Source organism: Microbulbifer maximicatervae (SeqCode), from assembly GCF_052467385.1.
Map to the genome: position 1 here is coordinate 4,093,401 of NZ_CP174311.1, position 57,671 is coordinate 4,151,071.

At 45.8% G+C, this 57,671-nt stretch carries 48 protein-coding genes and 1 tRNA gene (2 of these 49 cut by a window edge); 15 read left to right on the forward strand and 34 right to left on the reverse strand.

Going from position 1 to position 57,671, the window contains the following annotated elements; translation table 11 throughout:
- A protein-coding gene (pepQ, locus tag ACJJIR_RS17470; protein WP_444906302.1) for a Xaa-Pro dipeptidase crosses the window boundary here: on the forward strand, window positions 1–374 show its final stretch. The gene continues 928 nt to the left of window position 1, outside the view; the window shows 374 of its 1,302 coding nt (coding positions 929–1,302); its start codon lies off the left edge, out of view; its stop codon occupies window positions 372–374.
- A 205-nt stretch (window positions 375–579) separates the two neighbouring features.
- Window positions 580–2,631 carry an amidohydrolase family protein gene (locus tag ACJJIR_RS17475; protein WP_444906303.1) on the forward strand — a complete coding sequence of 684 codons (2,052 nt, stop codon included), beginning with the start codon at window positions 580–582 and terminating at the stop codon, window positions 2,629–2,631.
- Window positions 2,632–2,727: 96 nt separating this feature from the next.
- Here the strand turns inward: ACJJIR_RS17475 and metE are convergent, their stop codons facing one another.
- Entirely contained in the window at window positions 2,728–4,962 is a 2,235-nt protein-coding gene (gene metE, locus ACJJIR_RS17480) for a 5-methyltetrahydropteroyltriglutamate--homocysteine S-methyltransferase (protein ID WP_444906304.1), read from the reverse strand.
- A 172-nt stretch (window positions 4,963–5,134) separates the two neighbouring features.
- Here metE and ACJJIR_RS17485 point away from each other — a divergent pair, with 172 nt between their 5' ends.
- From ACJJIR_RS17485 to ACJJIR_RS17495, 3 genes are all read left to right on the forward strand, one after another.
- Window positions 5,135–6,094, forward strand: a complete 960-nt coding sequence (locus tag ACJJIR_RS17485; RefSeq protein ID WP_444906305.1) for a LysR family transcriptional regulator — start codon at window positions 5,135–5,137, stop codon at window positions 6,092–6,094.
- 239 nt (window positions 6,095–6,333) lie between these two features.
- Complete coding sequence (locus ACJJIR_RS17490; protein WP_444906306.1) at window positions 6,334–6,561, forward strand: hypothetical protein; 228 nt, start codon at window positions 6,334–6,336, stop codon at window positions 6,559–6,561.
- Window positions 6,562–6,571: 10 nt separating this feature from the next.
- A complete protein-coding gene (locus tag ACJJIR_RS17495; RefSeq protein WP_444906307.1) occupies window positions 6,572–7,111 on the forward strand; it encodes a cytochrome b in 540 nt (179 codons plus the stop codon).
- 91 nt (window positions 7,112–7,202) lie between these two features.
- On the opposite strand, the gene ACJJIR_RS17500 is transcribed toward ACJJIR_RS17495, so the two are convergent.
- From ACJJIR_RS17500 to ACJJIR_RS17615, 24 genes are all read right to left on the reverse strand, one after another.
- Window positions 7,203–8,969 (reverse strand): DEAD/DEAH box helicase, encoded by a 1,767-nt coding sequence (locus ACJJIR_RS17500; protein WP_282934580.1) that lies wholly within the window; start codon window positions 8,967–8,969, stop codon window positions 7,203–7,205.
- A 209-nt stretch (window positions 8,970–9,178) separates the two neighbouring features.
- Window positions 9,179–10,414, reverse strand: a complete 1,236-nt coding sequence (locus ACJJIR_RS17505) for a capsule polysaccharide biogenesis protein (protein ID WP_444906308.1) — start codon at window positions 10,412–10,414, stop codon at window positions 9,179–9,181.
- A gap of 681 nt (window positions 10,415–11,095) precedes the next feature.
- Entirely contained in the window at window positions 11,096–13,141 is a 2,046-nt protein-coding gene (locus tag ACJJIR_RS17510; RefSeq protein ID WP_444906309.1) for a capsule polysaccharide biogenesis protein, read from the reverse strand.
- Window positions 13,132–13,602, reverse strand: coding sequence for a glycosyltransferase family protein (locus ACJJIR_RS17515; RefSeq protein ID WP_444906310.1), 471 nt, complete (start codon window positions 13,600–13,602; stop codon window positions 13,132–13,134). The genes ACJJIR_RS17510 and ACJJIR_RS17515 overlap by 10 nt, the downstream gene beginning before the upstream one ends.
- Before the next feature lie 466 nt (window positions 13,603–14,068).
- Window positions 14,069–15,802: an SLC13 family permease gene (locus ACJJIR_RS17520; RefSeq protein ID WP_444906311.1), complete on the reverse strand. Its 1,734-nt coding sequence runs from the start codon at window positions 15,800–15,802 to the stop codon at window positions 14,069–14,071.
- 246 nt (window positions 15,803–16,048) lie between these two features.
- Window positions 16,049–18,298, reverse strand: a complete 2,250-nt coding sequence (locus tag ACJJIR_RS17525) for a glycosyltransferase family 2 protein (protein WP_444906312.1) — start codon at window positions 18,296–18,298, stop codon at window positions 16,049–16,051.
- A 105-nt stretch (window positions 18,299–18,403) separates the two neighbouring features.
- Window positions 18,404–19,534, reverse strand: coding sequence for a glycosyltransferase family 2 protein (locus ACJJIR_RS17530; protein ID WP_444906313.1), 1,131 nt, complete (start codon window positions 19,532–19,534; stop codon window positions 18,404–18,406).
- 78 nt (window positions 19,535–19,612) lie between these two features.
- Window positions 19,613–20,599, reverse strand: coding sequence for a sulfotransferase (locus tag ACJJIR_RS17535; RefSeq protein ID WP_444906314.1), 987 nt, complete (start codon window positions 20,597–20,599; stop codon window positions 19,613–19,615).
- 266 nt (window positions 20,600–20,865) lie between these two features.
- Complete coding sequence (locus tag ACJJIR_RS17540; protein WP_444906315.1) at window positions 20,866–21,927, reverse strand: glycosyltransferase family 25 protein; 1,062 nt, start codon at window positions 21,925–21,927, stop codon at window positions 20,866–20,868.
- A 34-nt stretch (window positions 21,928–21,961) separates the two neighbouring features.
- Window positions 21,962–22,714, reverse strand: coding sequence for a sulfotransferase family protein (locus ACJJIR_RS17545; RefSeq protein ID WP_444906316.1), 753 nt, complete (start codon window positions 22,712–22,714; stop codon window positions 21,962–21,964).
- A gap of 11 nt (window positions 22,715–22,725) precedes the next feature.
- Window positions 22,726–23,463 carry a glycosyltransferase gene (locus ACJJIR_RS17550; RefSeq protein ID WP_444906317.1) on the reverse strand — a complete coding sequence of 246 codons (738 nt, stop codon included), beginning with the start codon at window positions 23,461–23,463 and terminating at the stop codon, window positions 22,726–22,728.
- The gene (locus tag ACJJIR_RS17555; protein ID WP_444906318.1) at window positions 23,460–26,351 is read right to left on the reverse strand and encodes a glycosyltransferase family 4 protein; all 2,892 of its coding nucleotides are present in this window, start codon (window positions 26,349–26,351) and stop codon (window positions 23,460–23,462) included. Before ACJJIR_RS17555 ends, ACJJIR_RS17550 begins: the two co-directional genes overlap by 4 nt.
- Before the next feature lie 47 nt (window positions 26,352–26,398).
- Window positions 26,399–27,280: an NAD-dependent epimerase/dehydratase family protein gene (locus tag ACJJIR_RS17560; protein ID WP_444906319.1), complete on the reverse strand. Its 882-nt coding sequence runs from the start codon at window positions 27,278–27,280 to the stop codon at window positions 26,399–26,401.
- 25 nt (window positions 27,281–27,305) lie between these two features.
- On the reverse strand, window positions 27,306–28,385 hold the full coding sequence (gene rfbB, locus ACJJIR_RS17565) for a dTDP-glucose 4,6-dehydratase (protein WP_444906320.1): 1,080 nt from the start codon (window positions 28,383–28,385) through the stop codon (window positions 27,306–27,308).
- 145 nt (window positions 28,386–28,530) lie between these two features.
- A complete protein-coding gene (rfbD, locus tag ACJJIR_RS17570) occupies window positions 28,531–29,403 on the reverse strand; it encodes a dTDP-4-dehydrorhamnose reductase (protein ID WP_444906321.1) in 873 nt (290 codons plus the stop codon).
- 94 nt (window positions 29,404–29,497) lie between these two features.
- The gene (gene rfbC, locus ACJJIR_RS17575; RefSeq protein ID WP_444906322.1) at window positions 29,498–30,046 is read right to left on the reverse strand and encodes a dTDP-4-dehydrorhamnose 3,5-epimerase; all 549 of its coding nucleotides are present in this window, start codon (window positions 30,044–30,046) and stop codon (window positions 29,498–29,500) included.
- A 55-nt stretch (window positions 30,047–30,101) separates the two neighbouring features.
- A complete protein-coding gene (rfbA, locus tag ACJJIR_RS17580) occupies window positions 30,102–31,034 on the reverse strand; it encodes a glucose-1-phosphate thymidylyltransferase RfbA (protein ID WP_444906323.1) in 933 nt (310 codons plus the stop codon).
- Window positions 31,035–31,324: 290 nt separating this feature from the next.
- A complete protein-coding gene (locus tag ACJJIR_RS17585; RefSeq protein ID WP_444906324.1) occupies window positions 31,325–32,959 on the reverse strand; it encodes a polysaccharide biosynthesis/export family protein in 1,635 nt (544 codons plus the stop codon).
- A gap of 89 nt (window positions 32,960–33,048) precedes the next feature.
- On the reverse strand, window positions 33,049–34,284 hold the full coding sequence (locus tag ACJJIR_RS17590) for a KpsE/RkpR family capsule polysaccharide export protein (RefSeq protein WP_444906325.1): 1,236 nt from the start codon (window positions 34,282–34,284) through the stop codon (window positions 33,049–33,051).
- A gap of 9 nt (window positions 34,285–34,293) precedes the next feature.
- Window positions 34,294–35,007 carry an ABC transporter ATP-binding protein gene (locus tag ACJJIR_RS17595; RefSeq protein WP_444906326.1) on the reverse strand — a complete coding sequence of 238 codons (714 nt, stop codon included), beginning with the start codon at window positions 35,005–35,007 and terminating at the stop codon, window positions 34,294–34,296.
- On the reverse strand, window positions 35,004–35,723 hold the full coding sequence (locus tag ACJJIR_RS17600; RefSeq protein WP_444906327.1) for an ABC transporter permease: 720 nt from the start codon (window positions 35,721–35,723) through the stop codon (window positions 35,004–35,006). Before ACJJIR_RS17600 ends, ACJJIR_RS17595 begins: the two co-directional genes overlap by 4 nt.
- Before the next feature lie 1,494 nt (window positions 35,724–37,217).
- Window positions 37,218–37,508, reverse strand: coding sequence for a YciI family protein (locus ACJJIR_RS17605; RefSeq protein WP_444906328.1), 291 nt, complete (start codon window positions 37,506–37,508; stop codon window positions 37,218–37,220).
- Between the two features lie 261 nt (window positions 37,509–37,769).
- Window positions 37,770–38,177 (reverse strand): hypothetical protein, encoded by a 408-nt coding sequence (locus tag ACJJIR_RS17610; protein WP_444906329.1) that lies wholly within the window; start codon window positions 38,175–38,177, stop codon window positions 37,770–37,772.
- A 153-nt stretch (window positions 38,178–38,330) separates the two neighbouring features.
- Window positions 38,331–38,609, reverse strand: a complete 279-nt coding sequence (locus tag ACJJIR_RS17615; protein WP_444906330.1) for a hypothetical protein — start codon at window positions 38,607–38,609, stop codon at window positions 38,331–38,333.
- 659 nt (window positions 38,610–39,268) lie between these two features.
- Between ACJJIR_RS17615 and ACJJIR_RS17620 the strand changes: the two genes are divergently transcribed.
- The gene (locus ACJJIR_RS17620) at window positions 39,269–39,637 is read left to right on the forward strand and encodes a hypothetical protein (protein WP_444906331.1); all 369 of its coding nucleotides are present in this window, start codon (window positions 39,269–39,271) and stop codon (window positions 39,635–39,637) included.
- 239 nt (window positions 39,638–39,876) lie between these two features.
- Here the strand turns inward: ACJJIR_RS17620 and ACJJIR_RS17625 are convergent, their stop codons facing one another.
- The 4 genes from ACJJIR_RS17625 to gltX all read right to left on the reverse strand — a co-directional run bounded on the left by ACJJIR_RS17625 (window position 39,877) and on the right by gltX (window position 43,265).
- A complete protein-coding gene (locus ACJJIR_RS17625) occupies window positions 39,877–40,497 on the reverse strand; it encodes a Type 1 glutamine amidotransferase-like domain-containing protein (RefSeq protein WP_444906332.1) in 621 nt (206 codons plus the stop codon).
- Window positions 40,498–41,029: 532 nt separating this feature from the next.
- Complete coding sequence (locus tag ACJJIR_RS17630; RefSeq protein WP_444906333.1) at window positions 41,030–41,263, reverse strand: hypothetical protein; 234 nt, start codon at window positions 41,261–41,263, stop codon at window positions 41,030–41,032.
- Between the two features lie 289 nt (window positions 41,264–41,552).
- Window positions 41,553–41,628 (reverse strand) — tRNA-Ala (locus ACJJIR_RS17635).
- A gap of 161 nt (window positions 41,629–41,789) precedes the next feature.
- Window positions 41,790–43,265 carry a glutamate--tRNA ligase gene (gene gltX, locus ACJJIR_RS17640; protein WP_444906334.1) on the reverse strand — a complete coding sequence of 492 codons (1,476 nt, stop codon included), beginning with the start codon at window positions 43,263–43,265 and terminating at the stop codon, window positions 41,790–41,792.
- Between the two features lie 276 nt (window positions 43,266–43,541).
- Here gltX and ACJJIR_RS17645 point away from each other — a divergent pair, with 276 nt between their 5' ends.
- From ACJJIR_RS17645 to ACJJIR_RS17655, 3 genes are read left to right on the forward strand one after another with little or no spacing between them, the layout of a single operon-like run.
- The gene (locus tag ACJJIR_RS17645; RefSeq protein WP_444906335.1) at window positions 43,542–44,069 is read left to right on the forward strand and encodes a hypothetical protein; all 528 of its coding nucleotides are present in this window, start codon (window positions 43,542–43,544) and stop codon (window positions 44,067–44,069) included.
- A gap of 38 nt (window positions 44,070–44,107) precedes the next feature.
- On the forward strand, window positions 44,108–46,621 hold the full coding sequence (locus tag ACJJIR_RS17650) for a TcfC E-set like domain-containing protein (protein WP_444906336.1): 2,514 nt from the start codon (window positions 44,108–44,110) through the stop codon (window positions 46,619–46,621).
- The gene (locus tag ACJJIR_RS17655; protein WP_444906337.1) at window positions 46,608–47,555 is read left to right on the forward strand and encodes a hypothetical protein; all 948 of its coding nucleotides are present in this window, start codon (window positions 46,608–46,610) and stop codon (window positions 47,553–47,555) included. Before ACJJIR_RS17650 ends, ACJJIR_RS17655 begins: the two co-directional genes overlap by 14 nt.
- Window positions 47,556–47,616: 61 nt before the next feature.
- Here ACJJIR_RS17655 and ACJJIR_RS17660 read toward each other — a convergent pair whose 3' ends face one another.
- Window positions 47,617–48,300, reverse strand: coding sequence for a fimbrial biogenesis chaperone (locus ACJJIR_RS17660; protein WP_413664493.1), 684 nt, complete (start codon window positions 48,298–48,300; stop codon window positions 47,617–47,619).
- A gap of 460 nt (window positions 48,301–48,760) precedes the next feature.
- On the opposite strand from ACJJIR_RS17660, the gene ACJJIR_RS17665 reads away from it, so the two are divergent.
- Both ACJJIR_RS17665 and ACJJIR_RS17670 read left to right on the forward strand, forming a co-directional pair.
- On the forward strand, window positions 48,761–49,453 hold the full coding sequence (locus ACJJIR_RS17665; RefSeq protein ID WP_282934155.1) for a glycerophosphodiester phosphodiesterase family protein: 693 nt from the start codon (window positions 48,761–48,763) through the stop codon (window positions 49,451–49,453).
- Window positions 49,437–50,645 (forward strand): glycerol-3-phosphate dehydrogenase/oxidase, encoded by a 1,209-nt coding sequence (locus ACJJIR_RS17670; protein WP_444906338.1) that lies wholly within the window; start codon window positions 49,437–49,439, stop codon window positions 50,643–50,645. The genes ACJJIR_RS17665 and ACJJIR_RS17670 overlap by 17 nt, the downstream gene beginning before the upstream one ends.
- A 345-nt stretch (window positions 50,646–50,990) precedes the next feature.
- Here the strand turns inward: ACJJIR_RS17670 and ACJJIR_RS17675 are convergent, their stop codons facing one another.
- Both ACJJIR_RS17675 and ACJJIR_RS17680 read right to left on the reverse strand, forming a co-directional pair.
- The gene (locus tag ACJJIR_RS17675; protein WP_444906339.1) at window positions 50,991–51,614 is read right to left on the reverse strand and encodes an isochorismatase family protein; all 624 of its coding nucleotides are present in this window, start codon (window positions 51,612–51,614) and stop codon (window positions 50,991–50,993) included.
- Window positions 51,615–51,618: 4 nt separating this feature from the next.
- Window positions 51,619–52,323 carry a pirin family protein gene (locus ACJJIR_RS17680; RefSeq protein WP_444906340.1) on the reverse strand — a complete coding sequence of 235 codons (705 nt, stop codon included), beginning with the start codon at window positions 52,321–52,323 and terminating at the stop codon, window positions 51,619–51,621.
- Window positions 52,324–52,455: 132 nt separating this feature from the next.
- On the opposite strand from ACJJIR_RS17680, the gene ACJJIR_RS17685 reads away from it, so the two are divergent.
- From ACJJIR_RS17685 to ACJJIR_RS17700, 4 genes are all read left to right on the forward strand, one after another.
- Window positions 52,456–52,605 (forward strand): helix-turn-helix domain-containing protein, encoded by a 150-nt coding sequence (locus tag ACJJIR_RS17685; protein WP_444908432.1) that lies wholly within the window; start codon window positions 52,456–52,458, stop codon window positions 52,603–52,605.
- An 842-nt stretch (window positions 52,606–53,447) separates the two neighbouring features.
- Window positions 53,448–54,425: a tRNA dihydrouridine(20/20a) synthase DusA gene (gene dusA / locus ACJJIR_RS17690; RefSeq protein WP_444906341.1), complete on the forward strand. Its 978-nt coding sequence runs from the start codon at window positions 53,448–53,450 to the stop codon at window positions 54,423–54,425.
- Between the two features lie 44 nt (window positions 54,426–54,469).
- The gene (tal, locus tag ACJJIR_RS17695) at window positions 54,470–55,465 is read left to right on the forward strand and encodes a transaldolase (RefSeq protein WP_444906342.1); all 996 of its coding nucleotides are present in this window, start codon (window positions 54,470–54,472) and stop codon (window positions 55,463–55,465) included.
- Window positions 55,446–55,904 (forward strand): tellurite resistance TerB family protein, encoded by a 459-nt coding sequence (locus ACJJIR_RS17700; RefSeq protein ID WP_282934160.1) that lies wholly within the window; start codon window positions 55,446–55,448, stop codon window positions 55,902–55,904. The genes tal and ACJJIR_RS17700 overlap by 20 nt, the downstream gene beginning before the upstream one ends.
- Before the next feature lie 43 nt (window positions 55,905–55,947).
- Here the strand turns inward: ACJJIR_RS17700 and ACJJIR_RS17705 are convergent, their stop codons facing one another.
- Window positions 55,948–56,466 (reverse strand): STAS domain-containing protein, encoded by a 519-nt coding sequence (locus ACJJIR_RS17705; RefSeq protein ID WP_282934161.1) that lies wholly within the window; start codon window positions 56,464–56,466, stop codon window positions 55,948–55,950.
- 220 nt (window positions 56,467–56,686) lie between these two features.
- A protein-coding gene (locus ACJJIR_RS17710; RefSeq protein ID WP_413664484.1) for a PP2C family protein-serine/threonine phosphatase crosses the window boundary here: on the reverse strand, window positions 56,687–57,671 show its 3' portion. Its footprint extends 194 nt past the window's final position; 985 of the gene's 1,179 nt are visible here — the last part of the coding sequence; the start codon falls outside the window, past its right edge — the gene reads right to left on this strand; the stop codon is at window positions 56,687–56,689.

Genomic DNA, 57,671 nt, shown 5'->3' on the forward strand with positions numbered 1-57,671 from the left:
AAACCTCTGCCGAGAATGCCGTGGAATCCGGCTTAACTCGCCCCTTCCTGCCACACGGCCTGGGTCACTTCCTCGGCCTCCAGGTACACGATGTCGGCGGTCACCAGACCGGCCCCGATGGAGGCACGACACCCCCACCGGCCAAGTACCCATTCCTGCGTACCAGCCGAACTATCGAGGAGAACCAGGTATTTACCATCGAACCTGGACTCTACTTTATCGATAGCCTATTGGGAGAGCTAAAAGACTCAGACCTCGCTGCCGAGGTTAACTGGGATAAGGTCGACAGCTTCCGCCCCTACGGCGGCGTCCGTATTGAAGACAATATTGTCGTACACGCAACCGGCAACGAAAACCTTTCTCGCACCCCTTAGTTCATAGAGTAACGCAATATTGTGAGAGTGCTTACAAGTAAGCGCTCTCGCAATACCTTTACCTTACTCCGAAAGTTAAAACATTAAAGAACGCCCTACCGCTCCCGCTTTTCCTCTCGCCGCTTGCGCCCCTAAGCTGCTTGCCCCCTCACCGAAAAGAAGCCAAAGTCCATCACCGGTATTACAACAAGAAAAGGGACAATTCATGAGAAAAAAAACACTGGCAACGCTTATCGCAGCCACAGTTCTAGCCGCAGCCAATAGCGCTTATGCAAAATCAATCGAGTATATTTTTTACGATAAAGAGGGCATTGCTGGCTCTGAAGTTATTCATCAGGATGGAACAAAGGTATCTGGTGAATTAAAGCTCGGCTGGAATAACCGTCGCCTAAACCTCAAGGAGAGCTTCACTATCGGTGAGGCGGCAATGCCCGAGCAATTATCCATTGAAGGGATCAGCCCATTTGGTGCTCCAGTCAGCGAAGAATTTTCCCTGGAAAATGGTGTCGCTCGCTGGAAAGGTTCCGATGAACATGGCAGTGCAAAAACTTCCGAAGCCCAATTTTATATTCCCAAGAACAGTACCCTTGCCGTACAGACGCAATTGGTAAAAGCACTGATTGCCGATGCAGATCAAAATATTGATTTACTGCCGCAAGGAAAAGCACGTCTCCATAAGCTTGATAAAGTGACCCTGCAACAAGGCGAGAAGAAGAAAACGGTCCACCTTTACGGCGTAAGCGGCCTGGGCTTTACCCCAGATCTCGCCTGGTATGATGACAATGGGGATTTATTTGCCTCCGACGAAGGGGGATGGTTCGCCATCCTGCGCAAAGGCTGGGATATATCTCACCTCGAAGAACTGAAAACCCGGCAAGTCGCAGCCGCAGACCAGTACCTGCAAGGTATTGCCAAGAAACATACCCACACATCAACCCAACCCATCCTGATCAGCAACGTCAACCTGGTTGATGTTGAATCTGGCAAACTGCAGAGAAAGCACCATGTGCTGATCAAAGATGGAAAGATCGCAAAAATCAGTAAAAAACCGATCAAAGCCAACGGGGCAACCACCATTGATGCCCGTAACCATACGCTGATCCCCGGCCTCTGGGATATGCACGCCCACTTATCCCCTACCGATGGTGTTCTGAATATGGCCGCTGGCATTGTCAATGTTCGCGACATCGGTAATACCCATGAAAGTATCATGCGAATTGAAGGGATGTTTGAGTCAGAGCAAATCATTGGCGGCGACCTTTTCCGCGCGGGCTTTATGGACCGGGAAAGCGAAAATGCCATGCGAATGGGCAAGACTGCGGACAGCCTGGAAGAAGCCAAGGATATTGTCGAGTGGTATGCCGATCACGGCTATCAGCAAATTAAAACCTACAGCTCGATGGAGCCCGAGTGGATCGCTCCCTTAGCCAAGCATATCCACGAAAATGGTATGCGTTTGTCCGGTCATATTCCTGCATTTATGACCGCCGAAGAAGCAGTGGACGCGGGCTTTGATGAAATTCAGCATATCAATATGCTGTTCCTGAATTTTATGGGCAAGATAGATACCCGTAAAAGACTGCGCTTTACAGAAATCGGAGAGCACGCCCACGAGCTGGATCTGGATAGCAAAGAAGTGGCTACTTTCCTGGATAAGCTAGCCAAGAAAGGCACTGTCGTAGACGCAACCACCACCGTATTCAGTTCGATGTTACTGCGCCAGCCGGGCAAAGTAGATCCTGAATTTGCCGATATTACCGACCACCTTCCAGTCAATATCCAGCGCGCTTTTGTTGGCGCCGAACTGGATGTGAAGCCGGAACACCGGGATGATTACGACCTTTCAGCGGAAGCCCTGCTGGCCATGATGCTCAAACTACACGAACACAAGGTCACTATGGTCGCGGGCTCCGATGGCATCCCCGGATTCACCCTGTTACGTGAACTGGAGCTCTATGCCAAAGCCGGTATTCCCAATATTGATGTGCTGCGCACGGCCACACTGGTACCGGCACAAGTTATGGGGGCCGACGAGTACACTGGCAGTATTGCGGTGGGTAAAAATGCAGACCTGGTTTTACTGGAGGGAAATCCCCTTGAGGATATCACTGCGTTACGTCGCACTGCACTGGTGCTCGAGGGACAAAATATGTATCGCCCGGATGAGCTTTACACTGCCTTGGGTATTAAACCTTTCCACCCTTCAGTGCCATTTGAATTAAATAACACTACTACAGTAGCCACCAAGTCCGAGTAAGCAAAAAAAACAGAAGCGGAAAAAACAGTAGCGGGAAAAACTGAAAAGAAAAACCGGCAATCCAAATGATTGCCGGTTTTTTTATTTATAAATTGGCTAGGCCAGTTCTGTGCGCACAGTGCGCGCAGCCTCTACCATATTCAGCAAGGATGACCCGACCTCAGCCCAGTTGCGGGTTTTAAGGCCACAGTCCGGATTTACCCAAAGTCTCTCAACCGGCACCACCTGTGCAATTCTCTTAAGTCGCTCTATCAACTCCCCCCTTTCCGGCACATTGGGCGAGTGAATATCGTAAATGCCAGGTCCAATTTCATTGGGGTAACCACCGGCCTTGTCGGCAAACGCGCTGAGTAGGCGCAAGTCGGAGCGAGCAGATTCAATAGTAATTACATCCGCATCAAGGGAAACGATGGCATCCATAATTGCATTGAAATTGCTGTAACACATATGGGTGTGGATCTGGGTTTCCGCTTTTACTTCACTACAGGTGTAGCGGAAACAACCCACGGCCCAGGCAAGATAATCCTGGTGCTCAGACTCTCGAAGGGGAACTCCCTCACGCAAAGCCGGTTCATCAATCTGGATGATCCCGATACCGGCCGCCTCAAGATCCAACACTTCTTCCCGCAATGCCTTGGCAATTTGCAGACAGCTCTCACTGCGGTGAATATCTTCCCTCGGGAAGGACCAGTTGAGAATTGTCACCGGGCCGGTAAGCATACCTTTTACCGGCTTATTAGTAAGGCTCTGGGCATAGCTGCTCCACTCTACTGTCATAGCGTTAGGCCGAGAGATATCACCAAAAATAATCGGGGGTTTCACACAGCGAGAGCCATAACTTTGCACCCAGCCATTACCGGTGTGTACAAAACCATCCAGTTGCTCCCCGAAATATTCCGCCATATCGTTGCGCTCTGCCTCACCATGCACCAGTACATCCAGACCGAGTATTTCCTGACGACGGATAGCTTCGGCAATTTCAGCGCGTAGATGTTCTAAATAATCCGCTTCAGAAATTTCGCTATTGCGGTACTTGCGGCGCACACCGCGCAAAAGATCCGTCTGTGGGAATGAGCCTATTGTGGTGGTGGGCAGCAGTGGTAATTTCCAACGCTTGGCCTGTACTAAAGAGCGATCCTGAAAGCACTGTTGACGCCAGGTATCCCGTAATTGATCAGCAATGGAGCCCTCGGCTACACCACTCTCTCCGCCTGAGACAGGGATCTCTGTGTCCTCATTGAGCAGCTGCTGTAATTGAGCCAACTCCTGAAGTTTCTGGCGGCTGTAAGCAAGCTTCTGTTTTTGCTCACTGGGCAGCTTGATCTCTGTTTCCAGATCCACAGGGCTATGGAGCAGGGAGCAACTGGCTGATAGCCACAGGCGATCTCCCAACTGTTTCGCCAAAGGCTGCAAAGTGCCCTGCCAGCGGTTGAGGTCTGCTCGCCACACATTGCGCCCATTAATCACACCCGCAGACAAAACCTTGTTCTTACCTGCCAACTGGACCGCAGCTTCAAGTTCTTCAGGTGCGCGTACACAGTCAATATGTACCCCAGACACCGGGAGGGAAAATGCCAGCTCCAAATTCTCGCGCAAAGGTGAGAAATAGGTAGCCAGCAGTGTATTCACCCCCGGAGCTACTGCCGCAATCTGCTGGTAGGTGCTATCAAAAGCTCCACGCCATTCATTCGGCAGATCCAGGCCTAGTATGGGTTCATCCAACTGCACCCAATCAACCCCGAGGTCAGCGAGCTGAGACAGCAACTCGGCATAGCAAGGCAGGAGTTGTGGCACTAAATCCAGAGGGCTATCCACACCCCGCCCCAGCCACAGGTAAGTGAGTGGTCCGATAACCACCGGCTTGGCTTTGTAGCCCAGGGATTGGGCTTCTCGCACCTCGTCAAGTAACCACTCACTATCCAGGGAGAAGGCCTGATCATTACAGAGCTCAGGCACCAGATAGTGATAATTGGTATCAAACCACTTGGTCATGGCACTGGCCGCTACCGGCTGTCCCAATGGAGCGCGACCACGGGCCAAGCGGAAATACTGGTCCAGCTTGTTGTCTGCCGCCCCCTCTGCAAAACGCTGGCCGACCACACCAAACATCAGGGAGTGATTCAGAACCTGGTCGTACCAGGCAAAATCCCCCACAGCTACACGGCTCAAGCCGGCCTCACTTTGGGCCTGCCAGTTACCACGGCGGATCTCTGTGCCCACTTGCAGCAATTGCTGCTGGGGCATATCACCGCGCCAATAGGCTTCTTGCGCTTTCTTTAGTTCGCGATTGGCTCCGATACGCGGATAGCCGAGGATATGTGTTTGCACCATGGCCGCCTTCCCAAGCTCTTTCCTGTGAGGGGAACAAAGTTGCCCCATTGAAAAATACCCCGCATCTGCGATCTCGGTAACGGTCGCATTAGCGAGAGTCCTGACTTGATTGTGTGCGCACAGTGCTGTTCAATCAATTTCATATTTTTTGCAAATAACATGAATAATTTTAATGATGATTGAATTGCGCCATTTGCGTGCGCTGAGTGTTTTGCGTGAGACAGGCAGCCTGGTACGCGCAGCGGAACGCCTTCACTTGACCCAGTCGGCTCTTTCGCACTTATTTCGCGAAATGGAGGACCGGCTCGGCCAAGAACTGTTCATACGCAAATCCCGGCCTCTGCGATTTACCAGTGCCGGTCTGAGACTGCTGCAGTTGGGCGACGACATACTGCCCCAGGTAGCTATAGCGCAGCGGGACCTGTCCCGCCTGGCATCTGGGCAAGCGGGCAGGCTCAATATCGCTATCGAGTGCCACAGCTGCTACCAGTGGCTGATGCCCGCACTGAATACCTATCGGGACGGCTGGCCAGAAGTGGAACTGGACCTGTGCAGCGGCTTCCACTTCGCTCCCCTGCCCGCACTGGTGCGCGGCGATCTGGACCTGGTTGTCACCTCCAACCCGGACCCGGACCTCAAAGGCCTGCACTACGAGCCGCTGTTCAGCTTTGAAATGTGCCTTGCCATAAGCCGCAAACACCCACTGGCGCAGGAGAGCAAGCGGCGCTGGGTAGAACCGCAGGAGTTAGCTGGTGAAGTCCAGATTACCTACCCGGTTGAACGAGAGCGGCTGGATATCTTCCAGCACTTCCTCGACCCCGCTGGAATTGAACCTGCAGAAGTTCGAACCGCAGAACTGACCGTGATGATGGTTCAGTTAGTAGCCAGCGGCCGAGGGGTTTGCGCCCTGCCCAATTGGGCGCTGCACGAGTACCTGCAAAAGGGGTTTGTTTCCCAACTCCAGCTGGGTAAAGAGGGCCTTTGGAGCACTCTCTACGCGGCAGTGCGGGAAGATATGCTCGAGCAACCTTATCTCACAGACTTCCTCAAAACCGCACGGGATACCAGCTATACCAATCTGCAAGGTGTGAGAGCGGCCAAAACCAGCCCCAGTGTGGCAGAACCTGCCTAACCACTTACAAAAGTTAACTGGGCGGCTTAAGCCTTTGCGGAAATAATGACTCACTCAACCTCAGCACAATTATCAAACAAACTGAATATTTTCAGATCAAACAAATCAATGGTTTGGTCTGGCCGGAGAGGCCGGTAAAATTACACAAATAACGATGGAGCCTCTGAATAACTCCGTGATACCTCTGGCTTACAGAGCGGTTCACACTCAAGACGCGGCTTCGCAGGAATGTCCAGACCTTGCAAGAAGTCGCAACGCAGAGTGTGAATCGCTCTGCAAGCCCCGAAGGGCGGGTCTTGAAGGCCGCATCTGCTGCATGGCAGCGTCCGCAAAGGACTGTGACCATTCGCACTGAGCTGCGTCTAACACCTGCGGCCTTCAAGACCCGCAGAGGCATTACGGAGTTATTCAGAGGCTCCTTATATACGGCATTGGCCTGTACCCGGCCAAATGCCTGGACTTTGTAGGAGACCCTCTATGTCAAACCCGGTTGAACGTTGGAACTCAGTGAGTAAAGGACTGCACTGGCTTTTTGTAATCCTGCTGCTCTCTGTGTGGGGAGCGATTGAACTGCATGAGTTTTACGAGCGCGGCGACCCCATGCGCGGCTGGTTTATGCAGCTGCACTTCTCCCTGGGAGTCGGTGTCCTGATGCTTCTGGCCCTTCGCCTCTACTGGCGTGCACGTCACAAGCGCCCACAGATTGAAGGCAAGAAGTGGCAGAAGGCGCTGTCCAGCCTGACCCATGGTGGACTCTACCTGTTGATTCTGGCTATGCCGGTATCAGGCATCGTGATGCGCCAACTGTTTGGGCGCGATACCGAGTTTTTTGGCCTGTTTGCCGTTCCCAACCTGTTCGCCAAAAACCCGGATCTGGGCAAGCAAATCGCTTTCCTGCACAAAGATGTAATGTGGCCCGCCCTGCTCGTACTGGTTGGACTCCATATCGCCGCCGCCCTGTGGCACCACTTTATTGCCCGCGATAACACACTCACCCGTATGCTGCCACAGCGCTAATTCAAGTCAGGGAAGAAATAGAAGAAAGGAAACTGAATGGGAGAGCGCAGGCCTGCGCTCTCCCGGAATAAACCTGCTAAACAGGTACGACTTACTCGTCGTTATTGCCGCGCTTGGCTTTGGGCTTACCTTTGGGCTTGAACTTAGGCTTACCCTTGGGCTTCCCTTTCGATTTCACCGCCGCTTCATCGAAGCGGGTGATTTTCATCGGTTTACCGGAAACACGCACCTTCTTCAGGTGTTGGAACACTTCTTTCGGCATTCCCTGGGGCAGATCTACCGTGGTGAAATCGTTGTAGATTTCGATACGGCCGATATAGGAGCTGTCCAGATCCACCTCATTGGCAATAGCGCCAACAATGCTGCCGGGGCGCACGCCCTGCTCGCGGCCGATCTCGATACGGAAGCGCTCCAGCCCCTCATCGGGCGGCGGCAGCTTGCGATCTTTCTCGAAGCTTTCCTTCTTGCGGCGGCGACCACCGTCAAAGTCATCATCGCGCTCGCGACGCTCTTTGCGCGGCCTCTGCTCTTTCTCTTGAATCAGCAGGGGCTGGTCACCCTGGGCCATTGCAGCCAGCGCGGCAGCAACATCCAGAGGGTCAACTTCATTCTGCGCCAGGAATTCCTCAACCAGCTGGCGATAGGGCGCCAGATCAGTTTGGCCTTCCAGGGTCGCGGTAATGCGCTCGCGGAAGCGCTGCATACGGGCGCTGTTAACTGCATCTGCGCTGGGCAAATCCAGTTTTTCGATCGGCTTCTTGGTCGCTTTCTCGATGACACGCAACATTCGGCGCTCGCGGGGCGCCACAAACAGGATCGCATCGCCTTCGCGACCAGCGCGGCCGGTACGACCGATACGGTGAATATAAGCTTCGGTATCGTAGGGGATATCGTAGTTAATCACGTGGCTGATACGCTTTACGTCCAGTCCACGAGCCGCAACATCGGTGGCTACAACAATATCGAGCTTGCCGTTTTTCAGCTTGTCGATCACGGCTTCACGCAGGTTCTGCGCCATATCACCGTTCAGGGCGGCACTGGCGAACCCTCTGGCGGCCAGCTTATCTGCCAGTTCCACGGTGCTGTTTTTGGTGCGCACGAAGATAATCGTAGCGTCCACCGGCTCCGCTTCAAGAATACGGGTCAGTGCATCCAGTTTGTGCAGGCCGCCAACCGGCCAATAGCGCTGGCGAATGGTTTCCGCAGTCTCTGTCTTAACACGGATTTTTACTTCAACCGGCTCATCCAGATGCTCGCGGGCGATGCGGGCAATCTCTTTTGGCATAGTGGCGGAGAACAGCGCAATCTGGCGCTCTTCAGGAATCTGCTCCAATACCCACTGCACATCATCGATAAAGCCCATGCGCAGCATTTCATCCGCTTCATCCAGCACCAGGGTGCGCAGATTGGACAGATCCAGGGAACCGCGACGCATATGGTCCATCACCCGTCCGGGAGTACCTACCACCAACTGAACGCCACGCTTCAACTGCTGTATCTGGCCGCGGTAGTCAGCGCCACCGTAGATAGGTGCAACGTGGAAACCTTTCAACTTGGATGCGTAAGACTGGCAGGCTTCAGCCACCTGAATAGCCAGTTCGCGGGTCGGTGCCAGCACCAGTGCCTGAGGGCGACGATCCTTCAGGTCCAGCTGGGAGAGTAGCGGCAGCGCAAAAGCTGCGGTCTTGCCAGTGCCGGTCTGGGCCTGGCCTAGCACATCCCGCCCCTCCAGCAGGGACGGAATAGTTTGTGCCTGGATCGGGGAGGGAGTCTCATAGCCGAGCTTTTCGATGGCGCTGAGAATTTCAGACGGCAGACCCAACTGGTCGAAGCCGGCCGCTTTAGGGGTATCGGTCATTTCGGAATTCACTTGAAGCCAAAGTCCCTATCGCGGGACCGGAGCGGTGGGTAAAAGGCCGCGCAGTCTAACAGGTTAGACGATCCAGATCAGCCTGTTTTTTAGGCAAGTTGATTAGCATGTATCTCCGCCGACAGATAGGATATCAATATTGGGTAGATAAAAAGAAAAGCGTCATTGATCTAGAAGTAAAAAGAGTACAGCGCTCCTTAGACCAGATCCACCTCAGTTTCAGGCTGCCGCCTTCGCTCCGTTGCACGGGCCTCCGTCAAGCGCCTGCAAACTCCATCGATTGTAGCGGCAATATGGCGGGAGAAGCTGCCATCCACTTGAGTCTTGTCATAGAGATAAGCCCGAAATCGCTGGAAGAACTCCGGGTCTACCGGGTCGGGTTGACTCCAAAAGCTGGAGAGCCCCCCTTGATGAGTCAGCCCCGGTAAGTCATACAGTGATCTTCCAAGTACTTGAGTTGGCACCTCGTGGAAGAGTGCAGATATGCCCACTGTACTGTTGATTGTTACAACCCCTAGGGTGTGATCGAGCAAAGTCGGCAGGTGCAGGTCATGACAGTAGATAACCCTGCCGGTAATCTGGTAACGAGTTTCCAGCTCTCGTATCAGCTTTTGATAGTGACAAAACCCACGATCCATCGGGTGGTGCTTTATTACCATCATCGAACCCTTTGGAGCATTTTGTGCAAACGACTGCAACACTACCTCTATCGCATTTTCGATAGAAACCAAATCAGAGTGCTTTCGCAGTTGAAAATCATCGCGGGTTTGAAGTGGAAAAAGAAAGTACCGGCCGCTGAGTTCACCCGTCAAACGGGCCGTAAGTCCCCGCTCCATCAGTTTATACAGGCCTTTTCGATAGAAACTCCTGATCCAGCAAACACCTTCACCTAGCCAGCTGAGACTTCGGTGGTGCCGATAGTGGGGAAATTCCGATTGGGAAACCCGCATCGCAAGATAATAGGCCATTGCAAAACGCGCTCGCCTAAAAAAAGTTTGCCCAACAGATTTAACCGGCTTTCGCTCTCTGGCTAGATAACTATTAATTGCTTCTCGAGACCAGTCCGTACGCGAATGAGCGTTAACCCCGCCAAATTCAAGAGTGATAAAATCCGGGCGCAAATATCCCTCTTCAAATACACCAAAAGCGATCCCCTTGGACTCGCAGATGGATTTTGCAATGGTATGCAGGCGGCGGCAGTCCCCATAGCAAATAACAGTATCTACATTATTTTTAGATAGATAATCTGAGAAGAAGGCACTCCAATCACTTTCTCCCCCGGTGAAATCCACCTGAAAATCAGCCCAAGCAAAGTAGCGATCCCCGCCATTAAAGTTGATCTTATGAGTAATGACTCCGCTCTGTGACAAGCGCCTTGCCAATTGGGCAAAGAATGGGCCATGAGGTCCTTGTAAAAATACTGCCACAGACATGTATTGGCTTTTCCTTGAGCTAAGGTCACTGGATACGTTGATACGAGGCGATGAATAAAAAAGAAATGACTGTGAAATTAGGCAAACTTCACAGTTATTATATTGAACTGCTTTTTACATCTATGCGAACCATCTAACAACATAGAACTTGGATATTAGAGTCGCTACTAACAGGGCAGAAACTTCTGTAAATTTGGCAGCAAAAACTGCCCTACTATGGTTTCTTACTTCAAGGATCTTCCCATCAATCAAACTGTATAGTCTAAAAATTCCGACACACAATTTGTATTTGGTACAAACCATAAAGTCAATTTATCTAAAAGTACAACCACTCAGCCCGCCAAAAAATTAACATCTGGCGACACATGAGAAGAGGTTAGCCCTGTAGTAACCCGAATAAATTCCAGCTCCATTTAATCCCACATCTTATACCAGGAAAAAATAGGTGTCAGTACAATTGGTACTATAATCACCGAAGTGTAATCGAGCGTAATAGAGTAAGAATGGCTTGCAGCCGGAAAGCCTTGGAAACCAGTTCCCGAATACTTAACGCAGAAGGGCGAAATATAAAAGTTAGCAACGTAGAAGTTTGAAACTATATTCCCCGAGGTCTAAAAGTTTAAAGCAATATATCAAAAGAAATTGAATAGAAAACCTTATACTGGATTTCGGGTACAGCTTTCAATATCTCATAAATATTCTTCGATACAAGGAGAAGAGTTTAAAAAAAACTCCTTTTTTATTTCCCAAAGACCGTGCCCCCTCAATTAGCTCAATAGTAGTTTCTGCATTGATAAATTCAGCCGTTTTGGGATCTACATAGACAGGGTATAACAACAAAGTAGCGGCAATCATCTGATTTAAAGTTAAATTGCGCTGCCTTCTCGATAAAAAATCCCTTAACTCACCCGTGGGGATTTCTCTATTTTCGACAAGCGTATCCCTTGTGAGCCCCCAGCCAGCATAAAAGGGTAACCCATAAGTGACCACCTGCTTGCCTCTCAGTAATGCCTCAAAACCACTCAGGGAGCTCATGGTGTGAATTTCATCAGCGACTTTAATAGCAGAAACTATATCACCCTGTTCAAGCAAAGTGTCATAAAGGGAGTCAGAACTCTCCTGCAAAGCACCTAGGCGAGCACCACAAACTACGTCAGGGTGTGGTTTATAAATAATATGAGCATCAGGGTTATTGAGCCTGACGCGCTCAAGAAGCGCCAAGTTACTTTTTATTGCTGGGGAGCCATTAGCTATCGAGGCATCGCTTTCAACCTGCCCGGGAACTAAAATAATTTTTTTACCATAGGAAAAATCAAAACCAACTGTAGGTTTATCTTCTACAACGTTGTATTTGCTAATCCCTTTATCGATCAATTTGTCTCGTAACTTTCTAGCTCTATCTAGAAGAGGATCAGGAAAACTACAGGTATTTAACAGCATCTCCAAATCGCTGGGCTGCCTGGCGTCAAAGTAAATACCACGACTATCTAGAACCAGTGAATTCGGAACGACCAGGTCGGCACCCAAACCAACGGAACGCAAAAAGCCATCTTCAACCCTCCAGACATTTAAATCAGATTTCTTAGCCTCATCAAGCAAACCATCTGTAATCCGACTTGCCCATACCAGAATATTGGTTCCTGCCCTTGCATCCGCTACCTTTGCAGAAGAAAATTTAATCCTTCCCTTTCCACCGATAAAACCTGGAATAAAACTCCTTTTCCAGTGAGAAAATCCTACTCCGATCCAGTCGCCATCGAAGCGGCTCCATTGCCTGCGTTGTTCAGCAATTAATGCCACAGTGTCTTCAAAGTTACATCGATTGCCAGTATACGGATTAATATACCGGGAGTATTTTAGGTACGCAGCACAAAAAACCTGAAGCAACGTTCGCTTCACACTGCGGCGACCACAGTTTTGCCTATCTCGAGTTAAACCCCACCCCGCAAAAAAAGGCATTCCAAAGCAATGGACCTCCTTACCGGCAACCAGCGCCTCAAAACCTAGCTGGCTGCTGACCACATAAACCTTTTCGACTCGATCCAGGATTGACCAGGGGGAGATATCCTCAGAGATAATCCTACAACCCCTCAGTTCAGCCAGTTTCTTTAGATAGCCACGCTTTTTCCCTGCGATAACATCGGGATGAATCTTTACAAGAATTTCAGCATCAGGATTTTCATTAATTGCGGACTCAAGCATTTGAGAGAAATGCTGCTCAGAAGCCAATCCACCTTTAACGGAGATATCCCCAAATGTTTGATCGACCACTAAAATGGTCTTTTGCCCAGGCAACATTTCCAGTGATATATCAGTCGATTGGTTATATTTCGACAGTCGGCTCTCTCGTATAAGCTTTAAGCCTTTCTCTGCACGAACAAGTTCATCCGGCGAGAAATCAGCCTCACTGATTAATATTTCCAGGTCACTTGGCCGGGAGGCGTCGTAATAAATACCTGTCGAGTCAACAACCAAACTATGAGGTTCAGCGCCATTTACGCCAAGGCCGAGTGAACGTAAAAACCCATCTTCTATAGCGATATAAGGCAAACTCAAATGAGTGGCAAGGCGCTGTGCTTTAAGGGCGCTTTTTTTTAACCCCCAGCCAGCCATCATGGAAATTGATCTATCCGGCTTGAGAGCTACATAGCGACATTCAGCTTCCAGGAAGTTATCAAGGTTAGATAAACGCCGAAGCCCGAGTGAGCAGTGTCCAATTACAGGCATTTCCTTGCCTCAAGAGAAAGTGCATCCCGAAGGCTATGATCGTTGGCAAGACCCAATATTCCCTCAACCCAAGCTGAGGGTTCCATTGGCAGCAACAGACCATTTTCCCCATGCCGCACTACGGAACCATATATGTCCCCTTGAGCAAAGATACCTGCGGCACCAGCCTGGGTAATATCAAAAAATTTTGTATGCGACCTGGCGCGATTAAACGGCAAATCAAGCAAGGGTGCCAAACCAATTGATCGCCCTCTCCCTCGAAGCATCGACACGTAGGTAGGCCACTTCATCGGGTGCAGTATCTGCACCCGCGGCATTCCTCGAAAGAGTCGATTGACACGCTGATCTCCAATTATCTCAAAATTGAGAATTGGACTGCGGTTGAGGACTTCCTCTATCACCGGCCGCAACCATAGAACATCCTCAAGGTGTGACGCAGAGCCATGATAAAACACAGTCAAAGGCTGCTCCTGCTCACATCTCAAGGGAGCAGGCTGCAGTAACTCTGGAGACCAACTTTGATACTTTTCCGCGAGGTAGGGGGCCGATACCAATAGTTGTGCGCCGACAGATCTCAGCCACCTCTGCTTAGACCAACTAAGCCGTAATATTTTTGCTTGATATCGAAGTGGCATGCTGGAAAAGGCATACCAATCAAATAAATCATCGTCGATAAATAGGTAGATTCTCTGAAACTGACCTCTGTTTTTATCAATAAATGACTTCCAGCTCCGAGGGATGTAGCGAACAAAGATTAAGGATTTTCCATTGATATCCTGTTCAATTGGGGAGCTGGACCAAGTTATACACCGGAAGTTGATTCCCCTCTCATACAAATATGGCCGAATAAAATAATCTGTTGATGGATTTGCACCCTCTTCAATGACTAAACAGCTTTCTGTGGGAATCGAGTCAAGTGCCAAACTACTACCCCTCTAGCGGAAACACGATTGGAATCAAAATCAAAACTGTTATCGAATAAGCAATAGTCAGGGGCAGTCCAGCTCTGAGGAAGTCGCGTAAATGATATCCTCCCAAGTTTTGCACAATCAGGTTGGTCTGGTAGCCAAATGGGGTAAGAAAGCTGGCACTAGCTCCATAGGCTACCGCCATTACAAAGGGCATCCAGCTAACCCCAAAGCTCTCAGCCAAACTCCATGCGAGGGGGAAAGCTAATGCAGCTGCGGCGTTGTTGGTCATCAATTCTGTCAGCGCCAATGTCAACAAGAAGACGCCCACCAGCCCGGCTAACGGCCCCCAGTCCGCTAGTAAACTACGCAGCCCTAGCGCCAGTGAATCTGCCAAACCACTACCCGCGAAAGCCTCAGCCAAAATCAGGGCACTAGTGATAATCAACCATATCTGAAATGGGAAGCGCCGCTGTAACTCAGTAGTTGATATAATTCCCAGGCCAATCATTCCACCAAGGAGAACGATGAGCCCTTTTAACAGCGAGAAGATGCCCAGTGCCGCACCAGCTACAACGGCAGCAAAACCCAACCCCAAAAGCCAGTTATTGCGTCGAGAGAGATCGCGCCGAACCTCTGTGCCGCTGATCACATAGAAATTCTTATCAATATTCAGATGATGACGAAAATCCGGGCCCACCGCCAACAGCAGGGCATCCCCAGCACGAAGCTCAATCTCCCCGAGCTTGCCAGACAATCGCTCACCGCCACGGCGCATGGCAACCACTGCCGCATCGAAGCGAGTACGGAAATTACACCCTTTTAAGGTCTGGCCAAGAATACTGGAACTGGGCGTAATCACTACTTCTGTAAGATTCAGGTCCAGATCCTCATCTTCCAGCGCAAATAGGCGCAGCCCCTCAATATCCTGCAAGCGGCCAAGATCACGTACATCGCCACTAAAAATTAATTTATCCCCGCAACGGATAACTTCAGAGGGGCCGACAGGGCTAATAACCTGATTTCTGCGAACAATTTCAATTAAGTAAAAGGTCTCAAGTTGGCGTAGACGGTTTTGCTCAACACTCTTCCCATCCAATGGAGAGTTAGCCACCACTTCAGCCTCCAGTAGGTACTCAGTGACAGGCTCCTCCGTTACTCCCCCTTCAGGGAGAAGACGGTTGCACAAAAGCAATACCACCAAGCCCACTAAAGCTGCGGCCAAGCCCACCGGCACAAAGGCAAAAAAGTCCAAACCGGGAAGGCCGCGATCGAGTACAAAGCTGTTAACGATCAGGTTCGTAGAAGTACCAATAAGCGTCAGAGTACCACCGAGAATTGCCGCGTAGGATAACGGAATCAGTAACTTGGCCGCAGGCAAGCGCCGCTGCCCCTTCACACTTGAAGATAGGGCCGCCACCACTGCCGTATTGTTAAGAAATGCAGAGCTTAAGGCGGTAGCAGTGGTAAGCCTCAGTAAACTTGCCTTTAAGGAGCCCTTAATCAGTCCTTCTGAAATCGACCGCAACCAGCGCGCCTTCTCCAATCCCACGGACACGAGCATCAGTGCTACTAAAGTGGCTAAACCCGGGTTTGCTCCTTTCTGTAACGCTGACTCCGCTGGGACCAATCCTGTCAGGAAACAAGCACCAGCTGCCGCGGCGAACACCAGGGACGGCCGGAAGTGAGTAAAAATTAAACATCCGATAACCAGGGCGAAGATACCGGAAACAAATAATTGGGGGAAAGTCATAAGGTCGAAAGGTCGCTCTGGTTACCGGTACTAGTGTACGTCTTTATATACACACCTGTGCTGAAATCAAATTATGCCAAATCTTAGGTGAGTATGCTGCCGGTCGGCACCGGCTGCTATGGCAGCTGGAGCAAAAGTATACGGCTTAAGGCGTAAGACAGCCTGTTTACACCGCGATCTACTTCTACCTCCCCCCGTTGAGAAACCCGCCACTGTCGAAATTTGACAGTGGCGGGTTCTCCATAGCTATGCCAGAGAAAAGTCCTCATGCGAAAGAGTTAAATTTGGGTTATATGCGGGATCCCGATCCAATAAACTTCCCCATCGTTCACGCATGCAAGATGTTTCCCCAGCCATTCGGCGCTTTTTACTAAAGGTATCATCTGCGCCTCGAGACACTGACTCATGATGATAAAGCTCAGCATAAGGAGTCCAAAGATTACGATACCCTTTTTCCATCACTTTTAAACACAGGTCCACATCATTGAAGGCAACCGGTAGGTTTTCTTCATCCAGCCCCCCCACCTGTTCAAACAGTGACTTCCTAAGTAATAAGCAGGCACCCGTTACCGCAGACAAGTTTTGTACAACGCTCAAGCGAGCAAAATATCCATGCTCACCTCTGCCGAAATGCTTATGCGCGTGGTTTGCGACACCACCAATACCAAGAATGACACCACCGTGCTGAACAGTATCATTTGGATAATAGAGTTTAGCCCCAACACAACCGATCTCCTCACGACAAGCCTGGCTAACCATTTCCGTAAGCCAACCTGCACTTATAGGCTCAATATCGTTGTTAATCAGGCCTATAATCTCTCCATTTGCTTGTGTAACCCCAAAATTATTTATAGCCGAATAATTGAATGGATAATCCCACCGGCAAATACGTACTTTCTCATTAACACTAATCTTGTTTAAGTATTGTAAAGTTTTCTGGCAGCTACTTTGGTTATCTAAAATCAGTAATTCAAAGTTTGGATAATCGGTAAGCGATAAGATCTTATCGACACAAGGCTGCAAGATGTCGTAGCGATCCCGGGTAGGTACTAGGAGACTAACCAAAGGTGGTTTCTCTGGGAGATCCCATTGCACGCGATAAGTATTAGGTACAAAACCTCGCTCTACTTTCGCATTTAGCTTTTCTGACTCCAGGTAATTACTAAGCGATCTCAGTCCAGCTTTTGATGTATAACTTTTCTCGTCACAAGCTAGTGCTGTCGATCCCTCTATCGCTCGCCAGTGGTAGAGAATTTCTGGAATGTGGACAACCTTATTAGAGTCAAGGTGCGGCAGACAACGTAATAATAGATCGTGGTCTTGAGCACCTTCAACACCCGAATGCCAGCCACCTACCTTTCTTATCAAATCTGCACGCAATACAGTAAAATGACAGATATAATTATTTGAAAACAGCAGGTCTGGATTCCAATCGGGTTTAAAATGAGGATCAAAACGATGACCTGATCGGTCAATTTTATCTTCATCGGTATATATCAGCTGTGCATCTTTTACATTACCGATCTCTTCTACCACCCGCTGTAATGCATAAGGCGATAAAGTATCATCATGATCCAATAAAGCTATATAGTCGCCTTGTGCTAACTCTAAGGCGCTATTACTAGCTGCAGAGATGTGACCATTATCGCTGCGAAAAACAACCCGTATACGCGGATCTAAGGTCTCATAAGATAGCAGACATTCCCGAACCTGCGAATGCGAAGATGCATCATCAGCAATACACAACTGCCAGTTGGAATAAGTTTGCTCAAGCACAGAATCTATACAGGCACGAAGAAACCCTTCCTCTGTGTTGTAAGTCGGCAAAATAATTGAAATTAAGGGGCCACCAGTACCTATCGCGTTCTGCTCTACAGGCAACTGCGGTCTTTCCACTCGTTCAATCCAATCCTGGTAGTCAACCCCTCTACACTTGCGACTAAAGGTCTCCCCATAATGGTGAAGGGCGACATCAAGCCAGTGACAAGTCTGCTCACCAGCATCCGCTCTCCACCGAACCAAAGCCTCAAGCTTATTAAGTTTTCTATACTTAGGATGCCTTGCTACCAGACGTTTAGCCATCAAATCATGTGCGAATCTCGGTAATAAAGGGATCAACTGTAGATGTTCAACACTGAAAAGACCTTGCTCATTCAAAGGATCAAAACGTAGAGCTCGAGCGCCGCTTGGAAGAAAAAGTACCCTCTTTACGATCCGATCAGAATTACAATTTAGAGAAAAACATTCATCTTCACTAAACCCATCGCCAGAATCCACGTATAAATTGCTACTAGCGGTGCCCCTATTATGAAGGAGTCGAAGCTCAAACATATACCAGCCAGCAAACAGCCGTTTTCTCAATAAGAACTGAGGGTCGATACCGAGAGAGCGCCAGTTAAAGCCACTCTTCTCAAAATTTTCCACCGCAACTTCAGCCGCAGGAGTAAGGTGGCGTATCAAATTAATGCTAAAAATGGACTTTATAAATTTAACCACAGTATCCAGCTTTTCTATGATCCACGAACTGAACTATCAGCTGATATCAGCCTACTAGCCCAAAGAAATATTCATTACAGTCAACTTAAATAGACACAAAAAAAGTCATATTGAATACTTAACTTGCGCTTCTATCGTAGTGCCAAATATATACGCTTCTATTTTATCATCTATCGTCAAAATTTTTCCCGGCCTAAACGAGAAACCACAGTATAAGCGATTAGAAAGTCCCTTTCGATAAACATCTGGACGCTCTCGATCCACATCAATTATATTTTCTTTCCCATTGATTAACAGGCGAACCTTCAGAGGTCCATCGAACTCTGAAACAGCCCACCCGCCTATGATTTCCGGCATTACATTTACATGAGCTTTTCCATAACAGAGGTATGGAGAGTCCTTGGTCAACTGCTCAGTAAGACCGTCAACCGCCCGTTTTATATCCCCACTAAAATGAGTCAGAATATCATCATGTTCATCGTTTAAATCGTGAGCTTTAAAATAGGCTTCACCTTTATGCCTACCAGCACTACCTGCACCAGAGCCTTTACGTGCTTTGTTCATCATATGCTCTTGGCGTGATTTAACTACATAATGATTAATACGCACACGATCATATATAACATTTTTGGTTTTTGGTTCAAAAGAACCACCATTTTCAAAAATGGTTGGAGCTAAATCGCCGGAATAGTAACGGCCAGACTTTAAAACACATTCATGTATATTCATTCTCTGAGCCATGCTAGGTTTTAAAACTGTCTTAATGTGGCGATTTGCTATATGGTCCTTTTTTGAGGCATTCAGGAATCGATCAACTACCAGCCCCTCTCCACTTAATTTTCGCCCTGATGATCCATAGTTTCGCCAATTAAGTGCCAAAGCTCCGGCATCCTCCATAGAGTTAAAATCTTTAAGATTTTCTTTCAGCGAAAGATTATTTGTACTGACCAAAAACTCATCGGCATCGATAAACCCGAGTAGATCAACTTCACTACCATATTGGCGCAATATTTGGTTATAAGCAGGAGCTTGAGGGCCAGTATCGCCAATTCTGGGAAAATATATACGATTTATCAGCCCCAAATAATCCAATGCCTCTAAAAGCTGTGAGGATCCATCATTGCTGACATTGTCAGCAATAAAAAATCTGTCTACACCAACTAATTGATGGTAGGCAATCCACTCAAGGATATAACTGTGCTCATTCTTAAAAATAGCTGCGAGGCCTAACTTCATTCGACTACCTAAAACCATCTGCTAATAAATTAATTAAAGACAATTCATTTACCTCAATCTGTTAGCAGATTTTAAAATCTAAGTTTGTTTTTGATTATACCACTCTTTGATTGTCAACCACCGTTCAAGATCTTGATATTGAATAGGCTTAGAATTCAATGGATTTACATCATCCTGAACACGAACATTAATTATATCTGTCGGTGTTACCCCCAATGTTTTCAAGTCTATCTCATAACCACATTCACCTGTAGGGTGCACCGAAGGTTGATCTAAGTCTTCTCGATAAATACTTGCCTCGGTGGAGGCAATTTTTTTTCCATTTACTTCCACATCTACAACTACAGGGTTCACATGGTGTACGCCTCGCGCCCACCCTCTTAGCAAACCAGTTTTAAGAAGATCAACATTTACATCACCTCGTGATTTAGTAATACGCGTCTTATCAAGATACTCTTGTGGATCTGGAGAAATAAAATTGAGAGCTTTTTTGCGCTGTAACCCAGACGCCTCGACACCGGCAAAATCTATCAATTTCTCCACAAATTCATTTTTATGACGAACTATTTTATCAGATGAAACCAACATTACCGGACTCTCTGTTTTCTGTAAAAAATCAATCATCAAACGATAGCTATTTAGTGCATCCTGGAGGCCGTCATTTATATCAGATTTCATCGAAATTGAATTCCGATTTGCTACTGAAAAGATATCTCGAAATACAAAAATAAAATGAGGATTTCTTAATCTGGCACTAATAAAATCCAACCTCTTTAAGGTGGATGGTCGCTTCCAACCCCAACTAGGGTTGGCTTCATTATATTTAGCAATCACTTCAGAAAAATGCTCATCACTACGTCCCTCAAAAGCTAAACTTAATCTGAGATCTTCAAAAACTGGGGGATAACATTTTTCCCCCATAGGTAGCCCAAGAGCATGTAATGCACCAGAAACAATAGAAGTCCCTCCCCGAGCAACACCCACAACAACGATAGTTCGGCACTTCATTGTAGAGGCCGGGATGAACACTTCAACCCCTTTATTAATTAGCATTTCCGAATTCATATCTTTTCTAGAAACCAATCAAAAAACAACCTTATCCATAACTAGCAAAATAAAAGATATAGACGCACTATAGAAACAACAGCGAGCACACTAAACAGTCACCATCATTTCACCCACCAAAATTACAGACACCAAAAAATACCATAAAAATCAAACTTAAACTTAAACTTAAACTTAAATTTAAATTTAAATTTTCAAAAACAACACCATTAAAGATGAAAACAAAAGCATATAGAAAATACTAAAGCCAATAGCATTATAAAAACTTATTTTCCTGTGGTACCATTAATATCAGATCCAATACCAATACCGTATCTCTCTCGTACTTCCACAACAGGAAAGCAAGACACGTAAGCATTCAAATATGGCTCTGTTGGATAGATTCCAATCTCTGCAGCCTTTACCCCATTAAAGCCTAACGGAGTTCCATCATCATGCTTACTACCGGTGGACAACAGTGCCAATAAATTATCAACATTCGTTCCTACGCCATTAGGCGTCAATGGGGGCAGCCCATATTTTGAAATAAAATCCGTTAACTTTTTAAGACCTTTTTTTGTAATCAAGTATCCGTCACAGCCATTATAAAGAACTGGCTTTTTATTAGATGGATTCACCCGTAACAGTTCTCGATACGCCTTCATATTAACTACAACTTCATCTCTGGAATAAAAAAGCTTATCTGGTAATGATGAATATGGAGGGGTCATACCGACATGGCAATATAGCTTTTCGGCAGCTCGCCCATTCACAAATACAATATCTGCATTTTGAGGAATATTTCTCACCAAACTAGCCAAGAGACCTTCAGCGAACGGCAATAAAAATGCATCGTCTTCTAATAACAAAAAGTACTGAATATTAGACTGATTATACATCTTCTCCCATAATCTGAAATGGGATACCGAGCATCCAAAATGCGCCAAATCAACAGAAGTAGCACCTTGATCTAAATGCCCTCTATATTCAGGGAAAGATGTTAAACCAAAGTTTGGAACACGAGCATCAACACCATTAAAAAATGAAAATGTTAATTTACTATTCCATGATGAACTAAATAGGTTTCTGCGGGGTGAGTTTAATAAAGAAATAACTTCTATATTCAAATCATCAATAGCACTTTGATATTCACTTGAATTACTGAATGCCATTGCTCCACACAGCACCGAAGTAAATATATGGTTTGTTTTTGCCAGTTCAGGGTGACTCAATAACACCTTAGAGAAAATAGGGTTAGAGTACTCAACGGTAGCTTCTGAACATTCAAGAACTAATGCACCCAAATTCCAACGGCTTTTCTTAAGAGCACAATCAATTTCCTGCCCCACTCGTCTACTACAGCCAGAAAGGTATCGCATTCTTTCAAACCTCATATTTATTCAAAAGATATCTTTCACATACACTATCAAGTATACTCATATATTCTTGGCTAATAATTTTTTGCTTATCAACCTCTTGTGTATCACATTTAGGGTTTGGAGCATGATTTTCCCTAAAAGCACTTAGCATTGACTCCTGAAAAGGTATATCCAAGTTATTACAAAGGCTACTGAGCACAGCTTGTGGATCATCCATTAAATCCTCAAAACGAAAACCGTAAGTCACATTTGCTTTAGGGTGAAGTAGAAGTTTATTTAGCCGCATATGGTCTTTAGCTGCCCCCTCTACTGGCCAGTTCCATCGTTTTTGATACGAATTTAATACATCAACAGGGTTACGCAAGATAAAAATAACTTTAGCTCTTGGAAAAATTTTATATAAAGTATCCCAATACCATGAAAAAAACTCTGATTCGCTACTAAAAGTAGTTTTAATTTGAGGCAGCATAATAGGCTTCTGAAACCAAAGCTTTTCATCAGAAGGAAAAAGATCAACCATCAGCTGACGAACCTTTTCAACAGCAATATCTCTTACCGTTTCATCGTGATAAGCAGGGTTACCACAATATGGGATCGAACATTCAATACTGCGAAAAACACCAAATATAAGATTTGTCGTCTCCCCAATACTCTGTAACCCAAGGTATTTATTAAAAACACCCGTCATCAATGTCGTTCCACTTCGGCCATTTCCAAGCAAAATAATGGGTTCATCAACATTACGAATATTTGGCATTTTATATTATCTCAGTAATCATTTAACTTGGTAAGGTAAGGTTTAACCTTTTTCTGTTCAGCCAGTACGGAAACTGATCCAGAGCGTCTACGCTTAAAATGAATTGCATCTTTTATACACACATGATCAATACCACCTAAAAAAGTCTCACATGCCCAGTGAAAATCTTCATGAGCATGACCAGAATCAAGGTCATTCTTTTTATACGGATATTTATCAAAAATGCTTCTATGGGCAAGACATAGCGCATCCCAATAATTGCCTACACGTAGAAATTCTGGATCAAAAAATTGATCACTAGGATCTCCTTGGCGGACCAACATACTATGTGCACCAAAAATCAGATTATACTCAGGATGCAGCACACTATTTTTCAATGCTTTCTTGCCAGAAAAGCTGGAAATAACTTCATAACATCCGCTTAACCAATTCTCTGACCAGAGATCGTCGCCATCCAGCAAGGCAATCATATCCCTATTAGATGCGGATATGGCCTGCAATCTTGCTTGCCCTGGATCACCTTCCTCTCCAAAAAGAACTCGTGCCCCATATATCTGGGCCAATTCCTCAGCGATATTTATAGTTAATCCATCACTTTTATCTAGAAATAGAAGACAATCAACTTCAACATCATAAAGACGCTTCAACTCTGAAATCGATACCTGCGCACTCTCCATAGTTGGTAACAGTAATGCCCCTTCTTTATGGGCAGTGATAATCACTTGGAGTGAGGGTAGTGATGATTTCATACGGCCTCTCTCAATGCTTCAACATAGCTTTCAAAATTTCTAGCGGCACGATCATTCATAAAATGACTTCTAAAAGTCTCTTTAGCTGGGTTCAGATCCATCAGAATTGATTTCAACTTATTTACGTAACTTGTAATATCCTCGATATCATCCACAAGGAAATCTTTAGGTAGTAGTTCACCTACTCCCCCTACATTGGAGGCAACAATAGGCAAGTTTAATTCAAGAATTCTAAGTAATATCGTGGGAACACCATCCCATTCAGATGTATAGAGAAAAGCATGACAGCCAGAATCGAGCATTTCCTGCTCTGTAGTATATAAGCCCATTAGATGTATGTTATTTACACTCTCAAGACCATAGTCTTTAACTCCCAAAACTGCCTTACCCCAAACGTAGAACTCTACATCAGGCATTGCTTGTGCGATTTTAACAAGTAAATCGGGTCTCTTCTGCTCATCAAATCTTCCCGCCCAAGCGATACGATTACCATATTTTTTTCTCGGACTAGTTGAATTTTCAATTGACACTTGCTGGAACGGTGTTTTGAGCACTGAAATTTTATCAGTCACGCTTCCAACCACCATGCCTCTGCGCTTTATTTCTTTCAATAGAAAATGGCTATCAAAGAAAATTGCGTCTAAGTATTGGCTACAAGTCAGAAAATACTCGGCTGGATATCCTGCGACATTACCAAATGAGTCGCGATCATCACAGAAAAAATATCCCTGTAAATTGGCAAAACGAGTTAAAATTCGCCCATAATTTTCAATCGTTTTCCATAGTATTCCACAATTTAGATTCAGTACTTGCTTCGCACCAGATCCAACAATAATGTCATAGACTATGTGCTCTAAAACATCCGGATGACACTTCCTAGAAATTTCAGAAAGATTTACAACTGCGTCAGAGTCTATTTTTCGTGGGGCTAGCACCTTTTCATCCACTGGCCCCATTGAAATTACTTTGATACCCTTCCCTGGATATATTATTTTAAATGACTCATATACCAGCCCAAGTATTACATCCGCACCACCAAAGTTTATCGAATCCCTAAATATCAAGATATCTGATTTCCCTACAACATCCGATAGTCCCTTCATATAAGCAAAAGGGTCTGAATTATAGGGCATCAGTGAGTAAGCTCTAGAGTTATCGCTTCTCTTGATTAATGGTTCTATCTCAGCAGCTTTAACGATCATTTGCTGAAGCTTCGAGCTGTCTGACAAGTTAAATATCCCCTCGTCAAGACATTCCAGCGCTATATCGCTTAAACCTTTGGATTCCACATTCTCTTTGCAGGTAACTCTTAAGGGAGACATCCCCGCAGATGGCTTTACAGCCTCTCCAGAAGCTTCAGAAGAAAAATAGAATTCGAGTGCGGTACTTCCCCCTAAATCATAAGTATATGCAATCCATTGAGTATCTAATAAGGGGCCTGGTGACCTATTCTCGTACTGTCCATGCTTCAGAAAATGTATGAAAATATTCCCTTCATAGTTAGCCAGGTCTAAATATCTTGAGCGATAGTAAGCGGCATCAAAGAAAGAGGCTGTCGAAGCATCTATTGACTTATGCTGATTATACCAGCGGTTGAATATCTCACCATCAGCTACACCTTCTTGTTTCACGAACTCCTGATTATACAAATAAGATAAAGATAGAGGATCCTTAAGAAATATGACTTGCTCTCCAAGCTCCCACACCTTTAACAGCTTGCATTGACTCAAAGAGTGTATAAAAATTTCAAAACTTTCAAAATCACTAAAGGAGCTTGTAAAGGTTTCCAGCAATGACAAGCATAGATCAAGCCTCTCAGAAAAAGAAAAATCATTTAGATAGAGTTTATTCGACAATAGAACATCAAACCCAGGAAACAATCCGGACGTTGGCAACCCCTGATGAATCCATGAATTTAGTACGCAAGATGGACTTTTCGATCTTTCAATATACAGGAAATGCTCATTCAGTAATGGATTAGGACTTCGGCCTTCATATCTTCCATGAAGAATAAAATGTAAAAATGGGTCTGGGTGCGCGACTAGGTCTTCATACTTATCAAGATAAAATTCTTTACAGAAAATCGAATTAGGGATTAAAGAACGCCTCTCTCTAAACCAATGCCTAAAAGCATCGATGCCAGAATTAAATTTCACACCTGCACGTTCACTGTAGAAGGCCACATCAAAAAGTATGGAAAAGTCTGCTGGGCATCCGGCTTCCATCCACTCCTCCAAGCTACTCAACCACTCATTGTTAACACTTCCTTCAGTATATCGACTGAAGATTGCTACAAAAATAAGTGCCTCTTCTTTATTGGTAATACCTAAATCTTGCAAGCATGAAGCCAGCCGAACAAAATTATTTTCTAGATTTTCAGATTCAGAACTGCTTACATAATGAGATAAGTAGAAATCCCAAACAATCCCTGATGACACACGCTTAGATAACAACTGTTTAAACCAATATCCAAACAAGTCCATATCCCCAGCTTCACAATTTAATTCTGCATTTCCTCTAACATAGTCAGATTCAAAAAGTACATTCGGACTACGACCTTCAAATCGCCCATGATTTATGTAGTGCCAAATAAAGCTCCCTTCCAAATCAGGATTATCGCTCTGATAGAAAGTGATATCAAAAAGTTTAGATGCTGATATATTGTTATTTATATCTTCCTGAACCCAAAGATCATATAGATCTTCAGGAGAAACTCCGCTTTGCGCCTTCTCTCTGGAATAAAAATCAGCATCATACAAATAACCAGGTATAGATACCGAACTTTCAACTACAGGTCTATTAGATTCAGGGGTCACTGAACTGGATTTATCTTCGTAACCCCCGAAAAACCCTTTAATGGATTTCTTTAAACCAGACGCATCAAACATAATAAACTTTCAATCTAAATTAGAATTTTTACAAAGAATTAAAATAGCTAAGAAGCAACTCTCTGTCTTATATAATCAAAAACATCAGTTGTAGACTTACTCTCACACACTTGTTGTAGCTTTGAGGTGTCAACCTCATTGGTTACAACATCATAATATGGATGTATTAGGGAATTATCTATCAAATCAAAACCGGTTAGAGAAGAAACAAAATCACAAATCTCATTCGTGCGAACACTTACCCCAGATCCCACATTGTAGGTACCAGAGCAGTCTTGCATAAGCAGCTCGACTATATAAAATGCAACATCAGCTGCGAGAATAAAATCCCGTGAAGGATTTACGCCTTTAAATACAGAAAATTTTTTAGCATTGGCAACTGAGTTCAATAAAACATCAACAAATCCATGTACAGCATTATGTACGTTGCCAAATGGATTAGTTATTCTTGCACAAACAAACTGAATATCATTCGAATCCGTGTAATTTGAATATATTGCCTCTTCCAGTAGCTTTCCTCTGCCATACCAAGAAATCGGAGTTGGTAGATCATCTTCTCTATGTGCTCGGCCATTTTGCTCTCCATAAACAGTTCCTGCAGAAGACAAATGCAAAAATTTTTTTGCTTTATGTACACAAAGAAAACTACATACTTTATTCGCAAATTCGATCATTGCCCCTATTGCTTGCCCAGGCGAACCTTCACAAGTATTTGGCTTCCACCTTCCTGCTGCATTAATGTAGAGGCTGCAGCCTTCAACTTCACTAATTACTTTTTCTTGATCAAATTTACTAAATTCAAACTCGTTATTCTTGGTGGTTGGACCCGATGTTATTCCGCACCATTCTATACCGCGACGCTCCAACTCTTCTGTAATAGCAGTTCCAAGGAACCCTCTTGCACCAATAACACAAACTTTGCCTACCATCCTTTACGAGCCCCCATTTTCCCTGTCAGATTCTGTACGTTCCCTCTAAGATAGATTCCCACCAATCACTGCTATTAAGGTACCACTCGATAGTTTTACGGATACCGGATTCAAAACTTTCATGAGGTTGATACCCGAGTTCACTATTTGATTTTTTAGGGTCAATGGCATAACGTCGATCATGTCCAGCACGATCCTCAACAAAGCAAATTAACTCCTCTGATCTTCCTGCTTTTGCTCTCTTTGCACCTGGAAAAAGTTTATGGAGTTCTATATTGTTGGAAAAAACGTCATTAATGTAGCTGCAAATAAGATTAACGATGTCAATATTCGCCCACTCATTAATACCGCCAATATTATAACAATCACCAATATTCCCTTGCTTAATTACCAGATCAATGCCCTGGGCATGGTCTTCAACATAAAGCCAATCCCTGATTTGTTTTCCATCACCATAAACAGGCAAGGGGCGATCTTGGAGAATATTAGTGATTACAAGCGGAATTAGCTTTTCAGGGAAGTGATAAGGTCCGTAATTATTGGAACAATTACTGGTCGTAACCTTTAATCCATAGGTATGATGAAATGCTCGTACCAAATGGTCTGAAGAAGCCTTGCTTGCTGAATAGGGGCTATTTGGTGCATATTGTGTAGATTCACTAAAAGCTGGGTCATTCGGCCCAAGCGTACCGTAGACCTCATCAGTAGATACATGATGAAAGCGATGATTTTCCTTATTTACGCCATCATCCAACCAAACCTTCTTAGAAGCTTTTAATAGGCTATAAGTACCAATAATGTTTGTTTCAATAAAACTATCCGGGCCACTAATAGAGCGATCGACATGGCTTTCGGCCGCAAAATGTACGATAGTATCAACGTGATGTTCTCGAAGAAGAGTCTCTACTAAACCTGTATCACAAATATCACCATGGCAGAAATAGAAGTTTTGCTTGTCATTGACTGAGGCTAAATTGGCCCTATTTCCGGCATATGTGAGTGCATCCAAAACGACAACCTTGTCTTGTGGATATTTTTTCATCCAATAATGAACAAAGTTCGCACCTATAAATCCGGCTCCGCCGGTAACCAATAAATTACTCATTTTTAGTAACTTCTTTAAAAACTGATGACTACTTCAAGTATTTGCATTTTCGAAAGCTTAAAATTAAGCTGAGGGGCATTTTACATATTGATTACATAAAACTTCCCCTACCCTCTATCAATCAAGTACAAACGGTATTAACGGACTAAGAAATAGATTTTTCTAGTAAAACAGCGTGTAGAGATTGTCGCCAATGCTGAAGCTCTATTCCAAGATCCTTAAGCAAACTGGTTTTATCTAAAACACTGTATTGGGGCCTTTTTGCTCTTGCTGAATACTCAATAGACTTTATAGGCTCGATTTCTACGAATTTTTCTTTAGGGATCAACCCCATCTCTTTAGCTTTATAAAATATTGCTACAGCAAACTCGTACCAGCTGGCCATCCCTATGTCAGAACAATGATATGTTCCACTTATCTCGGGCTGTTCTACTAAACGATAAATAATATCTGCTAATGTATGGGCGCTTGTTGGACTACCTATTTGATCAGCAATAACTTTTAAATGATTTTGCTGATTCATAAGGCTCAACATTGTATTAACAAAATTAGTACCATGGGTACTATAGACCCACGATGTACGCAGTATTACAGCTTCAGGAAGTACGGTTCTTACGGCCACCTCACCTGCAGCCTTACTTTCACCATATACATTAATTGGCTTAACGGCATCTCCTGTCTGATATGGTGCTGAACTCATACCATCAAAAACAAAATCACTAGATATATGTATCAAGCGTATATCAAACTGCTTGCAGGTTTTCGCTAAATTTTCCGGACCCAATGCATTGACTGAAAACGCCTGTTTCGATTCAACCTCAGCTTTATCTACAGCCGTATATGCAGCAGTATTAACTACAACTTGTGGTTGATATTTCCTAATAACTTCTGAAACTTGTGTTTCATTAGTAATATCTAGCGCATAGCGGTCAAAAGCCATGAGGTCATAATTCTGAGGCCTACGATTATTTAGCTCTGTAGCTAACTGGCCATTCTTCCCAGTTATAAGAATTTTCATTTTCTATTTTACGTCAAGCTAAATTTTTGAAAATACTATAAGTTCCAGATGCCGGCGCTTCTCAAACCTATCTAGCTCTGCTAACCTTTATCTATTACACAAAAGTAACGGCTTCTTTTAGTAACTTCCCAGACATATCTTTTTTTGAAAGTTGTGGTCTACCATCATCAATCAAAGGCCAATCGATCGCTAGATCTGGATCATCCCATCGAATGGACTCCTCATATTCTGGAGCATAGTAGTCAGTGCATTTATAGATAACTTCGGCCACAGGGCTCAGACTATAAAAACCATGAGCAAACCCTTGAGGAACCCATAGTTGACGCTTATTTTCTTCAGACAATAAAACACCAACCCATTGTCCAAATGTATCCGAAGATTTTCTCAGATCAACAGCGACATCAAAAATTTCCCCTCTTGTCACTCTAATGAGTTTACCTTGTGTTTTTTGTGTCTGGTAATGCAATCCTCGGAGTGTCCCTTGTGTAGACTTACTATGATTATCTTGAACAAAGATACAGTCCGTACATTCCCTACTAAACAAATCCTGGCGAAAAGATTCAAAGAAGAACCCTCGGGCATCTCCGAAAACTGTCGGTTCGATGATTTTTACTTCAGGAATATCTGTTGCGATTACTTTCATACTACTTTGTATTCGGCTTTAATAGCAGTGCCCCAGCTAAGGAGACTAATTCATGTCAAACAACAGCAGCAATGCGTTGTCGATCAACTTTAGAGCAGTCCCCACTTTCTCGTATAAGGTTAAGCAGATATTCACCATAGCCGCTCTTTAACAGGGGAAGCGCCTGCTTTTCAAGATCTTCCGCTGAAATAAAGCCCTTTCGATATGCTACTTCTTCTGGGCAGGCAATTTTCATACCCTGACGACGTTCAATTGTTTGTACAAAATGAGCTGCTTCTAGCAGATTGTCATGAGTTCCGGTATCCAACCAAGCACTGCCCCGCCCCATTAACTCGACGTTCAACTGGCCGCTCTCAAGATACATCTTATTGATATCGGTAATTTCTAATTCACCTCGTGGGCTTGGCTTAATTTGTTGAGCCAAATCACACACTTGGTTATCGTAAAAATAGAGGCCAGTAACCGCGTAGTTAGATTTTGGTTGTTTGGGTTTTTCTACCAAACTTACAACTTTACCTTCCTCATCAAACTCTACTACACCGTAAGCCCGTGCATCGCTGACCCGATACCCAAACACGGTTGCTCCCTCGGTCTTATCATCAGCTTGCTGTAGTATCTGACTAAAATGTTGCGCGTAGAAGATATTGTCGCCCAGGACAAGTGCACTATCGTTATTGCCTACATGGTCTTTACCGATTAAAAATGCTTGAGCCAGACCATCAGGAGAAGGCTGCACAGCATAGGATATGCTTACGCCCCACTGACTACCATCCTCCAGCAGGCGCTGATATAGATATTGCTCTTCAGGAGTAGTAATAATGAGGATATCCCGAATCCCAGTCAGCATAAGGGTTGTAAGGGGGTAATAAATCATTGGCTTATCATAAACAGCCATCAACTGCTTACTAACACCTTTAGTTAAAGGATACAGGCGAGTACCAGAGCCTCCGGCGAGTATTATTCCTTTTCTATCAGAAGATCCCTTCATAACTAACTACCCCCAAATTTTCCAATCCAAGTTCCAATTCCTTTTCAATACCAACAATTTATAGTGCCTCTTTGTTAAGCCACTACTTGCCAATAAAGTCATATGCAAACGGTATTGAGTAAGCCAGAAGTGAATAATTACACACATATTCATAAATCGGTATGGCATAAGACTTACATCACATCACACTAAATTCGTACAAGTATGACGAGCAACAAAATATGCCATACACCTTATTTCAAGCAAAAATAAAGCCACTTTTAAAAAAATTACACTCTATTGGTACCAAATTAGAAAGACAGTACTGCTGCAGTACCTACGGCAATACGGTAAAGTATTTCTGTGACATCTTTGGTTACTTGTAACTCGCTGGAATGGATTTTTGGCATAACCATAATTTCATCGCCTGGGCGTAGCCTATCCCCTAGGCGATTATCAAAGTCGCTATCTTCAATACGATTTATAGTTCCATCAAGATGTAAGATTACGAGTTCTTTACGATTTGCATTGTTAGCAAAACCACCGGCAAGTTCAATGTAATCTTCTATTGTACGTTTCTTATTGAAGACTAAAGAAGTAGGAAATATCACTTCCCCAACAATTGAAATAGTTGAGGACTTTAACGGCACTATCAGTTCATCTCCATCTTCAAGTAGCATTTCTCCCGCATTGGGATTATTGGCAATAACAACCTGCCCCCTAGGCTCTGCTTTCCGCGCTTGCTCAATAAAGTTCTGGATCATTATCGCATTATCTTTTTGGGCTGATTTTTCCAGATCCGTATTAGGTTGACGAGTAAGAACTTCCATCTGTAGTGCATCCAGAGAGCGATCCAAGGCTGCACGCTGTCTATCCGCAACACTTTTTCTATATAACTGAACAGATGCCTGATCAGCATTATCCCGAAAGTTCAACTGGGTTAATAACTCTTCCAATGTTGCACCATAAGGAAGCACATAAGTTGCAGGTCCATCCAACTCACCAGAAACCTGTATTGAAATAGACTCAATATCGTTGTCACGCACTAGCTCCACCTGTGCTCCGGGATACAAGCGTGTTGTCATTGCGTTAGTAAGAGGCATGTAGTTAGCTTGCTGTACACCATCTATTACTTGGGTGATACGCGCAAAATTCGCCTGCGGATCCGGCTTGGTAACAAGTAACATTTCACCAAGCTGAGTATAGGGACCCGTAAATTCCATTTGAGCTGCTTGTTGTACCGCACCCTCAACTGTTACAGAACCATGGCGCGCCCCTACTACTACAACATCACCATTTCGTAGTTGTAGTGCAGGCATAATTCCATCTACCAGAAAGTTATAGAGATTAACTTTCTGTATTTCTTTTCCCTGACGTACCACTTTGATGTCCACAAAGCTGCCGCTTTGCTCATCGATACCCCCAGCACTATCTAAGTAATAGAGAATGGAATCTGAGCTGAATCCATTGTAGAGACCAGGGTTATTAACATGTCCAGTTACAAAAACTTTAACTGGCTGACTGGCTTCCAGGTTCGCATATGCCTGCACATTGTTTTTAAATACACGCTTAACATGACGAAGAACAAAGTCATTCAAGACACCATTTTTTACACCAGCCACATGGACTGGGCCAACTTCGGGGACAAAAATATTCCCTTTTGGGTCTACCGGCAACGTAGCGCTAAAGCTATAGGCTCCCCATAGCTGCAAGTTAATCTGGTCGCCAATAGAGATTCTGTAGTCTGGGTTAAAGCCACTGAAAGGCTGGTCCTTGAAGGCGCCTTGGAAAAGCGATTCACCAAAAACAGGCACACCTGTTCTTGGTAGCTCAGTAGAGGCAACTTCATCAATCAGCTGAGTTTCCAGGGCTGTAGCCTGCACTCCAAACAAAGAAATCAGGATCCCAACGCCAAAACTGAATTGTTTTATTTTCTCAGTAATCATTTGTTTGATCTTTGTAAATGAAAGTTTTTCAAAAGTGAACAGTAGATTCTCACTGTCACTGTCTGCTTTTAACTATTTGGATCCAAAAACTACATTCGATGATCGCGAATAGTTACAACTAGCATTTTTCCAATTCCGTAGAGCATCAGTAGAATTATGCCTAAACTCACCAAATTATAGAGTTTATGAGGATACTCAGCCTTCTCCGCCATTGACGGCTGAGTTACTACCATTAAGTGCTTTAGCTTGCCGGAGGCTTCCATACGGGCAGCTTCTAGTGCTTTTAAAGAAGCTGCATATGCGTCCGTAGCAAACTGTAAATCTAACTCGAGATTCTGGAAATGAGCTCCTAAGAAGTTAAGTCGCTGCTCTCCTTCTTCCTCTCCTATCCCTACCAAGCGTACTTTTTCTATTTCGATTTGGCTTTCTAAAGCATCTATATCCGCTTGCATGGATACAACTTGTGAAGAATCAGCATTTAAGTATGACTTTGCTGCGGTTAAATTCGCACGTTGTTCTGCCAGTCGAGCCTCCAGACCCTGGATAATCGTACTTATGCCCTTTGTAAGCTCTTCTGGACTAACTACTTTATGGTTATTTTGGAAATCGAGAATTTCTTGCTTGGTACTACGCAGTTTCACTTGAGCCAAGTCAACTTCATTCTTAACAAATGCAACTTGTTTATCAGCTAATTGATTACTGATTTCATTAACAAAATCTTCCGATTTTTGAATAACAGTCTCAACTAGAAGCTTGGCAAAAGTAGGATCAAACGCCTGCATCTCTATCGTAATGATACCTGTCGCTTCATCGTGAAAGATTCCTATATGGTCGCGATAGTAATTCAGGTAGTCTTCTTGAGTGGCATCGGTAGCCAACCGCGAGAAAATATCATAGCTGTCACTTTTATAGTAATCAGCTAGTTTCAGCTTTTCGTCCAAATAGAGAGCCATATCCAAGGATTGGATGTAATTAACTACGAGAAAAGCATCTTGATTATCACTCCCCATTCCTGGAATCAATAACCCTAGAGCTGGCGAAGCGGCTTGAGATGAGGCGCTATCTTTAACAATTAATTGAGCATTGCTCACATATCGTTCAGAAACCCAGAATAGGTAATAAGTACTCATGAGCACGAGAGGTAACAAAACTAGTACGGCTACACCTCTCAATTGATGAAATCGCTCAATAATTTTACCTGGTTTCCATCTATTCATTATTTTTAAGATAGGCTGTAGCAGCTTTTTAGAGGAGCCATTAGAGCTACCTATATTTTGGCTTCGATCCTGCTCTTGTTCTTCAGCAATTAGTTCTTTAACTTCCATAATCGACTCTTATGCATTCGCGGTGTGAGCGGCAATTCCGTTTTGAGGTTTCGTATTCGCTGAGTTTTTCTCACCCTGATAAAGTTCTATGGCCTTATCCATAGAATCAAAGATTGACAATCCTCCAGAATCTAGATAAATGCCTACTTCACAGTTTTTCTTTAGCATTGCCATAGCATGTGCAACGATAATGAAGGAAGAAGTTTTACGCTTCTCGGCAATTACCTCTTCGCACTTCTTTTTGAAATGAGCATCACCAACTGACATTACTTCATCGACAAGATAGATATCAAAATCTACCGCAATACTTAAGCCAAAGGCTAAGCGTGAACGCATTCCAGAGGAATAACTTTTTACTGGCACATCAAAGTAATTACCAATCTCAGCAAAGTCCTGGACTCTATCCATTAATTTTTTTTGAGCACTCCCCCAAATTCCATGGATACCACAGATAAAGGCAACATTCTCACGTCCAGTCATACTGCCCTGGAATCCTCCAGACAATCCCATTGGCCAAGAAATTCTCTGATTCGTGATTACACGTCCATAGTCCGGATAGTCAATTCCCCCCATAATCCGTAGCAGAGTCGATTTACCCGCGCCATTTCGCCCCAGGATGCCGATGTTTTTTCCTTCCGGGAAAGTGGCATTGACATCTTTAAACAAAACCTTTCTTCCCTGAGGAGTGCGAAATGACTTGGTTAGGTTTTCTAACTTAATCACTGACTTCTTACCAAATCTCGCCAATTTGCTCTATAACACAACAATCCAAAGCAAAGCATTGTGATAGAAACACCACTTAGATATGACAAACTGCCAAACATCCCTTGATAGTTGGCAAAAAGTCCTTCTCGCGTTAACTCAATAACATGTAGCAAAGGATTCCAAACAAGGTACACGTGGTATTCTCTTGGAATTTGCTCCAGTGAAAAAAATATTCCTGATATAAAATATAAAGGTCTAATCAGGCTTGAAGAAAATTTAGCAAGTTCTGGAAACTTAACCCCGACAACACATAACGCTAAGCTCAAGCCAAGACAAAAACAAAAAAACAGAATATTGACAACAACTAAAGTTAAAAAATTATTGAATTCTGTAGAAATACCAAACCAAGCTAGCGCACCAATTAAGGTAATAAGAGTAGCTAGATATATTGCAAACTCTAGCAATACTCGTGTAAATACTGCATCAAAGGGCCTTAGCTGGCGATAATTGAAAAGTCCTCTATTTGACTCAACAGCGGCTAAGCCTTTCTGAAAACAGTGAGTAAAGTAAAGGAACGGCGTAATTCCTGCTAACATAAACAGCGGGGTCGGTATGCCCGGATAAAAACTGTCGCGAATTAAGCTAAAAATTGCTACGAGCACCATGATGTGTAGAGCTGGCTCCAGTAACACCCAGGCATAACCCAAGCGCCACTTGCCAAAGCGAGTTTTCATCTCTCGCACCAACAATGCATACACAACATCTCGTTGGATTTGCCAGACTGAACGTTGGGTTGAGGAGTTCATAGCAATTATTTCTTTGCGATCTGTGAACCAGTCGCTACCCGGTGCGGGGCGCTAACTGAGACAATTTCTTTAAATATTGTTGAAGTGCTTTAGCATTTTTTTCAGGTCAGCTATTTAATGACATAGCCCAAGCTTCAGGCTACCTGCCTCTCTTCTGATGCTAGCGCTCCTCAAAATGGACGCGGAATCCTATCGTAGCGCCCGTTATTAGTCATTTTTTAATTAATTACGTGTCATTACGTTCGTCCCAACAGTCTAGCTCAAAGCTATCTATAGTAGACGATACGCCCCTCTAGATGATCGCCAATGATGGTTATCAATTTCTCTATGAACAAGCAGGCGACACCTCCAGAATGCATATTAGTCGCGGACAACAATGCTATCACTCACGCATTTTGTGAATGTGAATACACAAGCATTAACTGAGAGAAACAGACGCAAACAGACATTAATAGAGTACTTAATGCCATATCCGGCCTAATTGCTGAGATCCCATACTGATTAAGATATAACCAGCTCCGGGTCTCTGATACATAACCTTTCAAAATTTACCCAATATTTCTGAGCAAAATCCACGCCAAGATAACTTTTGAAAGGAAATTTAAGGTGTTAAGGAAGGGGCTATTCTATCTAAGTAGAAACTCCCAACACTTTGCCCCAGATTTGGCATTCAAAATTGGTACATTTGTGCAATATGATCTTACTGCTCTCCATCTAACTCGCTGTAGGTTAATGAGAAGAAGTAATTGGGAGTGGCCAGAAAGTTTAACCACCCAGTATCAAGACCATTTTGGTACTTAAGTGTCACTTTGCTTTTGGCACAGTAAGATTAACCTCAAGGGGCGAGTAAGACCTTTTTAAGTATCCTTCTGCTTGTATCCCAAACCCTACTTTCACAGAGATCGACAAAATGTGTGATGTTATGGATATGGCTAGTATTCATTCATTCTCCATAGGGGTCATGATTAGCTCGAAAAACCTGCTGAACAGTGGCAAGGGGTAAAATACAGAGAGGCCCTCACCTCCCAAGTGCTATACGTTATCAGTGCTCCTAGGCTGAAAGCTTCCCATTGAGTATGGGTCTTGCAGTGATTCTAAATAGTGATTAACGAGCGACTTATCTCTGTATTCACCTTTCTTTATACCTGACAAATCACAAGCATAGGTAGAATCATTTTCAGCTTTATCATTAATACTAAAGCAAAAGAACAAGGGCATACTGTAGAATATAACCCCCCAAAAATAACAGCGTACCCAAGACCGCCCATAGTAGTTTTACTTTCAGGTGATTCATAGTTCTACCCTCAACTACATTTTTTCTGTTGCCTCATTTTGTCTATTTGTTCAATTATGCTCAACCTAGGCCAATATGCTCCAAAGAGTTGTCCAATCGAAAAACTATCATCCTTCTTAATTTTTTGTTTAAGTCTCAATCAGAAACTCTAACTCTGGTGAGGATTTTGTCGGTACAACTTGTATCACTTCATAAGCAGCCAATTCCTCACGATAGAATGGATCTTGTTTTAGTACCTGATCTAACGCAGACCGACTATCTATGGTCACCAGGATTACCCCACCTGTGCGAGGCTCCTTACGGCCGGAAAGCTGGAAATATCCCAGCTCGTAGTACTTATTCAAAAAATCAATGTGCTCTGGAATAAACTTTTCCATCTCCTCAAGGGGTTTTATATAGGTAAGGGATACTATGAACATGCTGATCAACCTCTATTTGCAATTCAAAATATCAAAGTAGAGATCGTAGTTTTATCTTCCATCCAATCTCTTATTAACGTAGATTGCCAATCTACAACTCTCGACTTCATTAGAGGAGCATTATACCTACAGGCAATCTGCAAATAGGGACAAAGAGCTCGGTATTGATGCCTAATAAGTAAGGACCTTCCCAGATAGTATTACCTCAAGTGCAAAATCCAAATAAGGATTCAATAAGACCCCAAATTAATGAGGAATAGATTAACAGTTGTCTATTTGCTTTTTGGTTAAAAGCCAGTTTTCACGATAGTAAATACTTGCATCATAGTGGAACGTTAAAGTCTTCGGATCCAAATAATAGGGAAAACCACTATTGCTGGATATAATAAAGTCATATCTTGCTAAGGCATGTTCTTGAAAAGAATAATACTGGCCATACTCAAACTTATTACAGGTATCGCTGTGAATCTTTAGTAACCTATCAATAAATATAGCTTCTCTATTATATTTATTCATATGTTCCACTAATTGTGCCCTAGCATCCAAAAAACTGGAAATAACAAAACCAAGCACAAATGCACACAAAATTACTATGTACTTTTTGATAGATAACTTTATTCGCTGATATCTTTCTGACATCTGGTGATCCTTAACAGTTAAATTATTCATATAAATCAGCTTGATTGTAATTTTATGGTGCAAATATGGACTTTATTTTAGCTACTCTATGAGGCAGTGAATCGTCAGCATACGTTGTGCATGCTGACACAAATCAGCCGGAGCATTCAGCGATTAATAAACTCAGGATTATACAAATGAGTATTATCGACAAAGAATCATAACAGCTTCACCTCTTGCTCCACCAATACCTCCCCCTACAACTTTCCATCCCTCGGGTACTTTTACAGTTTTCTCTGGAACTTCCCCTTTGTTTAATGACCTTCCAGATACTTGCCATAAAGTAGCAGCAAAGCATTCACTTAGCTGCTCATCTGATTGCTCTTTACTCTCCTCAGGATCAGCTTCAGCAAAAGCGTTTAAAGCCCCAAGAGGGACTACTAATCCAAGTAGTCCAGAGAATAATATTCTATACTTTTTCATTGACTTCCTTTTAGAACTAGCTCTTAAGCTTCTTATTTATCCTTTACGATAGGAACATATGGCCGACTAAGAAGTCAATAAATACACCTTCTTTTATTTTAGATTGAGCACTTTTCTCTATCTGACCAGTCGAAAGATTTCTAAGGTGGAGAATAGATATTGAGAACTAATTTTTATCTTTCTAATGACTCTACAAATAACCATCGAAATAGCGACCGAAGAAAGTTTCCAAGTAGCTCATACGTAGCAAAGGCTACACTTAAAGTACCGTTTCATAATATCCGAAGCGTAATGTCAGGAATTTGGTCTAATAGATAAAAGTGCATAATATCTTTTGTAGGCACCCTCAAATCACAAGTAAGCATACCCTAATAAGTATTCATCCCAATATCAAAAAATCTAGGCGATCTGAAAACCGTATAATTTAGTTGGTATTAGAGGGCTGTCATATTTAGCTTTTTTTGAGTTCGCGAATCATAGATGTCGCGATACGCTAAATAAGAGGTTCGCTTAAAGAACTTCTTGTAAGTTTCCCACCTTCATTAGTAGAAAGTACAGTCCTATAAAGCATTTGAGCATTTTTCAAGCAGTAAGCAAAGTCTGGTTGTGGCATCATATTCAACTACGTAAATTAATTTTCAGCCTATGGAAACGATGTAATGTGTAAAAAGTTATCCATTAAAACTGGCCTTACCATCCTAGCGTCCGCAATTACTTTGATGGGATGTACAAGTGCCCAGGAAAAAGAAGCGATGCAGAAGATAGTATTTTCTAACGCTGAGGCTATAGAAGGATGCGTACTAGTAGAAGATGTAACATGCAAAACAATCAGGGTTAACCAGGGAGATGTTTGTACTCCTTGGTTACAAAAAAGGGCTGTGCGAAGAGGCGGAACCCATGTGGTTAAGGCTTCTTCAATGGCGCAATTTGGCGATATCTATATGCCTAACGGAGTATCGGCAGGTAAGGCTGTAACAGGCACGCATATCCCAGCGAAAATCTATAACTGTAGTGCTGCTAGCGAATAAGCGCTAACATCCCCAGGGAGCAAGCCACATTATCACTTGCTCCCCGGCAGTATTCTTTAACATTCCGCTCAACTCAAGCTATAACTTCTTGCTTACCCCAATTTTAAGCTACTCCTTGAAAAAAAGCCCTAAAGAAGAGAAAACTTCTAGAATTTGTCTTTTTCTTCGCCACTAGATAATTGCAGCAATCTTAATGAAATATAGATTGTATGACTTATCATACAACGGTTATCGACTCACTAAGGCACCGCGATCCAGGTCTCTGCTTCCCCATCGATTACAGCGATCAACTGATTGTTACTGAATGGAGCTAATTCCAGCTCATCTGAATATTTAGAAATAACAAGTTCAGCAGCATCCTTAAACGGTTGGTTTCCATAGTGAGGTAAGGGATAGAAGTGCACAAGATTTAACCCTTCATAAGACTCTAGATTCTTCGCTGCATCGGGGTTATCCATCTCCCGAATATACGCGATATTCGGCGAGAGGATTACAGTACCTGCCGACTCACCTATATAGGGCTTACCCAGCCTAATCTGCTCCAACAAGATTTTGTCTGCCCCACTTCGCCTAAGCTCTTGAAGTAGGAAATAGGTGTTACCACCAGTTACATAGATATACTCATTGTTTTGCAGTTTATCTTTAATCTCATCCACTGAAGCCTTAGACACTTCCAATTCATCTACAATAAGACCTAACTGCTCCAGCTCCTTCTTGGCATCTTCCACATAAAAAGTGATCTCTTCGGGAATGCTTGCAGTAGGGATGAATGTAACCCTCTTACCTTCAAGCCGCTTATCAAAACTCGCGATCGCGCTCGCGACCTCAGCAAAATACGAAGTCAAGAATAGCTTGGCCATATATTTTAATCCTTTAAAGTACTTAATTAATCAATTACTTGATATCGATATAGTTTACTCGAGATGTGAACAGGTCAATAAAGATGTATCACATTATCCGATTATGTATGGAGGGCCCAATATTATTTTTTTATTATCTCGCAACAAAATCATCAATTACCGATTCCACCTTGAAAGTGGCCAACTTTGTCACTAAATCCAATAATAAATGGCGAAGCTTCTCCCCCCTGATTTTTACAGGAATGTTTATATCAGGCTGGTTTGACTATGAATTTCAACAATATTTATAAGCAGCTAAAGCCAAGTTTAAAGTATGATCTAAGTGGAACTAACAGGTAACCAAAATCACTTCTTTATCATTCACTATCTTGGCATCTCTCATAGAACCAGAAGCATAAGCAAGCAAAATCTGTAAGAACCATATTACATAAAGATTCGGCAGCTTAACTTTTGTACCATTTACCTAATAGTAGGAGCCAATTAGCATACGCAAAATGGAGGGGGAGATAAGTCGCTCCAGAGGCTGCGGCTTTTACTGCCCTTGTTTATGATGCATTTTTCGTACACGATCTTTCGGAGTGAGCACTCTTGCTCCCGAATCTACCTGAATCCCACCAGTGATATCTAACCATTTAGCAAAAAACGAATATATTTTGGTATAGCCTTCCCAGCCTTTAAAGTAGCCGAAAATCGCAGCCACGATATAAACCACAAACAAAGTACAAAAGAATATGGCTTCACGGTCAGGAAAAAACAGCTCTTCCATACCCTCTTTGGGGTTTACCCCCCGGGCGAACCCCATAATTAAAATCACATTAGAAAAAGCAGAAGAGTTACCGGGATACAGCCTAGCATTATCCCTCGAGCAATTTTCTCCGGTTTTGTTGGCTGATACATGTATTGCACCGATGATTAAAATCGATTGACTGGAAGGCAAGGCGTGATAGGAATTTTAGGCAAAAAAAAAGGGCCTAAAAGACCCTTTTTATTTTTGCGAGTTCTGGATAAGAGATTTTCCATCTCTTCTCGCAACCCCTTGATAGACAAGGGAAATTTGGTGGAGCTAAGCGGGATCGAACCGCTGACCTCAACACTGCCAGTGTTGCGCTCTCCCAGCTGAGCTATAGCCCCAAATTTTGTTGCCTGACGTTTCCGTCGAAAGCGGGGCGCATTTTAGCAAGGTTTAGGCGCCTGTCAACAGAAAAAATAACTTTTTAATCAATTAGTTAGCTGCTGACACCACAGGCCCCCGGAGGCTGCCGCTTCCAGGGGCTCACCAACGCGAATCAGCCTTACTTGAGTCCAGTGTACTCTTTTTCCCAGCGCTTCAGCACCTTCTTCCCGGCACCGCCCAATACGTCGATCGCCTGGCGCAGGCGGGCGCGGCTGAGGTCGGGGCCCAGGAGCACCATGGCTTCCATCACGGAGAAGGACGCAGTGGTGCCGCTGATGGCGACAAACAGTGGGGCGTTAAAGTCTTTCAGCTTGATTTCCATGGCCGTGGACAGGGCTTTCACTGCCTGGAAGATACTGTCCTTGTCCCAAGCGCGCAGGGCTTCCAAGCGCCACAGGGCAAATTGAAGCAGCTTCTTCTGGTCATCCAGAGGCAGCTTGTTACCGCTGAAGCTGTCTTCGGTCAGGGGCAGTTTGCCAGAGGCGAGGAAGCTAACCAGCGGAGCAAAGTCACCGAAGGTTTCCATGCGCTCTTTCGCCTGGGGCAGAACCTTAAGCAGGTTGTCTCGGTTAAACATCCACTCGGTCAGGCGATCGGCGAGTTGCTCGTTTTCCAGTTCGCGAATCCACAGACCGTTCAACCAGGACAGTTTCTCTACATCGAATACCGGACCGCCCAGGGAGACACGCTGGATATCGAAATGCTCCAGCATCTCATCGAGGGAGAACTTCTCGCGCTCATCCGGCATGGACCAACCCATACGGCCCAGGTAGTTAAGCAGTGCTTCGGGCATAAAGCCGGCGCGCTGGTAATACAGAATAGAGGTGGGGTTCTTACGCTTGGAAAGCTTGGTCTTGTCCGGGTTGCGTAACAGCGGCAGGTGGCAGAGCACCGGCATTTCCCAACCGAAGTATTCGTACAGCAGTTTGTGCTTAGGTGCGGAGTTGATCCACTCCTCACCGCGAAGAACATGGGTGATCTCCATCAGGTGATCATCCACCACGTTCGCCAAGTGGTAAGTGGGCATACCATCGGACTTGAGCAGAATTTGTGCGTCTACCTGGGCCCAATCAATTTCAATAGTACCGCGCAGCAGATCTTCCACCACACAAGTACCGCTCTCAGGCACATTCATACGCACTACATAAGGTGCTCCGGCAGCGCGACGCTTTTCAACTTCCTCTTCCGGCAGAGCCAGGTCACTGGGCTTCAGTGAAGTACGGCCCGCTTCGCGCAATCCTTCACGGAGTTGCTCCAGTTCTTCCGCGGTACGGTAGCAGTGGAAGGCGTGCCCTTTTTGTACCAGCTCATCGCAGTAAGTTTTGTAGATATCGCCGCGCTCACTCTGACGATAGGGGCCGTGAGGGCCGCCGACATCCGGTCCTTCCTGCCAATCCAGCCCGAGCCAACGCAGGCTGTCGAGAATGGCTTTCTCCGATTCCGGGGTACTGCGCTGCTGGTCGGTGTCTTCAATACGCAATACAAACTGGCCGCCTTGAGCGCGGGCAAAGCACTGGTTGAAGAGGGCAATATAGGCTGTACCAACGTGGGGATCACCGGTTGGAGACGGTGCGATTCGGGTTCTTACGGTCATGATAAACCTGATTGATAAATGGAGGACTCGTTAAACCGCAGGATTATAGCGCTGGCCAGCCTCTTGGCACAGGCGGGGTTTTCTCCTCAATAAGAATATTTACGCGCCATAACTTCATTATTGTGAGCTAATGACGTGACATACATCACGAAAAAAGTATTATTGCCGCCATAAAGAAGGAATGGCTTGACTAACGTATTACCCCAAATTTTGCAGGGGTTTCCGCGAGCAGCTTCTCCCTAAGAACGATAAATTAATCGCTCAGGATGGCATACCATGCAAAAAAATGTAGTTCGCACACTGTTTTCTGCTATTGCAGCAGGTACCCTTTTCAGCATTTCTGCCGCTTCAATGGCCGCTACTGATAGTGCAAACAGTGATATCACTCTCTCTTTCACACCTACTATTGAGATCACTCGTGTAGACAACCTCACGATTACCGATCCCACTTTGGGTACCGATGCCGTAGGCACCGAAGATTTCTGTGTGGGCGGCCTCGGGTTCTCCACCTACAGCATCACTTTCGACAGTAATGATTCAGTAAATGATACTGAGTTCACCCTCACTGACGGCACCAACAATGTCCCTTACAGTGTTGGTTTTGATAACAGCACCTCCGGTACTTTTACTACTGTTACCGAGGGCGATGCGCTGACAGGCCAAACCCGGAATATTGCTTCCTGTGGCTCCAGCGATAATGCGCGCTTCCAAATCACTGTAGCCAACAGCGATTGGGAAACTGCAACTGTGCTAAATGGCACCACCTATACCGATACCCTGCTGATCACTGTCGCCTCCGAGTAACAGTAAAGAGTGGCTGGCCCTGCCAGCCATAGTTCAATATGGCAGGACGTCATCTGGGGCGCCTTGCGCTGGCTTTGTGTCTGGTGCAAGCCTCCTGCCCCGATGCCCTTGCAGCGACCGCAGCGACTTTCCTACTGGAAACCTCTGCTCCTGAAGGGTTTGATGATCTCACCGAACCCCAGCAACTCGTGGTGGATCTCTACTACGGCGGCCGGGAAATTGGTGCTGCGCAAGTCACAATTGACCCGCGCTTTGTTCGCTTTGACTCCCCGTTTGAGGTACTCGAACTGTTGCCCGAGGTTCGCGATACCGAGCGAATTCTCTCCATCCTCGAACGACCGCAAACAAGAAACAGTCACCATGTATGCCGCTCAAACCGGCAGATTGGCTGCGGCTACTTAATGCCATCGGAGTTTGCCGTTATTTACGATGAGCAGCTCTACCGGCTGGATCTTTTTTTCTCACAAGATCTGTTACCGCAACAAGCGGCAATCAATGACCCTTATTTGCCGGAAGCGAGTTCTGACTTCTCTGTCGTACAAAACCTGAGCGGTTCCTGGAGTGGGGTTGAAAGTGATTGGGGCCCGGACAGCTATAGCGCTGCATTAAATGGCAACACCATAGTGAGCTTTGGTGAAAGCGCTCTGCATTCACAATGGTCAGTGGCCTCAGAGCAGGACAGCCGGATCCATAATCTATATTGGAGTCGGGATTTTCAGGGGCAAGCCTATTCGGCCGGCCTTTTACAACCCCAAGGGGGCTTTGGCTATTTCCGGCCCCAGGAAGCGATCTATGGCGTAGAGCTACGCACTTCCCAGCGCACCCGAACCGATATCAGTTATCAACAGGGAGCGCCGGTTGAAATTAATATGCCGGTGCGCGGTAGAGTCGAGGTATATCGGGATGAACGACTTATCCACACCGAATTACTGGAGGCCGGCAACCGCCTATTAAATACCTCTACCCTACCCCACGGCGCCTACGATATTGAGGTGCGCTCCTACGATGAAGCGGGGCGGGTATTAAGCCGGCATATCGAATTCTTTGCCAAGGATTCGCTACTGCCGGCCCCCGATGAGTGGTTTTGGAGCTTGCAGGCAGGTTTGCCCACCCTCAGTTTTTGGAACGACACTCTACCGGACCACTACGAAGAAGGAATTATTACTGCCTCTGTCGCACGCCGTTTAACGACCGGATTGGGTCTTTTTGTTTCTGGCGCCGCAACCGAGGAGCAGCAATTGTTGGAAGTCGGCGGTCGCTGGATTGGTGAAGGCGTTGAAGTCTCCCCAAGCTTGGTCACATCCGGTGATGGACGCAGCGGATACCGATTGCAGGCATTACTTAAACTGCCCTACGGGACTTTTAGTGCAGTAAAAACCGAGCTGGATGCCAATACAACACCGTTCAACAACGATAAATATACATTACTGCCAGGCAGCTATTCCCAAACAAGTATGAGTCTGCGCACAGCAGTATTGGGCGGACAGCTATCCCTAAGATTCAGCGAGCGGGACCAAAACCAACTCCCCGGCAGCATCGACAATGGCGATTCACTGAGCAGTGCCCAGAAGTTAAAAACCCTGGAGTTCCGCCACCCCTTTTTTAAAAGCACCCATTGGCTCGGCAACGCCACTCTGTCCCACAGTGATGCAGACGGCGAGCAATACACCAGTCTGGAATTCCAGTTCCGAATGCGTTCCAAACACTGGCAACACACCGCTAATCTCTATAGCGACAACAGCGAACAAAGCACTAGCAGCGAGCGATTTGCACTACAAAGCCGCTGGTACGACCGGGATTTATGGGCGGCTGAATTTGAACAGCAGCTTTCTATGGAAGCATCCCCTGAAGCCAATTACCTGGAGGCCCGTACGCATTTAGCGGGACATCACGGATATTTGAATACTGCAGTTGGGCTTTACGATGATGATGAAGGCCGTGCGATCAACTACCTCGGAGGGTTCAGCACCAACCTAATTGCCACAAAAAATTCCCTCAATTGGGGCGGTGAGCAAAATCTCCAGAGCGCAGTTATCGTAAATATCGAAGGCAGTGAAGATAAAGATTTTGAAGTTTTGGTTAATGGCAGCCGCCGTGGATACGCCAAAGGCGGCACAACGTCAGTGATTAATTTACCGGCTTATCGCAGTTACGACCTTTCCCTCCGGCCCCTGGAAGAGGGCTTTTTCGATTACCGGGAAACCTCCGAAACCATTACCCTGTATCCGGGCAATGTGGGCGCCAGCAGCTACCAAATACTGCCACAAATCCTGGTACTGGGCCGATTAACCAGCCTTGGCCAGGGGCTGGCAAATACAGAAGTAATCATTGGCGAACACTCAGCGAAAACTGACCAATACGGCGTTTTCCAAATGGAATTCCACGGTGAACATAACACCATCCTAAATACAGAAGTTCGCTGGGGAAATTGTAAAGCCTCAATCGAGGCCACTTCATCAGGTGATAGCTGGCTCAACCTGGGAACCATAGAAGAGTCAGAGGCCAAATGCCAGACTGGGCAAATAGCAGAGGTAAGCCGTGTCCATAACTAAGAAGCTGCAAAAACTTGGCCTAGTCTCTGCGCTGTTGATTCCGCTATTTAATATACCAGTACAAGCCCAGGTAAATTGCTCCAGCAATGACGATTTGCGAGTTTGTGGCTTGGAAGATTCACACACTATTGATTACGAATCAGAACCTAAAGAAATTCAGTTCACTACCCGAAGCCTGCTGGGAAGCTGGACCCTACGCTACGATGTAGAAGTGAGTCCGCTCAGTGGATCTACTTTCGCACTATTTGCGGACAGTGGTGAACAGCTGGATATTGATATTTCATTTCGAGCCAATAACGGCACCACGGAAACACTCAGTCCAGGAACTCAGTCCGCTACTTTTGCCGGCACCAGCGACGATGCAGATACTTATTTAGTGATCGAGCTGGACAGCAGCCAAATACCCTCTTCCAGCCGCTACTCCGCCAGCTTTGAGATGACACTGAATAATTATTTTATTATTTGGACTGCCGGCACCGAAACAGTTCAGTTTGACATTGTGCTGGACGTAGAGCCAAACATCGCCATTCGCAATCTGGGTGATATTGACCTCAGCAACAGTGGCACCCTGTTTGGACAGGCCATTGATGGCAGTGAGGACTTTTGTGTTGGCGGTATAGGATTTAGCGGTTACACAGTAAACCTGTCCAGCGCCAATGGCAGCACCGGGGGATCAGGCAGCAGTGCCTATGAATTGGGGGGAAACAGTGAACAAATCCCCTACAGCGTAGCCTTCTCAGACAATCTGGCTGCAACTTCAGGCATTTCCCCAGATAGCCTGGGAGATATCTCCGGCAGCTTTAGCCGAACTTCGGATGAAAACTGCCTTTCTGATAATGCGCGAATTTATATTTCTATTGCGCCCTCAGACTGGGAAAACGCGGGCGAACCTCTCTACACCGATGTACTCACAGTAACGGTGAGCAGCCAGTGAGTTAGACATAAAATAATCCTTTAATCCGCCCTGCTTGCTATAGGCAAGCAACCAATTCTAATTAGCCACTAAGAGGAAAACGAACCCGCTCACTCTGCTGCCCTCGTAGTAAAACTTCCAGCTCACCGCCAACGGGTTTACCCGTTACTTCGATACTGGTGCCAGCGTATAACCGACCGGTGGCCTCAAGTTTTTCACACTTCTCTTCAGTCACACAATGACGTACTTCCACGACTTCTACATTAATATTGCCACTATTCGTGAGTCGGTAATTATCCCCTTCAGCCACTAGATCAATTTTATAAGCTCCACCTTTTGGCTGCACAAATACCAACGCTTGATAAGCCACAAGGATTTTTAGTGCCGTTCTGTCACTCTTAATATCACCTACAACGGGTTTAAAAGTCACCCGGTAGACTTTTTCCTCTTCAAGATCTCTATCTAAGGCCATTAAGCGAAAGCGCTTTCTCTCTCCGGGGGCCAGGACAGCTCTTGCGGGGCTGACAAGGAGTTTAAATTCATCGGGATTTATCACCCTGACTCGACTCTCATTATCATGGCCGGGGTTATCCACACGGAATATTTCAGTTTGGATATATAGCGTCTCATTATCTGGGTTGCTGACGAGAACATCATCCCGGGCGCTGGGAGTATCTTCCAGGTAAAGGACAATTTTATCCACAGACATAGCTGCCATTACTGGCTGGACGACAAAGAGTAGCAGTGAAAGCAGTACTTTTTTCATAAAGAGCGGGTACTCTTAGAACTTCTTATAGTAAGCGCAATATCGGGCTGTTTTATCCACAAGTCAAATCGGAACCTAATGAGCCTCCCTTAAATCAACATCACCAGCCCCGCTATTAAATAAGAGGCAATACTGATTTGCCCTACACCGCCTGAAAAGTAAAACACTGCCAACGTAATAGATCATCCTGACGGGACATACCGCTAGCTAACTTAGTGGCGCGCTATCCATATGGGCAGTGTGCAATCGATTCAGCATCATCACTATGTAAAAACCCCAGCCCTCCATTGATAGCCCTCTGGTCCCATATTTCCTCCCCGTGAACCTTGCAACAGCGGTGGCACCGTCTATTTTTCCTGTATGACCCGGCTCCAGCCAGGGTCCGGTTCATCTCTGGGCAAAGGCCAAATTACGCCCAATTCCAGACGACAATAACACCCGCTTTTCGGACCAGATTCACATGTTAATTGCTCATCGCGGCGACAAGACCCGCCAACCAGAGAATACGATTGCCGCTTTCGAGGCGGCCCATAATCTGGGGGCCTGCGCTATTCAGTGCGATATCCGCTTCAGCGCCGACGGCACCCCCTGGTGCTTCCACGAGGATAGCCTGCACATCCCCGGCAATGACCAGTCCCAGGTCTTCCACTCCCTTAGGGACTCACAGTTACACCACCAGTCGATCAATCGCTTTATCGAGCTGGTAGACTGGGCCAGCTGCCATCGCCACCTGGATTGGTTTATCGGTATCTCACCTGCCAATATCGCCGCCACTGGATTTGTCACCGCCGTTAAAAAGTTAATGGAGCTGATGCGCACCGAGAATGAGTCATTCGCTCTACTCACCGCAGACTGCCGCAGCCTCAGAGCCGCCCGCAATATGGGCTGGCATCGGGTTGCCCTTGAGATCAATAGTGTCTCCCGGTGCCTATCTGCCGACATTGTTACTTTGGCGCCAGAATATCTACTAATTCGCGACAGCCAGGTTGAATGTGACGAATTGCCCCCAGGCCCCTGGCAATGGGTTGTCTATGAAATCAACTCGACAGAAGAGGCAGTACTCTGGCGCAAGCGCGGTGCTCACCATATTCTCACCGGCAACTTGCCGCTGCTGATGCGCTCCCGGGAAGCGAGTGATGTCTACGGATTTTGATGTCTTGGTAGTCGGCGCAGGTATACAGGGAGCAGGAGCCGCTGAGGTTCTGGCCACAAATCACTATTCCGTGGTGATACTCGAACAGCTGGGTATCGCCGCCGCCACTTCCTCTCGCTCCTCCAAACTCATTCACGGCGGCTTGCGTTACCTGGAGAGCGGCCAGTTCCGTTTGGTCTACGAGTGCCTGCGGGAGAGAAAGTGGCTACTGGATAACAAGCCTGAACTCGTGAGAATGGTCCCTTTTTATATCCCTATCTACCAGCACAGCAGGAGACCGGCCTGGCTGGTCCGCTTGGGGTTGAGCCTCTACAGCCTGTTGTCGGGAATAAACAACAGCGATTCCCGCTTTCGAAAAGTCCCTAAATCCCAATGGGACAGCTTGCCGGGTCTGAATCGGGAAGGCCTGAAGGCTGTATTTCGCTACTACGATGCACAAACCGACGATGCCGCTTTAACCCGTGACGTTGTGGCTTCGGCAGTCGCTCAAGGCGCTCAAATAATTTGCCCTGGCAGTTTGGTAGGCGCTGAAGTCACCCGCGACCATGTCCGGATTGATTATGTAGCAAACGGCAAGCTCAACACCCTGCGCACCCGTGCACTGGTCAATTGCAGTGGCCCCTGGGTAGCCAATACCAATGCTCGCTGTACGCCCCCAGTAGATATTCCACCTATCGACTTGGTTGCAGGCACCCATATCTTGTTGCCTCTATCACTGGGCGACAAAATCTACTACGTCGAAGCTGATGACGGACGCGCAATTTTTGTAATGCCCTGGCAAGACAAAACCCTGGTAGGGACCACAGAGCGGCCCTATTTCGGCGATCCTCGCGACGTAACACCGACTCTCGAAGAAGAGAGCTATCTCTTACAGGCCGTACAGAAATATTTTGCGCAAGCCCGAGGGCTGAACGGCGAGGACATTTGTGAGAGTTATGCGGGGCTGCGAGTACTCCCTGAAATGGAGAAGAGCCCCTTCGCGCGATCCCGGGAGTCCATTATTTGCTGCGATGACGATAAGAAGCCACGGATGTTGGCCGTAGCAGGCGGCAAATTGACCAGCTACCGCGCTACTGCCCGCAAGATACTGAAAAAACTGGAGCCCACCCTCCAGGCTGGTCGATCGATTGCTACAAAAAATACCCCGACCAAAACAGAAGATAGTTCCTCCGAGAGAGAGCGAAATATTTAAATACATTTTGAATGTGCAGTTTAATTTTTCGACTTCAAGTCACTTGAATACCAACCCCAAAAAATCATCTGATAAATAATTTATCTCTTCGCCTTTTTACCGTAAATGTGCCCAACCAAATAGAAAGCGAACGGTATAATCAAATAGCTAATAATCGGTACTATAATCGCCACAGCAGCAATTACTTGTAACAATTTATGATCTGGCAAAATTAGGGCTAAGCTGTCGGGAATAAAATAAACCAAAGGAATCAAGGATAAAAATGTAATTAATGTAGCAAAATGCTTATTGTGATGAACCATAGACATACTCCCGCCCTCCCGTAAAAATGAGAGGGGTTTTGAATTACTTTTGGTTTGCTGCAGTAAGGTAGCTGTTATATACCCATCGATAGGTCGTGTGTTGAGCTAATATGCCCCCAAGCTCCGTGCCGTGATTACTTCGCCAATCATCCATCATCTCAGCCAACACGGATGACCAGGTAGCAACTTTAACGCCCGCCTGCGTCATACGATGCATAGCAGCTTGTGTCACTGTACTATTCCAAGTACCAGAAGCATCCACTACGGCATATACATCATACCCTTCGGCTACAGCAGAGATAGCGGGAAACATCAAGCAGACATCCGTAACGATGCCAGCCATAATTATTTTTTTACGCCCGGTTGACTCAATAGCTCGCTTAAACTCCGGACTTTTCCACGCGTTTATCTCACCTTCACGCTCAATTATTTCACTGCCCAAGATGTTTGTTATCTCTGGCATAATAGGACCATTAGGGCCTTCAGGCATACTCGCGGTAACAACAGTGGGTAAACCTACTGCTTTCGCAAGATTTGCCAATCCCTTTATGTTCTCCGTCATCAGATGCGGATCCAGATCCCGACAACTCACCAATAGTCCCGTTTGATGATCAATTAATGCCAACACAGAATTGTCTTTAGTTAAGGTCTCTGAAAACTTATTCACGGTGCTACCTACCTATATAATGTTTTAACTTTCTAATAACAATTGCACTTGTATTAACATCTGCAATTAACTTACCGCTATAACTCCTAATTAAATCTCCATCCTTCACGTTTTCTTTTTGCCCAGTTTCAGAAAAGACTCCCCAGCCTTTAGTTAGGTAAACCAGAGTTTCACCATTAAAGGAAATTTGCTCAGCTGCATTTAAATTGGCGATCTCGATAATCGTACTGTTATCAAAGGTCACTGTTTGATCATCGCGTCCCCCATAAACCCTGGTGACCTTATTTTGGCTGGGCATGTAATACTTGTAGACTGCGGCTTGACCAGAGACAGTTGGTAAAACCCATAGCTGGATCATTCGGTTTTTTTTGCTGTCCGGGTTCACCTCGTTGTGCGTAAACCCCTGGCCTCCAGCTCGCTGGACTTGCACTCCTCCTTTATCTAAACCTTTGCCATGCTCTAAAGAGCCCTCATGTTGTATTCGTCCATCCACCATGACCGAAATCACATCTATCTCACGGTGGGGGTGCATGCCTGTTTCGCCTTTCGGATTGAAGCGGGCATCGGCCAGATATACAAAATTATCGAGCCCTTCAGAGGTATGTGGATGTTTGTGCGGACCGAATACCTGGCTATCCGTTACCAACCTGTGCTCGGTAAGCCCAGCAAAACCGCCAAGCAGTAGTGAGTCACGTTTGAGGATTTTCATGATGTGCCTCCAAAATATGTAAGCGATGGAGGTATCTTAGGTACAACTTATTGTTTTATATATACCAAAATCAGAATATGACTATCCCACTTTCAACAACAATAGATTTCTATGAGCCAAGACCTCAAAGATATGAAGGTGCTTTTAGCCGTAGTGGAAACAGCTAGCTTTATCCAAGCCGCAAATCGCCTGGCTATACCAAAAGCCAACATAAGCAAGAAAGTCGCCCACCTGGAGGGTCAGCTATCAGTCAGGCTCTCAAATCTTAAAGGAGGTAGGTAGGTAGTATTTAAATCACTGTCTGCGTATTGAACAAGAGATGATACTGGCCGAAGGGGAAGTGCCTGAAATCCTGCAGGTTCATTACCGACCCAGCTCACCTAAAAATATGAAACGCCTACGAAAATTAAGGGTTGGGAGAATCATCGAAAGTTATTTAACTAGCGTCCTGGTAATATCCTCACCATAATTTCGCAGTATAAAATAAGTGCTCGAGAAAATATAAATCTAAATTTTACGGATGACTTATAAATTATTAATCGAGGCACTATTGCCAATCTATTGCAAAATTAGAGCATGAAAAGAAAGATTATTTATGCCCTACATCCATAAAATAGAATCAAGATTACTTAAATCTGTGCGTTTATCGGGGCTCTACCTGAGATATTTAAACAAAGAAAACTATGTAATATCTGGCCGCAAGAATAGCGGACGAAAAAATGTTATTTCTAAGCATCTAAACTTCTGTCTTTCCACTACGGAAAGCTAAGTTAAAAAAGAAGCTGCTTTTTAATAAAGCCATACAAGGTCCATGCTTTCAATAAACTGATGACAAGATAATACTCTGACCTTATCCCAGTTACTCACCACTTAGGCGAGCCTAGTAGCGCTAAGTATTCGCCAAAAGAGGCCCCGGTTCTGGAGCTACACAACCAGCCCAGCAAGCATACGTTGCCCAGTGGGACAGCTGTCAGCCCCATGCAACCGGTACAACTGTTGGGCACAATAAATGCTCAAGAGGTCAAAATACCCTCATCCAGATACATTTTCACATGGGGTCTACGTTTTACATCCCATATAATGGCGGGCTACTCTGTTTTTATTAGTCTGTTACACCGTAGTTTATGTCCGATTTTAGCCCCCATCGCTTTTGTACCGCTCCGCTGCTTGATTGGAGCGACCGCCATTGCCGCTATATGTGGCGCCTACTGAGCAAGCATGCACGCCTGTATTCGGAAATGGTGACCACCGGGGCAATACTGCATGGTGACCAACAGCGACATTTGCAATTTGATGCAGCTGAACAACCTGTCGCCCTGCAGTTGGGGGGCAGTGACCCTCAAGAACTGGCTGAATGCGCCCGTATCGCCGAGGAATGGGGCTATAGCGAAATCAACCTAAACTGTGGCTGCCCCAGTGACCGAGTCCAGTCCGGGCGTTTTGGTGCCTGCCTTATGGCGGAACCGGATGTGGTAGCCGCAGGACTCACTGCCATGCGGGAAGCGGTATCTATTCCGGTTACCGTCAAGCACCGTATCGGCATCGACGATATGGAAGACTACCCAGGCCTGACCCGCTTCGTGGAGGCCCAGGCCAATGCCGGTGTGGATACCTTTATCGTCCATGCGCGCAAAGCGTGGCTTAAAGGGCTAAGCCCCAAGGAAAACCGCGAAATTCCTCCGCTCAATTACGACATGGTTTACCAGTTGAAGAAAGATTACCCCAAACTGCAAATTGTTATTAACGGGGGGATCAATTCAATTGAGGAATGCCAGCAACATTTAAGCCACGTGGATGGTGTTATGCTGGGGCGCGCGGCTTACCAAACCCCGACAATCCTGGCCCAGGTGGACAGCCAATTATTTGGCGGTGAGACCGGCCCGGATGCCATCCAGGTGGTAGAGCAGATGCTGCCCTATATCGAGCAGGAAATGCAGCGCGGACAGCGCTTGAATCATATCACCCGGCATATGCTCGGGTTATTCCAGGGGCTTCCTGGTGCTCGGCGCTTCCGCCGACATTTGAGCGAAAATGCCCACAAGCCGGGGGCGGGTCCCGAGGTGCTTGAACAGGCATTGGCCCAGGTCACCCAAGCCGCTTAGACCGCTTTCAATATGTAGACCAGTGAATAATTAAGGGAGGAACCATGAACAAGTTGGAGCAACTCAAACAGCGCAGCCAGGTTGTAGCAGATACGGGAGATATTGAAGCAATTCGCCGATATTGTCCTCAAGATGCCACAACCAATCCCTCCCTACTGTTTAAGGCCGCCCAGCTCCCTCAGTACGACAACCATATCGCCGAGGCACTTCAGTGGGCCGAAAGCCACCAGGGTGGCTCGAACGCGGAAAATATTGCACGCCTGGCCGCCATCAAACTGGCTGTCAGCATCGGCACGGAAATCTTGCAGTTGGTGCCCGGGGTGGTATCCACCGAGGTCGATGCTCGTCTCTCCTTTGATACCCGCGCTACTATTGACTACGCACGCCACCTGATCGCCCTCTACGAACGCGCAGGTATTTCCAAAGAGCGGGTATTGATCAAGATCGCGTCGACATGGGAAGGCATTGCTGCCGCATCGGTACTGGAGCGCGAGGGAATCCACTGCAACCTGACCTTGTTGTTCAGTCAATCCCAGGCGATCGCCTGTGCCGAAGCCGGGGTAACTCTGATCTCCCCCTTCGTCGGTCGAATCCTCGATTGGCATATCGCCAACAGCGGCCGCGAGTCATTCCCTGCGGAAGAGGACCCGGGCGTAATCTCGGTGCGCAATATCTATGAGTACTACAAGTCCCGAGACTACAAAACCATTGTGATGGGCGCCAGCTTCCGCAATACCGGGGAGATTGAGGCTCTGGCTGGTTGCGATCGACTGACAATCAGCCCTCAGCTATTACAGGCCCTGGAGGACAGTGAGGCACCTCTCGCTGCTGGCCTGCCACCGGTATCCGCAACCAAATCCCGGCCGACACAGGATCTGGCTGAAGCCGAATTCCGCTTTCAATTGAATAGCGATGCCATGGCCACTGAAAAGCTTGCCGATGGCATCCGGAACTTCGTGAAGGATCAGGAACGTTTAGAGCTATTGTTACAGAACCGAGTAAAGGGACAGCAGGAAATTCATGCTGCAACAAATCCGTAAACTGTTTGAGCAGATAGGAAATAGCGTTGATGTTGAAGCACGTGACGAAAAAGACGTGCGGATGATCAGCGCTGCGCTGTTAGTCGAGGTCGCCACTGTCGATCAAAAGCTCGATGAGTGTGAGCGTGAAACGCTCACACAGCTCCTGTGCCAGCACTACTCTCTCGACCAGACTAGTGCCACAGAAATAGTCAGTGAAGCTATTGGCCAACGGGACAGAGCCACATCCCTGTTCGAGTTCACCCAGGCGGTGAATGAACAGTTCAGCGAGAGAGATAAATACCTGCTGATTTTACAGATGTGGCAGGTAGCTTTTTCAGATGATGTTATCGAGGCTTTCGAGGAGCACCTGATTCGCAGGGTGGCAGAGCTAATTTATCTGCCACACGGACTCTTCACCAAGGCACGCGCCGAAGCGAGGGATATGAAGCGTTGCTAAGAAAGGGAGATTTCCAGGACTGGGGATTAGGAGAGAATAAGCGCTAGTGATAATGCGCCGAAGATTTGGCAACCGGGGAACATTCTCGCTCCAGGGTATGTACCAAGTCGCGAAAAGTCTCGGCGTTTTGCTCGTTCATGCTCATCAATACCCGGTGAGCTTCCAGCACCTTTTCCCGCGCAGCACACTCGTCGGGGCTATTACATACCAAAGGCGTGGTGGGTACGCTCATATCGTGGACCGTATCGCTGATTTCAACCAACGAATCAAAGCCCATAGCGTCCAATAGATGGCGGATACCTTTACCCGCAGAGAATACCAGCGGCTTATCACAGCCCCGCTCCAAAGCGCGAATAGCAATCTTCGCCATCAGGCCGAGGGTCGTACTATCAACACCTTCTGCACCACCGAGATCAAATGCCACTCCGGCAAAATCACCCCGTGCAAACATGTTGTCGATAAAGCTATCAAATGAGGTACAAAGGTTGAGACGAACATCACCTACTAACTTGATGACGTAGATGCCCTGGTGGGCCCCAACCATAATTTGCCCGGACTGCATAACAACCCCTGGCTCACCCGAATACACCTTTTGATAGAAGTGCAGGCGGATGGCAAAAGTTCACTGGTAGAGAACACAATAGCATTTGACGTTTTTGGCGCCTAGTGCAATTTTGTGCATAAAGTGGGCGGAGCTTACTCCTGACTATGCAGACTGACAAGTGCGATAAAGCACAAAATTCGACTTCATAGTCGAAGACTATCGATAGAAGTTTTAGGCATTACTGGCGGCCTAAAGTGAGAATCGTAATATCGTCCGGAAGGGCACCAAAAGTATCCATTTTTAGAGACTGACAGAGCCTGTCGAGTTCTCCCCCACTCTCTGAAATAGCCTGCAAAAGCTGGGCCTCTTTATCAAGCAGATCGCCCTGTAATAATTCAAGTACACCGTCGGAACAAGCGACCAGGCGCCAAGCGGGCGGCAGCTCAGCACGCATCACTTGCCAATCACCCCGTTCAAATATACCCAGGGGGCGCCCTTTTCCCGGCAACCAGTCTGCACCTGCCTCACTTACCAGGGCCGGCATAGGTATTTGCCCGGCGACGGCATAGTGCAACTGCCGGGCACTACTATCCACAACCCCGACAAACATACTGGCGTGCTTGCCCAATTTTGTGGATAACAACTCGCCATTGACCAGATTAAGGACATCCAACAAGTCATCACTGAGGGAATCCAGCTGGGCAAATAAGGGGCGCTCCCGCAAGCGATGCATAATACTGTGCTTAATCAGGGCAGTAACCAGCGCAGAAGAGACACCATGGCCCGACACATCGACCAGGTAAAAGGCTACAAAGCGCTCACCGAACAAGCCGTAATCAACAAAATCACCGCTCAGGTACAGGGAGGGAACCAGCCGGTAGGATGCTTCCACACCACTGGGGTAGTGATAGGGGGTACGGGGAAGTAAATGCTGTTGCAGTAAACGGCCAGCTTCCTGGTCCCTGCGCAGCAGCTCAACATGATCCCGCAGTTCACTGTTGCGACGCTCCAAGGTCACTTTATATTCGCGATTCTGCTTCGCCAGGTTTTCTTCACCGCTGATACGGCAGATCATGCGATCAATAGCCGCCGCTTCTTCCAAAGGTTTAACCAGGTAGTCTTTGGCTCCAAGGCGCATCGCTTGGAGTACATCATCGGCAGCACTGTCTGAGGCAATAATTACTGCGGCCACTTCTGGGGCTATGCGCTTTATCCGCCGCAAC

Bases quoted from the DNA above. Each gene is read 5' to 3' on its own strand.
- ACJJIR_RS17610 (WP_444906329.1), bottom strand. From the start codon at position 38,177: ATGAATAATTTAACTGTTAAGGATCACCAGATGTCAGAAAGATATCAG.
- ACJJIR_RS17505 (WP_444906308.1), bottom strand. From the start codon at position 10,414: ATGTCTGTGGCAGTATTTTTACAAGGACCTCATGGCCCATTCTTTGCC.
- ACJJIR_RS17620 (WP_444906331.1), top strand. From the start codon at position 39,269: ATGTGTAAAAAGTTATCCATTAAAACTGGCCTTACCATCCTAGCGTCC.
- tal (WP_444906342.1), top strand. From the start codon at position 54,470: ATGAACAAGTTGGAGCAACTCAAACAGCGCAGCCAGGTTGTAGCAGAT.
- ACJJIR_RS17550 (WP_444906317.1), bottom strand. From the start codon at position 23,463: ATGAAATCATCACTACCCTCACTCCAAGTGATTATCACTGCCCATAAA.
- ACJJIR_RS17475 (WP_444906303.1), top strand. From the start codon at position 580: ATGAGAAAAAAAACACTGGCAACGCTTATCGCAGCCACAGTTCTAGCC.
- metE (WP_444906304.1), bottom strand. From the start codon at position 4,962: ATGGTGCAAACACATATCCTCGGCTATCCGCGTATCGGAGCCAATCGC.
- rfbC (WP_444906322.1), bottom strand. From the start codon at position 30,046: ATGAAAGTAATCGCAACAGATATTCCTGAAGTAAAAATCATCGAACCG.
- ACJJIR_RS17560 (WP_444906319.1), bottom strand. From the start codon at position 27,280: ATGGTAGGCAAAGTTTGTGTTATTGGTGCAAGAGGGTTCCTTGGAACT.
- ACJJIR_RS17530 (WP_444906313.1), bottom strand. From the start codon at position 19,534: ATGAAGTTAGGCCTCGCAGCTATTTTTAAGAATGAGCACAGTTATATC.
- ACJJIR_RS17625 (WP_444906332.1), bottom strand. From the start codon at position 40,497: ATGGCCAAGCTATTCTTGACTTCGTATTTTGCTGAGGTCGCGAGCGCG.
- ACJJIR_RS17500 (WP_282934580.1), bottom strand. From the start codon at position 8,969: ATGACCGATACCCCTAAAGCGGCCGGCTTCGACCAGTTGGGTCTGCCG.
- ACJJIR_RS17520 (WP_444906311.1), bottom strand. From the start codon at position 15,802: ATGACTTTCCCCCAATTATTTGTTTCCGGTATCTTCGCCCTGGTTATC.
- ACJJIR_RS17615 (WP_444906330.1), bottom strand. From the start codon at position 38,609: ATGAAAAAGTATAGAATATTATTCTCTGGACTACTTGGATTAGTAGTC.
- ACJJIR_RS17585 (WP_444906324.1), bottom strand. From the start codon at position 32,959: ATGATTACTGAGAAAATAAAACAATTCAGTTTTGGCGTTGGGATCCTG.
- ACJJIR_RS17630 (WP_444906333.1), bottom strand. From the start codon at position 41,263: ATGGAAGAGCTGTTTTTTCCTGACCGTGAAGCCATATTCTTTTGTACT.
- ACJJIR_RS17495 (WP_444906307.1), top strand. From the start codon at position 6,572: ATGTCAAACCCGGTTGAACGTTGGAACTCAGTGAGTAAAGGACTGCAC.
- ACJJIR_RS17555 (WP_444906318.1), bottom strand. From the start codon at position 26,351: ATGTTTGATGCGTCTGGTTTAAAGAAATCCATTAAAGGGTTTTTCGGG.
- ACJJIR_RS17510 (WP_444906309.1), bottom strand. From the start codon at position 13,141: ATGCCTGTAATTGGACACTGCTCACTCGGGCTTCGGCGTTTATCTAAC.
- ACJJIR_RS17545 (WP_444906316.1), bottom strand. From the start codon at position 22,714: ATGCCAAATATTCGTAATGTTGATGAACCCATTATTTTGCTTGGAAAT.
- ACJJIR_RS17700 (WP_282934160.1), top strand. From the start codon at position 55,446: ATGCTGCAACAAATCCGTAAACTGTTTGAGCAGATAGGAAATAGCGTT.
- ACJJIR_RS17685 (WP_444908432.1), top strand. From the start codon at position 52,456: ATGAAGGTGCTTTTAGCCGTAGTGGAAACAGCTAGCTTTATCCAAGCC.
- dusA (WP_444906341.1), top strand. From the start codon at position 53,448: ATGTCCGATTTTAGCCCCCATCGCTTTTGTACCGCTCCGCTGCTTGAT.
- ACJJIR_RS17645 (WP_444906335.1), top strand. From the start codon at position 43,542: ATGCAAAAAAATGTAGTTCGCACACTGTTTTCTGCTATTGCAGCAGGT.
- ACJJIR_RS17660 (WP_413664493.1), bottom strand. From the start codon at position 48,300: ATGAAAAAAGTACTGCTTTCACTGCTACTCTTTGTCGTCCAGCCAGTA.
- ACJJIR_RS17665 (WP_282934155.1), top strand. From the start codon at position 48,761: ATGTTAATTGCTCATCGCGGCGACAAGACCCGCCAACCAGAGAATACG.
- gltX (WP_444906334.1), bottom strand. From the start codon at position 43,265: ATGACCGTAAGAACCCGAATCGCACCGTCTCCAACCGGTGATCCCCAC.
- ACJJIR_RS17650 (WP_444906336.1), top strand. From the start codon at position 44,108: ATGGCAGGACGTCATCTGGGGCGCCTTGCGCTGGCTTTGTGTCTGGTG.
- ACJJIR_RS17670 (WP_444906338.1), top strand. From the start codon at position 49,437: ATGTCTACGGATTTTGATGTCTTGGTAGTCGGCGCAGGTATACAGGGA.
- rfbD (WP_444906321.1), bottom strand. From the start codon at position 29,403: ATGAAAATTCTTATAACTGGGAAGAATGGCCAGTTAGCTACAGAGCTA.
- ACJJIR_RS17605 (WP_444906328.1), bottom strand. From the start codon at position 37,508: ATGTTCATAGTATCCCTTACCTATATAAAACCCCTTGAGGAGATGGAA.
- ACJJIR_RS17680 (WP_444906340.1), bottom strand. From the start codon at position 52,323: ATGAAAATCCTCAAACGTGACTCACTACTGCTTGGCGGTTTTGCTGGG.
- ACJJIR_RS17600 (WP_444906327.1), bottom strand. From the start codon at position 35,723: ATGAAAACTCGCTTTGGCAAGTGGCGCTTGGGTTATGCCTGGGTGTTA.
- rfbA (WP_444906323.1), bottom strand. From the start codon at position 31,034: ATGAAGGGATCTTCTGATAGAAAAGGAATAATACTCGCCGGAGGCTCT.
- ACJJIR_RS17590 (WP_444906325.1), bottom strand. From the start codon at position 34,284: ATGGAAGTTAAAGAACTAATTGCTGAAGAACAAGAGCAGGATCGAAGC.
- ACJJIR_RS17705 (WP_282934161.1), bottom strand. From the start codon at position 56,466: ATGCAGTCCGGGCAAATTATGGTTGGGGCCCACCAGGGCATCTACGTC.
- rfbB (WP_444906320.1), bottom strand. From the start codon at position 28,385: ATGAGTAATTTATTGGTTACCGGCGGAGCCGGATTTATAGGTGCGAAC.
- ACJJIR_RS17535 (WP_444906314.1), bottom strand. From the start codon at position 20,599: ATGAATTCGGAAATGCTAATTAATAAAGGGGTTGAAGTGTTCATCCCG.
- ACJJIR_RS17485 (WP_444906305.1), top strand. From the start codon at position 5,135: ATGATGATTGAATTGCGCCATTTGCGTGCGCTGAGTGTTTTGCGTGAG.